63 protein-coding genes, 3 pseudogenes and 3 riboswitches (2 of these 69 cut by a window edge) are annotated in these 57671 nt (G+C 31.8%); of the genes and pseudogenes, 60 read left to right on the top strand and 6 right to left on the bottom strand.

Annotated elements, in window-relative coordinates:
* From ACREWB_RS05530 to phoU, 42 genes and pseudogenes are all read left to right on the top strand, one after another.
* A protein-coding gene (locus tag ACREWB_RS05530) for an alpha-galactosidase (protein ID WP_431546489.1) crosses the window boundary here: on the top strand, positions 1–2041 show its 3' portion. It extends 194 nt beyond the left edge of the window; only the last 2041 of its 2235 coding nucleotides appear in the window; its start codon lies off the left edge, out of view; it ends in the stop codon at positions 2039–2041.
* Between the two features lie 62 nt (positions 2042–2103).
* Positions 2104–2224: riboswitch (SAM riboswitch) on the top strand.
* Between the two features lie 86 nt (positions 2225–2310).
* Positions 2311–2415: riboswitch (SAM riboswitch) on the top strand.
* An 83-nt stretch (positions 2416–2498) separates the two neighbouring features.
* Entirely contained in the window at positions 2499–3455 is a 957-nt protein-coding gene (locus ACREWB_RS05525; protein ID WP_431546488.1) for a methionine ABC transporter ATP-binding protein, read from the top strand.
* Complete coding sequence (locus ACREWB_RS05520) at positions 3456–4100, top strand: methionine ABC transporter permease (protein WP_431546487.1); 645 nt, start codon at positions 3456–3458, stop codon at positions 4098–4100.
* A gap of 16 nt (positions 4101–4116) precedes the next feature.
* Positions 4117–4920, top strand: a complete 804-nt coding sequence (locus ACREWB_RS05515) for a MetQ/NlpA family ABC transporter substrate-binding protein (RefSeq protein WP_431546486.1) — start codon at positions 4117–4119, stop codon at positions 4918–4920.
* 137 nt (positions 4921–5057) lie between these two features.
* Positions 5058–6587, top strand: a complete 1530-nt coding sequence (locus ACREWB_RS05510; RefSeq protein ID WP_431546485.1) for an alanine/glycine:cation symporter family protein — start codon at positions 5058–5060, stop codon at positions 6585–6587.
* A 188-nt stretch (positions 6588–6775) separates the two neighbouring features.
* Positions 6776–7360, top strand: a complete 585-nt coding sequence (rbr, locus tag ACREWB_RS05505) for a rubrerythrin (RefSeq protein WP_431546484.1) — start codon at positions 6776–6778, stop codon at positions 7358–7360.
* Between the two features lie 143 nt (positions 7361–7503).
* On the top strand, positions 7504–7863 hold the full coding sequence (locus ACREWB_RS05500) for an ArsR/SmtB family transcription factor (RefSeq protein WP_431546483.1): 360 nt from the start codon (positions 7504–7506) through the stop codon (positions 7861–7863).
* A 98-nt stretch (positions 7864–7961) separates the two neighbouring features.
* Positions 7962–8927: a permease gene (locus ACREWB_RS05495; RefSeq protein WP_431546525.1), complete on the top strand. Its 966-nt coding sequence runs from the start codon at positions 7962–7964 to the stop codon at positions 8925–8927.
* Positions 8928–8954: 27 nt separating this feature from the next.
* A complete protein-coding gene (locus ACREWB_RS05490; protein WP_431546482.1) occupies positions 8955–9182 on the top strand; it encodes a thioredoxin family protein in 228 nt (75 codons plus the stop codon).
* 200 nt (positions 9183–9382) lie between these two features.
* Complete coding sequence (locus ACREWB_RS05485) at positions 9383–10018, top strand: hypothetical protein (protein WP_431546481.1); 636 nt, start codon at positions 9383–9385, stop codon at positions 10016–10018.
* Between the two features lie 192 nt (positions 10019–10210).
* Positions 10211–10747: a thioredoxin family protein gene (locus tag ACREWB_RS05480; RefSeq protein WP_431546480.1), complete on the top strand. Its 537-nt coding sequence runs from the start codon at positions 10211–10213 to the stop codon at positions 10745–10747.
* Positions 10744–11436 carry a cytochrome c biogenesis CcdA family protein gene (locus ACREWB_RS05475; protein ID WP_431546479.1) on the top strand — a complete coding sequence of 231 codons (693 nt, stop codon included), beginning with the start codon at positions 10744–10746 and terminating at the stop codon, positions 11434–11436. The genes ACREWB_RS05480 and ACREWB_RS05475 overlap by 4 nt, the downstream gene beginning before the upstream one ends.
* Before the next feature lie 95 nt (positions 11437–11531).
* Positions 11532–11960, top strand: coding sequence for an arsenate reductase/protein-tyrosine-phosphatase family protein (locus ACREWB_RS05470; protein WP_431546478.1), 429 nt, complete (start codon positions 11532–11534; stop codon positions 11958–11960).
* Positions 11954–12295, top strand: coding sequence for an ArsR/SmtB family transcription factor (locus ACREWB_RS05465; protein ID WP_431546477.1), 342 nt, complete (start codon positions 11954–11956; stop codon positions 12293–12295). Before ACREWB_RS05470 ends, ACREWB_RS05465 begins: the two co-directional genes overlap by 7 nt.
* A 49-nt stretch (positions 12296–12344) precedes the next feature.
* A complete protein-coding gene (gene arsB, locus ACREWB_RS05460) occupies positions 12345–13409 on the top strand; it encodes an ACR3 family arsenite efflux transporter (protein ID WP_431546476.1) in 1065 nt (354 codons plus the stop codon).
* 8 nt (positions 13410–13417) lie between these two features.
* A pseudogene (locus ACREWB_RS05455) lies at positions 13418–13480 on the top strand (hypothetical protein); the annotation flags it as partial.
* A gap of 38 nt (positions 13481–13518) precedes the next feature.
* A pseudogene (locus ACREWB_RS05450) lies at positions 13519–13635 on the top strand (ArsA-related P-loop ATPase); the annotation flags it as partial.
* 259 nt (positions 13636–13894) lie between these two features.
* The gene (locus ACREWB_RS05445; RefSeq protein WP_431546475.1) at positions 13895–14371 is read left to right on the top strand and encodes a permease; all 477 of its coding nucleotides are present in this window, start codon (positions 13895–13897) and stop codon (positions 14369–14371) included.
* A gap of 5 nt (positions 14372–14376) precedes the next feature.
* Positions 14377–14910 carry a permease gene (locus ACREWB_RS05440; RefSeq protein WP_431546474.1) on the top strand — a complete coding sequence of 178 codons (534 nt, stop codon included), beginning with the start codon at positions 14377–14379 and terminating at the stop codon, positions 14908–14910.
* Positions 14911–14968: 58 nt separating this feature from the next.
* Positions 14969–15679: a GntR family transcriptional regulator gene (locus ACREWB_RS05435; RefSeq protein ID WP_431546473.1), complete on the top strand. Its 711-nt coding sequence runs from the start codon at positions 14969–14971 to the stop codon at positions 15677–15679.
* Positions 15680–15836: 157 nt separating this feature from the next.
* Positions 15837–16259: a phosphonate C-P lyase system protein PhnG gene (gene phnG, locus ACREWB_RS05430; RefSeq protein WP_431546472.1), complete on the top strand. Its 423-nt coding sequence runs from the start codon at positions 15837–15839 to the stop codon at positions 16257–16259.
* Positions 16260–16273: 14 nt separating this feature from the next.
* Positions 16274–16867 carry a phosphonate C-P lyase system protein PhnH gene (phnH, locus tag ACREWB_RS05425; RefSeq protein WP_431546471.1) on the top strand — a complete coding sequence of 198 codons (594 nt, stop codon included), beginning with the start codon at positions 16274–16276 and terminating at the stop codon, positions 16865–16867.
* Positions 16868–16869: 2 nt separating this feature from the next.
* A complete protein-coding gene (locus tag ACREWB_RS05420) occupies positions 16870–17991 on the top strand; it encodes a carbon-phosphorus lyase complex subunit PhnI (protein WP_431546470.1) in 1122 nt (373 codons plus the stop codon).
* Positions 17975–18835 (top strand): alpha-D-ribose 1-methylphosphonate 5-phosphate C-P-lyase PhnJ, encoded by an 861-nt coding sequence (locus ACREWB_RS05415; protein ID WP_431546469.1) that lies wholly within the window; start codon positions 17975–17977, stop codon positions 18833–18835. Before ACREWB_RS05420 ends, ACREWB_RS05415 begins: the two co-directional genes overlap by 17 nt.
* Complete coding sequence (locus tag ACREWB_RS05410; protein ID WP_431546468.1) at positions 18836–19681, top strand: ATP-binding cassette domain-containing protein; 846 nt, start codon at positions 18836–18838, stop codon at positions 19679–19681.
* Between the two features lie 19 nt (positions 19682–19700).
* Positions 19701–20879: a phosphonate metabolism protein PhnM gene (gene phnM, locus ACREWB_RS05405; protein ID WP_431546467.1), complete on the top strand. Its 1179-nt coding sequence runs from the start codon at positions 19701–19703 to the stop codon at positions 20877–20879.
* 2 nt (positions 20880–20881) lie between these two features.
* Positions 20882–21505, top strand: coding sequence for a DapH/DapD/GlmU-related protein (locus ACREWB_RS05400; protein WP_503417241.1), 624 nt, complete (start codon positions 20882–20884; stop codon positions 21503–21505).
* A gap of 4 nt (positions 21506–21509) precedes the next feature.
* The gene (locus ACREWB_RS05395; protein WP_431546465.1) at positions 21510–22205 is read left to right on the top strand and encodes a phosphonate C-P lyase system protein PhnL; all 696 of its coding nucleotides are present in this window, start codon (positions 21510–21512) and stop codon (positions 22203–22205) included.
* Positions 22202–23035, top strand: coding sequence for a PHP domain-containing protein (locus tag ACREWB_RS05390; protein ID WP_431546464.1), 834 nt, complete (start codon positions 22202–22204; stop codon positions 23033–23035). Before ACREWB_RS05395 ends, ACREWB_RS05390 begins: the two co-directional genes overlap by 4 nt.
* 119 nt (positions 23036–23154) lie before the next feature.
* Entirely contained in the window at positions 23155–24204 is a 1050-nt protein-coding gene (locus ACREWB_RS05385; RefSeq protein WP_431546463.1) for a PhnD/SsuA/transferrin family substrate-binding protein, read from the top strand.
* Positions 24205–24244: 40 nt separating this feature from the next.
* A complete protein-coding gene (phnC, locus tag ACREWB_RS05380) occupies positions 24245–25009 on the top strand; it encodes a phosphonate ABC transporter ATP-binding protein (protein ID WP_431546462.1) in 765 nt (254 codons plus the stop codon).
* Between the two features lie 18 nt (positions 25010–25027).
* The gene (locus tag ACREWB_RS05375; RefSeq protein WP_431546461.1) at positions 25028–25813 is read left to right on the top strand and encodes an ABC transporter permease subunit; all 786 of its coding nucleotides are present in this window, start codon (positions 25028–25030) and stop codon (positions 25811–25813) included.
* Positions 25813–26673, top strand: coding sequence for a PhnE/PtxC family ABC transporter permease (locus ACREWB_RS05370; RefSeq protein WP_431546460.1), 861 nt, complete (start codon positions 25813–25815; stop codon positions 26671–26673). The genes ACREWB_RS05375 and ACREWB_RS05370 overlap by 1 nt, the downstream gene beginning before the upstream one ends.
* A gap of 73 nt (positions 26674–26746) precedes the next feature.
* Complete coding sequence (locus ACREWB_RS05365) at positions 26747–28372, top strand: SulP family inorganic anion transporter (protein WP_431546459.1); 1626 nt, start codon at positions 26747–26749, stop codon at positions 28370–28372.
* A 38-nt stretch (positions 28373–28410) separates the two neighbouring features.
* A riboswitch (Fluoride riboswitch) is annotated at positions 28411–28474 on the top strand.
* A gap of 65 nt (positions 28475–28539) precedes the next feature.
* Positions 28540–29721, top strand: a complete 1182-nt coding sequence (locus ACREWB_RS05360) for a cation:proton antiporter domain-containing protein (RefSeq protein WP_431546458.1) — start codon at positions 28540–28542, stop codon at positions 29719–29721.
* A 125-nt stretch (positions 29722–29846) separates the two neighbouring features.
* Entirely contained in the window at positions 29847–30089 is a 243-nt protein-coding gene (locus tag ACREWB_RS05355) for a hypothetical protein (protein WP_431546457.1), read from the top strand.
* Between the two features lie 239 nt (positions 30090–30328).
* Positions 30329–31402 (top strand): phosphate ABC transporter substrate-binding protein PstS, encoded by a 1074-nt coding sequence (pstS, locus tag ACREWB_RS05350; protein WP_431546456.1) that lies wholly within the window; start codon positions 30329–30331, stop codon positions 31400–31402.
* Positions 31403–31508: 106 nt separating this feature from the next.
* Entirely contained in the window at positions 31509–32465 is a 957-nt protein-coding gene (gene pstC / locus ACREWB_RS05345) for a phosphate ABC transporter permease subunit PstC (protein WP_431546455.1), read from the top strand.
* A gap of 11 nt (positions 32466–32476) precedes the next feature.
* The gene (gene pstA / locus ACREWB_RS05340; protein ID WP_431546454.1) at positions 32477–33319 is read left to right on the top strand and encodes a phosphate ABC transporter permease PstA; all 843 of its coding nucleotides are present in this window, start codon (positions 32477–32479) and stop codon (positions 33317–33319) included.
* Positions 33320–33358: 39 nt separating this feature from the next.
* A complete protein-coding gene (locus tag ACREWB_RS05335; protein ID WP_431546453.1) occupies positions 33359–35107 on the top strand; it encodes a methyl-accepting chemotaxis protein in 1749 nt (582 codons plus the stop codon).
* A 50-nt stretch (positions 35108–35157) separates the two neighbouring features.
* Entirely contained in the window at positions 35158–35907 is a 750-nt protein-coding gene (gene pstB, locus ACREWB_RS05330) for a phosphate ABC transporter ATP-binding protein PstB (protein ID WP_431546452.1), read from the top strand.
* A 47-nt stretch (positions 35908–35954) separates the two neighbouring features.
* Complete coding sequence (phoU, locus tag ACREWB_RS05325) at positions 35955–36611, top strand: phosphate signaling complex protein PhoU (protein ID WP_431546451.1); 657 nt, start codon at positions 35955–35957, stop codon at positions 36609–36611.
* An 84-nt stretch (positions 36612–36695) separates the two neighbouring features.
* On the opposite strand, the gene ACREWB_RS05320 is transcribed toward phoU, so the two are convergent.
* Together ACREWB_RS05320 and ACREWB_RS05315 are read right to left on the bottom strand one after the other, a co-directional pair.
* Positions 36696–37301: an HD domain-containing protein gene (locus ACREWB_RS05320; protein WP_431546450.1), complete on the bottom strand. Its 606-nt coding sequence runs from the start codon at positions 37299–37301 to the stop codon at positions 36696–36698.
* A gap of 95 nt (positions 37302–37396) precedes the next feature.
* The gene (locus ACREWB_RS05315; protein ID WP_431546449.1) at positions 37397–37750 is read right to left on the bottom strand and encodes a hypothetical protein; all 354 of its coding nucleotides are present in this window, start codon (positions 37748–37750) and stop codon (positions 37397–37399) included.
* 5 nt (positions 37751–37755) lie between these two features.
* Here ACREWB_RS05315 and ACREWB_RS05310 point away from each other — a divergent pair, with 5 nt between their 5' ends.
* The 4 genes from ACREWB_RS05310 to ACREWB_RS05295 all read left to right on the top strand — a co-directional run bounded on the left by ACREWB_RS05310 (position 37756) and on the right by ACREWB_RS05295 (position 41175).
* Positions 37756–37977: a hypothetical protein gene (locus tag ACREWB_RS05310; protein WP_431546448.1), complete on the top strand. Its 222-nt coding sequence runs from the start codon at positions 37756–37758 to the stop codon at positions 37975–37977.
* Positions 37978–38081: 104 nt separating this feature from the next.
* Positions 38082–38660: a hypothetical protein gene (locus ACREWB_RS05305; protein WP_431546447.1), complete on the top strand. Its 579-nt coding sequence runs from the start codon at positions 38082–38084 to the stop codon at positions 38658–38660.
* A gap of 125 nt (positions 38661–38785) precedes the next feature.
* Positions 38786–40534, top strand: a complete 1749-nt coding sequence (locus ACREWB_RS05300; protein ID WP_431546446.1) for a GGDEF domain-containing protein — start codon at positions 38786–38788, stop codon at positions 40532–40534.
* A gap of 53 nt (positions 40535–40587) precedes the next feature.
* Entirely contained in the window at positions 40588–41175 is a 588-nt protein-coding gene (locus ACREWB_RS05295) for a zinc dependent phospholipase C family protein (protein ID WP_431546445.1), read from the top strand.
* Positions 41176–41234: 59 nt separating this feature from the next.
* Here ACREWB_RS05295 and ACREWB_RS05290 read toward each other — a convergent pair whose 3' ends face one another.
* Positions 41235–41630, bottom strand: coding sequence for a hypothetical protein (locus ACREWB_RS05290; RefSeq protein WP_431546444.1), 396 nt, complete (start codon positions 41628–41630; stop codon positions 41235–41237).
* A gap of 307 nt (positions 41631–41937) precedes the next feature.
* Between ACREWB_RS05290 and ACREWB_RS05285 the strand changes: the two are divergent.
* From ACREWB_RS05285 to ACREWB_RS05265, 5 genes and pseudogenes are all read left to right on the top strand, one after another.
* A pseudogene (locus ACREWB_RS05285) lies at positions 41938–42309 on the top strand (PIN domain-containing protein); the annotation flags it as partial.
* 12 nt (positions 42310–42321) lie between these two features.
* Positions 42322–42456: a hypothetical protein gene (locus tag ACREWB_RS05280; protein ID WP_431546528.1), complete on the top strand. Its 135-nt coding sequence runs from the start codon at positions 42322–42324 to the stop codon at positions 42454–42456.
* 23 nt (positions 42457–42479) lie between these two features.
* A complete protein-coding gene (locus tag ACREWB_RS05275; RefSeq protein ID WP_431546443.1) occupies positions 42480–42764 on the top strand; it encodes a PhoH family protein in 285 nt (94 codons plus the stop codon).
* Positions 42733–43020 (top strand): PhoH family protein, encoded by a 288-nt coding sequence (locus ACREWB_RS05270; protein ID WP_431546524.1) that lies wholly within the window; start codon positions 42733–42735, stop codon positions 43018–43020. Before ACREWB_RS05275 ends, ACREWB_RS05270 begins: the two co-directional genes overlap by 32 nt.
* A gap of 205 nt (positions 43021–43225) precedes the next feature.
* Positions 43226–43756 carry a phosphatase PAP2 family protein gene (locus tag ACREWB_RS05265; protein ID WP_431546442.1) on the top strand — a complete coding sequence of 177 codons (531 nt, stop codon included), beginning with the start codon at positions 43226–43228 and terminating at the stop codon, positions 43754–43756.
* Positions 43757–43802: 46 nt separating this feature from the next.
* Here ACREWB_RS05265 and ACREWB_RS05260 read toward each other — a convergent pair whose 3' ends face one another.
* Positions 43803–44564, bottom strand: coding sequence for a DeoR/GlpR family DNA-binding transcription regulator (locus ACREWB_RS05260; RefSeq protein ID WP_431546441.1), 762 nt, complete (start codon positions 44562–44564; stop codon positions 43803–43805).
* 255 nt (positions 44565–44819) lie between these two features.
* Here ACREWB_RS05260 and ACREWB_RS05255 point away from each other — a divergent pair, with 255 nt between their 5' ends.
* The 8 genes from ACREWB_RS05255 to ACREWB_RS05220 all read left to right on the top strand — a co-directional run bounded on the left by ACREWB_RS05255 (position 44820) and on the right by ACREWB_RS05220 (position 54342).
* Positions 44820–45572, top strand: coding sequence for an ABC transporter ATP-binding protein (locus tag ACREWB_RS05255; RefSeq protein ID WP_431546440.1), 753 nt, complete (start codon positions 44820–44822; stop codon positions 45570–45572).
* Complete coding sequence (locus ACREWB_RS05250; RefSeq protein WP_431546439.1) at positions 45569–47188, top strand: ABC transporter permease subunit; 1620 nt, start codon at positions 45569–45571, stop codon at positions 47186–47188. The genes ACREWB_RS05255 and ACREWB_RS05250 overlap by 4 nt, the downstream gene beginning before the upstream one ends.
* A gap of 42 nt (positions 47189–47230) precedes the next feature.
* The gene (locus ACREWB_RS05245) at positions 47231–48217 is read left to right on the top strand and encodes an extracellular solute-binding protein (RefSeq protein ID WP_431546438.1); all 987 of its coding nucleotides are present in this window, start codon (positions 47231–47233) and stop codon (positions 48215–48217) included.
* A 24-nt stretch (positions 48218–48241) separates the two neighbouring features.
* The gene (gene phnW, locus ACREWB_RS05240) at positions 48242–49342 is read left to right on the top strand and encodes a 2-aminoethylphosphonate--pyruvate transaminase (protein ID WP_431546437.1); all 1101 of its coding nucleotides are present in this window, start codon (positions 48242–48244) and stop codon (positions 49340–49342) included.
* Positions 49335–50156: a phosphonoacetaldehyde hydrolase gene (gene phnX / locus ACREWB_RS05235; RefSeq protein WP_431546436.1), complete on the top strand. Its 822-nt coding sequence runs from the start codon at positions 49335–49337 to the stop codon at positions 50154–50156. Before phnW ends, phnX begins: the two co-directional genes overlap by 8 nt.
* 642 nt (positions 50157–50798) lie before the next feature.
* Positions 50799–52481 (top strand): ribonuclease J, encoded by a 1683-nt coding sequence (locus ACREWB_RS05230; protein WP_431546435.1) that lies wholly within the window; start codon positions 50799–50801, stop codon positions 52479–52481.
* Positions 52482–52757: 276 nt separating this feature from the next.
* Entirely contained in the window at positions 52758–52952 is a 195-nt protein-coding gene (locus ACREWB_RS05225) for an aspartyl-phosphate phosphatase Spo0E family protein (RefSeq protein ID WP_431546434.1), read from the top strand.
* Positions 52953–53130: 178 nt separating this feature from the next.
* A complete protein-coding gene (locus tag ACREWB_RS05220; RefSeq protein ID WP_431546433.1) occupies positions 53131–54342 on the top strand; it encodes an EAL and HDOD domain-containing protein in 1212 nt (403 codons plus the stop codon).
* A gap of 83 nt (positions 54343–54425) precedes the next feature.
* Here the strand turns inward: ACREWB_RS05220 and ACREWB_RS05215 are convergent, their stop codons facing one another.
* On the bottom strand, positions 54426–55709 hold the full coding sequence (locus ACREWB_RS05215; protein ID WP_431546432.1) for an MFS transporter: 1284 nt from the start codon (positions 55707–55709) through the stop codon (positions 54426–54428).
* Between the two features lie 147 nt (positions 55710–55856).
* Complete coding sequence (locus ACREWB_RS05210) at positions 55857–56120, bottom strand: HPr family phosphocarrier protein (RefSeq protein WP_431546431.1); 264 nt, start codon at positions 56118–56120, stop codon at positions 55857–55859.
* A gap of 235 nt (positions 56121–56355) precedes the next feature.
* Between ACREWB_RS05210 and ACREWB_RS05205 the strand changes: the two genes are divergently transcribed.
* Positions 56356–57671 carry the 5' portion of a glutamine--tRNA ligase/YqeY domain fusion protein gene (locus ACREWB_RS05205; protein WP_431546430.1) on the top strand. Its footprint extends 343 nt past the window's final position, so the window shows 1316 of its 1659 coding nt (coding positions 1–1316); it begins with the start codon at positions 56356–56358; its stop codon lies beyond the right edge, outside the window.

The raw sequence follows: 57671 nt of genomic DNA, 5'->3' as shown, positions 1-57671 counted from the left end.
TTTGAATTTTTCTCTTGAACACGTTAAACAGGAGTATCCATCTTATGGAACCACTGATTTTAGACAACCTGCCTTTGAAATTCTTCAGAAAAATGGCAGTAGAATAACAGATTTTAAATATAAATCAAATGTTATTTTTAAGGGTAAAAAGAAGCTTACAGGACTTCCAGTTACTTATGTTGAGGGTGAAGAGGAGGCAACTACTCTAGAAGTAATACTTTTTGATGATTTAATAAATGTAGAGATAACTTTAAGTTATACTATTTATGAAAATAAACCAGTAATAACAAGAAGTGCGAAATATAATAATTATGGAACTGATGAAGTTTATATTACAAGCTGTATGAGTTCAAGTATAGATTTACCAAGTGATGAATATGAAATGGTTCAACTTTCTGGAGGGTGGAGTCGTGAAAGACATATAAAAGAAAGAAGACTTAAGCCGGGTATCCAATCTATTTATAGCGCAAGAGGTGCAAGCAGTGCCAATCATAATCCGTTTGTTGCTTTAAAAGCTCCAAATGCAGATGAGTTTCAAGGGGAAGTCTATGGATTTAGCTTAGTTTATAGTGGGAATTTTCAGGCACAGATAGAAGTAGATGCATATTCAGTTTCTAGAGTTACAATTGGAATTAATCCCTTTGGCTTTCAGTGGAAATTAGAAAGTGCTGAAGAATTTCAAACGCCTGAAGCTGTACTAGTATACTCTAATAAAGGACTAAACCATATGAGTAAGTCTTATCATAATCTTTATAGAACACGACTAGCAAGAGGACAGTGGAGAGATAAAGCAAGACCAGTTTTAATAAATAATTGGGAAGCAACTTACTTTAATTTTGATGAAAATAAGATTTTGGATATTGCAAGGACTGGAAAAGAATTAGGAATGGAATTATTTGTATTAGATGATGGCTGGTTTGGCAATAGAAATGATGATACTACTTCACTTGGAGATTGGTTTGAGGACAAAAATAAGCTTCCAAATGGTATTGCAGATTTAGCTTCAAAGGTAGAAAACATAGGACTGAAATTCGGTCTTTGGTTTGAGCCTGAAATGGTGAGCAAAGTTAGTGAACTTTATAAGATGCATCCAGATTGGATAATAAGTACTCCGAGTAGAAGAGTGTCACATGGTAGAAATCAGTTTGTACTAGATTTTTCTAGAACTGAGGTAGTTGATTATATTTACAATGAAATGAGCGAAATACTAAGTCGTGCTTCTGTTTCTTATATAAAATGGGATATGAATCGTAATATAACTGAGGCGTTTTCTTCAAAGCTTTCATCAGAGAGGCAAGGAGAATTTATGCATAGATATATACTGGGAGTATATGAACTTTATGAAAGGCTAATTAGTACATTTCCACAGATCCTCTTTGAATCCTGTGCTAGCGGAGGAGGAAGGTTTGATCCAGGAATGTTATATTATGCTCCGCAAGCTTGGACTAGTGATGATACAGATGCTGTTGAGAGATTAAAAATACAATATGGAACTTCGATGGTTTATCCTATAAGCTCTATGGGTGCACATGTATCAGCTGTTCCTAATCATCAAGTTAAAAGAATTACAAGTATTGATACTCGTGCAAATGTAGCTTATTTTGGAAATTTCGGTTATGAATTAGATTTAAATAAACTTACAGAAAATGAAAAAACTAAGGTTAAAAAACAAGTAGAATTTTATAAGAAGTATAGGGAAGTTATTCAAAAAGGGACTTTTTATAGACTAGTTAGTCCTTTTGATGAAGATGGTAATATTACTGCATGGATGGTAGTTTCAGAAGATAAAAAAATAGCATTAGTTGGACGATATAAAATTCTTAATATACCAAATTCAGGTTATGAAAGATTGAAATTAGTTGGACTTGATAATGATAAGAAGTATACTGTAAATTCAGTAGAGTCTAAACATTATGGAGATGAACTTATGAATATAGGCTTAATTATTGTTGAAGATTTTACTGGCTATAATGAAGATTTTAACAAACTGGAAAGTGGAGATTTTTCATCCGAAATTTATGTTTTAAATGCGGATAATTAGAAAACATCTTTACATTTAATTAAGATAGTGATACTATAGGTCTAATTTAATAAATCAATAAGTTCTCATCAAGAGAGGTAGAGGGAATGGCCCGATGACACCTCAGCAACCACCAGATATTATATATCTGAAAAGGTGCTAACTCCTGCATTAAGTTTATTTAAACTTAATGGAAGATGAGAGAGGTGCCTTTGTAATATATACCTCTTTCATCATTTTATTTTGATGGAAGGGGTTTTTTTATTGAATTCAAATTATAATTTAATAGAATCTTATCAAGAGTGGTGGAGGGACTGGCCCTATGAAACCCGACAACCGGTGTCATATTTATGATATACGGTGTTAATTCCTGCAGCAATGCTGCAAGATAAGAATAAGTTTAGCGTAAGAGCTCAAGTTTATTCTTTGGGTTCTATTTTTTCGGGTAAAAATAAGAGATTAAAGGAGGAGAGATATTATGATTAAGGTTTGCAACGTAAGTAAAAGTTTTTCCAAGTCGAAAGTACTAAATAATGTTTCTTTTACAGTAAATAAAGGTGATATATATGGTGTAATTGGTCACAGTGGAGCTGGTAAATCAACACTCCTTAGATGCTTTAATGGACTTGAAACTTATGACGAAGGTACCATTAACATAATGGGAAAGGAGGTAAAGAAGCTAAATTCCAAGGAACTTCGAGAGTTTAGAAAAAATGTAGGCATCATATTTCAGAGTTTCAATCTTATAAACAGAAAAAATGTTTTTGAAAATATATCTTTTCCCTTAGAAGTGTGGGGCATGGACAAACTTTCCATTAAAAAAAGAGTGAATAGTTTGATAGATTTAGTAGGACTTAAGGACAAGGTAAATAGCAACGTGCGCGAACTTAGCGGAGGACAAAAGCAAAGAGTTGGAATAGCAAGAGCGCTTTCACTTAATCCGAAAATATTACTTTGCGATGAAGCTACTTCTGCGCTGGATCCAAAAACTACAAAATCAATACTGCAGCTTTTAAGAGATATAAATAACAAATTAAATATAACAATTATCGTAGTTACTCATCAAATGGAGGTGGTAAAAGAGATTTGCAACAAATTTATTTTACTGGAAGGTGGGGAAATTAAAAGCCATGGAACTACCGATGAATTATTCGTCAGGCCAACAAGTGAAATGAAAACACTTATGGGCGATGAAGAGTTATTACCTAGTATGGGCCATAATATTAAAATATTTTTCCCAAAGGAGATAAGCCAAAATTGTTTGATTACATCCATAGCCAGAGAGCTTGACATAGATTTTTCAATAGTATGGGGAAGACTTGAAAAGTTTAGAGATAACGTAATGGGCAGTCTTATAATAAATGCAAGCCATGAAAATAAGAATAAGATATTAAAATATTTAGACCAAAAATTTATAGAGTGGGAGCTGATATAAATGCTATTTAAAGAAGTTTTATTACCTGCACTTATAGATACTATATATATGGTGTCATTATCAACAATTTTCACAATAATTTTAGGGTTTATATCAGCAGTGGAATTAGTTATAACGGGTCCTAAAGGTCTAAGACCAAATAAACTTATTTATAAAAGTTTGGATTTAGTAATAAATGTGCTTAGATCCTTTCCCTTTATTATATTAATGATATCTATATTTCCATTAACTAAGATTATTGTTGGGACAACCATAGGAACTAATGCAGCTATAGTTCCACTAACCCTTGGGGCAGCACCTTTTGCAGCAAGAATAATAGAATCTGCGCTTCTAGAGGTAGACTACGGCATCATTGAAGCAGCTAAATCTTTTGGTGCAAAAACCTATCAGATTATATTTAAAGTTATAGTAAAAGAAGCAATGCCATCTATAGTTCTTGGAGTTACACTAACAATAATAAATATTATAGGTTACTCAGCCATGGCTGGAACAATAGGAGGAGGCGGCCTTGGAGATGTAGCAGTAAAATACGGCTACTATAGATTTAAAACAGATATCATGATATACACTGTGATTATATTAATTGCAGTTGTTCAAATAATTCAAGCCTTAGGAAATATATTATACAGAAGAATGATTAAATAAGAGGAGGAATATTAAAATGAAAAAAATATTAAGTGTATTATTAACAATTGCTGTAATCTTAACAATAAGTGGCTGTGGAGCAAAACAGGAAGTGCCTGTAACTGAAAAGAAAATAATTAAAGTAGGGGCCTCACCAGTGCCCCATAAAGAAATATTAGAAATAGTAAAGCTCATACTCGCAAAAGACGGATACACTCTTGAAATAACAGAGTTTACTGATTATGTAACACCAAATACTGCATTAGCTGAAGGTCAAATAGATGCGAATTTTTTTCAACATGCACCCTATTTAGAATCCTTTAGTAAAGAAAGAGGACTTGATTTAGACTATACTGTAAAAGTTCATATCGAACCTATGGGTTTATATTCTAGTAAATACAAAAGCCTAAATGACTTAAAAGACGGAGCAGAGATAGCTATTCCAAGTGATGCTACAAATGGAGCAAGAGCACTTAGAGTACTTGAGAACGCAGGACTTTTAAAGTTAAAGAGTGGAGAGCTTATTTCTAAACTTGATATTACAGAAAATCCAAAGAAGCTTAAAATAACAGAACTGGATGCCCCTCAATTACCAAGGATTTTAAAAGATGTGGATGCTGCAGTTATAAATTCTAATTTTGCAATAGAAGCAGACTTAAATCCAACTGAGGATTCACTAGCAATGGAATCAAAAGATTCACCCTATGCAAATGTACTTGCAGTGAGAAGTGAAGATAAAACTAAACCTTATATTGAGGCATTTTCAAAGGCATTAACCTGTCCAGAAGTTAAGAAATTTATTGAGGATAAGTATAAAGGAAACATAATTTCTGCATTTTAAGAGTGGTGCCACCCACGTGGCAAGTGGCATGTTGTGCATTTATTAGTTAAGTAGGGTATAATAGGGTAAGTTTTAATAGACAATATATCTTAATATATAACAATAATCGACACAAATTGAATTATGGAGGATAGAAAATGAATGTAATATTTGAAGCAATAAATAGTTTTTTCGATTTTATAGTTCCCATTGCAGATTTTCTATGGGAGTTTCCAACAAATTTTGAATGGTATGCTAGCATTCCTGTTTTAGGTAATTTTGCGCTTGCAGTTATCTTACTTTTAGGAACTGGTATTTACCTTACATTTAAAACTGGATTTATTCAAGTTATTGCATTTAAAAAAGGAATAAAGATTCTTGCCACTAAAAAGGAATCAGACACGGGGATTAGCCCGCTAGCTTCATTTTTGCTGAGTTCTGCAATGCGAGTAGGACCAGGTAATATTATGGGAGTTACTGGAGCAATATCTGTTGGTGGACCAGGTGCACTATTCTGGATGTGGGTTTCGGCATTCTTTGGTATGTCCACAGCTTTTGTAGAATCAACACTTGCACAGCTTTTCAAGGAAAAGAATGAAAAGGAATACGTGGGTGGACTTCCATTTTACGGTCAAAAGATTTTAGGTAACAAACGGTGGGTAGGAGTTATACTATCTTCATTTTTTATAATATATGCTCTGTTTGTTATCCCATCACAAGCTTTTCATTTATTTACAAGCTTCGGTTCAATAGCAGATACTGTAACTGGTAAAACCTTTGGACGTGAATCAGCTGTTTATTATGGTATAGCAATAGTCATGATAATTGCCGTTCTTTTAACTGTCATTGGCGGAATTAAAAGAGTTACAGCGGTTACAGATGTACTAGTACCTATTATGGCAGTTATTTATACAATCATAATTTTTTTAATAATATTAGTTAACTTAGATAAAGTTCCATATTTCTTTAAAGAAGTGTTTGGTGGAGCATTTAAGCCTAATGCATTATTTGGTGGGGCGTTTGGCGTGGCACTAGCTCAAGGAATTAAGAGAGGGCTTATGTCTAATGAAGCTGGACAAGGTACAATTACAATGGCAGCAGCTACAGCAGAAAATGATCATCCTGCCGAGCAGGGTTTTGTACAAGCTTTAGGAGTTTTTCTTGACACAATGGTAATATGTAGCATGACAGGCTTTCTTATTGTTATGGCTCATGTGTGGACAGGCGATTCTGGAGTTGCGTGGGAAACTATAAAAGCCTCTAAACTTACAGTTTATCTATCCTCAGTGGAGTATCTAGTCCCAGGTACTGCAATAGACGGAATAGTTACAATTGTTGTTTCACTATGTTATGGAATATTTGCATTTACAACACTACTTGGATTAATATTATTTGCGGAAGTTTCGGCTAATTTAATATCCAGAAGCAAGAAATTTATTATGGGTATACGCTTAGTTGGTGCGTTATTCTTTGTTCCATTTGGAGCGCTAACAGTTCTTGCGGGTTTAGAACTTAAAAACTTATGGTACATAGGTGACTTTGTAAATATTGTTTTAGTTTATGTAAATGTTCCGATTATATTAATTGGATCAGGTATTGCATGTAAGGCATTAAAAGATTATAAACGAAATAGTGGAGAAAAATTCAAATCAAAATCTATTGGTGTTAACAGTGACTTTTGGAAATAAAATACATGGTGCCACCCACGTGGCAAGTGGCATGTTGCTATGAGTTTATAAAAAATATATACTTAGGGAGATGGGAATTAACATTAACAATGTGTTAATAACAAGGTTTAAAAGAGGAAAAACAAATTGTTTATAGAATGAATAAATATATGTATATTTTTCTCATTTAATAAATAAGGAGGTATTTTATGAAAACATTAAAGGGTACAAAAACAGCTGAAAATCTTATGAAATCATTCGCAGGTGAATCACAAGCAAGAAATAGATACACCTATTATTCTTCAGTAGCAAAAAAAGAGGGATATATTCAAATAGCCGATATTTTCACCGAAACTGCAGGTAATGAAAAAGAGCATGCTGAAAGATTCTTTAAATTCTTAAAAGAAAGTTTAAATGGAGAAGTGGTAGAAATTAACGCTACATATCCTGTGGGATTATCAGATACTAAGGCAAATTTATTATGGGCAGCAAATGGAGAAAAAGAAGAGTGGTCAGAGCTTTATCCAGCATTTGCAAAAGTTGCTGAAGAAGAAGGCTTTGCCAGTATCGCTTTTGTTTATAGAAAGATTGCTGAGGTTGAAAAACATCATGATGAAAGATATAGACAGTTATTAAGCAGAGTAGAAAATAATACAGTATTCACTAGAGATACAGAAGTTATGTGGAAATGTAACAACTGTGGTTATATCTTTGAAGGCACAAGTGCTCCAGAGCTATGTCCAGCGTGTGCACATCCTAAGGCATACTTCGAAGTGTTATCTGAAAATTATTAAAACTTTTGGTGCCACCCACGTGGCAAGGGCAAAGTGAAACTTGCCACTTGCCACGTGGGTGGCACCTTTTTTTTGTTGACAAATAATTTACTTAAGTGTAATATGTACATATACCCACATGAGCATATAAGGAAGTGAATTTAATGGAAAAATTAACGAATTTATTTAAAGTGTTATCCGATGAAACGCGACTTAGAATTTTGATCTTATTATATCATAAGAAGCTTTGTGTATGTCAAATTCAAGGAATTTTAGAAGAAACTCAACCTAAGATTTCAAAGCATTTAGGTAAACTTCGAGATATGGGCTTTGTACGTGATGAAAGGCAAGAGAAATTTATATATTACTATTTAGACAGTGATAATGAACTTCTCAGTGAGATACTTATGAATATAATTTCTAATTCGGAAAATTACACTGCGGTACAAAAGGACTTGAAAAATCTTCAAAAGGGCGATGAATACGTTGAAATGTTCAAAAATAAATGTAATTGTAATAATTAATTTAATAAAAATGATTGTACAAAATATTAAACAGGTAGGTGACAATAGTGAATGTAATAACACAGATATTTTCCTTTTTAAATGATGGGCTTTTGAAAATGACTTGGCTTTCAGAGCTTATTCGAATGCTTGTAGAAAACGTATTTGGACTCTCTATTAAAGAACAATTAGGCGGTAGTGTGCACTTTTTTATATATGATATTATAAAGATATTCATACTATTATCAGTACTTATTTTTGCTATATCATATATTCAAAGTTATTTTCCACCTGAAAGAACGAAGAAACTTCTTGGAAATATCAAAGGTGTAAAGGGAAATATACTAGGAGCATTACTAGGAACTATTACACCATTTTGTAGTTGTTCTAGTATTCCAATATTTATAGGATTTACTTCGGCAGGACTACCTCTTGGAATAACTTTTTCTTTTCTTATATCTTCACCACTAGTAGATTTAGCATCACTATTAATTTTAATGTCTTTCTTTGGTCCTAAAATAGCAATAGCATATGTAGTTGTCGGACTGATTTTAGCAGTTATTGGTGGAACTATTATAGATAAATTAGGACTTGAAAAGTATGTAGAAGGTTATGTAAAAGAAATAGAAAACGTGGATGCAGAGGTGATTGAGCTCACAAGAAATGAGAGAATATCTTATTCGAAGCAGCAAGTTAAAGATGTATTCCACAAGGTTTGGCTATATGTTATAATTGGCGTTGGTATTGGAGCTGCAATTCACAACTGGATACCGCGATCAATAATTGAGAATGTAGTTGGGAATAATAATCCTTTTGCAGTACTTCTAGCAACAGCAGTGGGAATACCAATGTATGCAGATATATTCGGTACACTTCCAATAGCAGAAGCATTGTTTGGAAAAGGTGTAGGTATTGGTACGGTATTATCCTTTATGATGGCTGTAACTGCTCTTTCACTTCCATCATTAATTATGCTTAGTAAAGTTGTTAAACCTAAATTATTAGCTATATTTGTAGCAATAGTTGCAACAGGTATAATTATAATAGGATATCTATTTAACGCATTTTCATTCTTATTAGTGTAAAAAATAAATTTACAAGGAGAGATTATTATGATAATTAAAGTTTTAGGTTCAGGATGTGCTAGTTGCAAAAAACTAGAGGAAAACACAAGAAAGGCAGTAGAAGAGTTAGGAATAGAGGCAACTATCGAAAAGGTTGAAGATTTTAAAAAAATAATGGCCTATGGAGTTATGAAAACTCCTGCTCTAGTAGTAGATGAAAAAGTGAAAATCATGGGTAGGGTGCCAACGGCTGAGGAAATTAAAAAATATTTATAATAAGCTTATCTTACTAAAGTAGCTTATAGATTTTAATAAGGCCCTGATATTTAGGGCCTCATTATATATATAATATATCCTAATATTCAAATATAACGTTTAACGATTGATTAAATAATAGTTTATATTCGTTATTTACCATAACAATAAATAGTAAAATTTAATAGTTACATTATGACAATTAGAGAGGGGATGAATTTATGAATATAGTGTCTTTGTCTAATCTAGATTTATTCCGGGTAGTAGATAGATATACACATAAGGCATGCTACGGTTACCACCAGGAATGTTATGCTACAGAGTGGCAACGGCTATCTGGGTGCGGACCTTCTGCAGCCACAAATATTATTGCTTATTTAAGTCAAACAAGGATTACGTTGCTACTCGGACATAGATTTACTAACAAAGAGAACTGTTTGCCAGCAATGGAAGAAATCTGGGAGTATGTTACCCCAACAACAGAAGGGATACCAACAACTAAAATATTTTATGAAGCTGTAATTTCTTATACATTAGCAAAAGGTCTGAATGTTGAATATGATTATTGTGATATACCAGAAGATAAGGCTAATCGACCTGAATTGGATAAAATAATAAAATTCATAAATGGTTCCCTACTAAAAAATTCGCCTATTGCCTTTCTAAATTTATGTAATGGTCAGGTAAAAAACTTTGAGCCTTGGCATTGGGTAACAATAATTTCTCTTGAGTATGAAGAGGATGAAACAAGTGTGTTTGTAAACATTTTGGATGAAGGTCAGATTAAAAGAATAGATCTTAAATTATGGTACAATACAACAACGCTTGGAGGGGGATTTGTATATTTTACATGGTAAGCACTATAAAACTATTGTTAGTTTAGATTACAAAGCTTTGAATTGTAGGTTTAACGCCTAAATTTCATAGCTTTCATTTGTTTTGATACAGAATTGTGAAATTATCCATGTATAAATATGTAAAATAACACATAGATTGATATGAATACCAGGTAAAAGCATGGAAGAATAATACAAAGGGGCGTGTAAATTATGGATGAGAAAAAGAATATAAAAATTTCTAAAAATATTGCTAAAATAATTATACCTGTACTTATAGTAGTAGCAGTAGGGGTAATATGGTATTTGAAAAACCTTAATAAAATACCAATTGTTATAAATGATAATTCTTCTTTTGATTTACACGTAACAGACACTTTAGACATAGAGAAACTTAAATCATATGGACTACCCATTATGATCGATTTTGGTGCTGATTCCTGTGCACCTTGCAGGGAAATGGCTCCTTTATTAGTGGAGCTTAATGAAGAGCTTGGTGGAAAAGTAATCATAAAATTTGTGGATATATGGAAGTATCAAAGTTTGGCAGAGGGATATCCAATTAGCGTAATTCCAACACAAGTTTTCTTTGACAAACATGGCAAACCTTATACGCCCAAAGACACAAAAGCGTTTCAAATGAAAATGTATTCATCCAAGGAGACAAATGAACATGTATATACCACTCATGAGGGTGGAATGAGCAAAGAACAGTTACTTGCTATATTTAAGGAGATGGGTATGGAATGATCAATGAATGGTTAGATATATTATCAAAGCTTATTTCTGAGAGTTTTTGGCTTGCGCCTTTAATTGCACTTCTTGCAGGTGTATTAACCTCATTTACCCCATGCGCAATTACAAGTGTGCCCCTTGTAATTGGGTATGTAGGTGGCACTGGGAACAATGATACAAGGAGAGCATTTAAATTATCACTAGTTTTTGCTGGTGGGATGGCAGTTACTTTTACAATTCTAGGAGTCATGGCATCTATTCTAGGAAAGCTTATGGGAACATCAAGTTCTTTATGGTATATTGCACTGGGTACTCTTATGGTACTTATGGCACTTCAAGTTTGGGAGGTATATAATTTTATACCCTCAGCTTCTTTAACAAGTAAAAAACCTAAAAGAGGCTATATAGGAGCTTTTGTAGCAGGAGTACTAGGAGGGATATTTTCATCACCCTGTTCAACCCCAGTACTTATAGTCTTACTTTCAATAGTAGCAAAGGAAGGTAATATCGCAAGGGGGTTACTACTTTTACTATTATATTCTATAGGTCACAGTTTTCTAGTTATAATAGCAGGAACATCAATTGGTTTTGTCACAAAGCTTACTTTAAGTAATAAATACAGTACATTTAGTAAAGTGTTGAAATATATTATGGGTACAGCAATTTTGTTTATTGCTTTTTATATGTTTTATTTAGGGTTTTAGAAGAATATTATGGTATGGTGTTGACAAATTAGGGGGCTAATATTACAATATGAGTGTAAACGGATATACGAATATACAAAAGGGAGGATTATTTTATGAAACCAAAGGTAGCATTTATATGTGTTCATAATTCTTGTAGATCACAAATGGCAGAGGCATTGGGTAAATTATTTGCATCAGAGGTGTTTGAATCATATTCAGCGGGAACTGAAACTAAGCCTCAAATTAATCAAGATGCAGTGAGAATAATAAAATATTTATACAGTATAGACATGAATGAAACTCATACATCAAAATTGCTAGATAATATACCAGCAGCTGATGTTGTAGTGAAAATGGGATGTAATGTAGTTTGTCCAATAATGGCTCATAAGCATGAAGAGGATTGGGGACTTGATGACCCTACTGGAAAATCTGATGATGAATTTATAAAGACAGCGAAATTAATTGAAGAAAAAATTAAAGATTTAGCGGAAAGAATTGAAAGAAGTGAAATTGATTTAAGTGGGGAAGTGGTGTGGTAGTGGTTGATATATTTAAAGCATTAGGAGAAGAGAATAGACTTAGGATACTATCACTCCTTATGGAGGGCGAAATGTGCGTATGTGAAATTGAGCAGTGCCTAGATATGAACCAATCAAATGTTTCAAGGCATCTAACAGCTCTTAAAAAATGTGGAATACTTGAGACCTATAAAAAAGCACAATGGGTATACTACAAAATAGATAATAGCTTTATAGAAAATAGACCTGATTTGTTTTCTTATTTAAAAAAAGAACTTAAGCAATTACATTCTTATAGTAGTGATTGTGAAAGATTGGGTAAATGTAAGCTTCAAGACCTATGTAACAACAAATAAAAAATTAATTTAAATAAAGAATATTGTGAATTTAGAGGAGCGATTAATTATGAGTGAAGTAAAAACACCCGAAATAGGATTCTTTCAAAAGTATTTAACAGTTTGGGTAGCCATTTGTATGGTCGTGGGGGTACTAATTGGAAGGTTTATTCCGGGGATTCCGGAATTCTTAAATAAGTTTGAGTATGCGAAGGTTTCCATACCTACAGCTATACTTATTTGGATAATGATCTATCCCATGATGATGAAGGTAGATTTTCAAAGTGTTAAAAATGTAGGCAAGAACCCGAAAGGTTTATATGTAACATGGATAACAAATTGGCTTATAAAACCATTTTCAATGTATGCAATAGCTTCATTTTTCTTTTTCGTAGTATTTAAAGCATTTATTGCACCAGAACTAGCTACGCAATATCTTGCAGGAACAATATTACTAGGAGCTGCTCCTTGTACTGCTATGGTATTTGTATGGAGTCACCTTACAAAAGGTAGTCCGGCTTATACCGTCGTGCAAGTAGCAACAAATGATTTGATTATTTTGGTTGCGTTCATTCCTATTGTTAAATTTCTTTTAGGTGTTAGCAACATTACTGTTCCTTGGAACACACTTATTTTATCAGTTGTTTTATTTGTTGTTATTCCTTTAGTTGGAGGCATTTTGACTAGAATTACGGTAACAAAGAAAAAAGGCCTAGAGTATTTTGAAAATGCCTTCCTACACAAGTTTGATAACGCGACTACGGTTGGGCTACTACTAATACTTATATTGTTATTCTCATTCCAAGGTGAGACCATAATAAATAACCCGCTGCACATTTTACTAATTGCTGTGCCATTAACTATACAAACATTTTTGATTTTCTTTATTGCTTATTTAACAAGTAAAAAGCTAAGATTATCACATGATATTGCTGCACCAGCTGGAATGATTGGAGCATCAAACTTTTTTGAATTAGCAGTTGCAGTTGCCATTGCACTGTTCGGTATGGACTCTCCGGCAGCACTTGCTACAGTGGTAGGAGTACTAGTTGAAGTGCCAGTAATGCTGATTCTTGTAAGAATCGCAAACAAAACTACTCATTGGTTCCCAGAAGCAGCAGCTCAAAACAAATAATAATAAATATGATTGGAGAGATTATAAATGAAAAAGGCGTTGATGAGCTTCCTGTTAATGTTTTAGATGGTGAAATAGTTTTAAAGGGCAAATATCCAACTAATGAAGAATTAACGAAATTTTTAATCCGCAAAATATTAAACTTACAAAATATTTATTCTATACAGGTAAAGGCGGTGTAGGTAAAACTTCAACAGCTTGCGCTACAGCAGTAAATCTTGCTGAAGCTACACCTGCATGCGAAGCAATGCGTCTTGAAGAAGATTTGAAACGTGCAAAGATTGCTGCAAAATGGTGGGTTATTAATTATGGAGTGCTGATGAAATTAAAGGCGATAAGTTAAAAGATTTATTAGTGTAAAATTATAAGTAATTGAATTGCCAGCTGTTTTATTTCAGATAGCTGGCAATTTTTAATATAATAGACGTTGAAAACTTTTTTAAAATACTTTATACTAATTAAAAACAATAGGGGGTTAGACCTAATTGAGTAATTTAGTTTTATATGGATTAACAATTTTCTTACTAGGTTTTTCTTATTTCAAGAATAAGAAAAAAACGAAAATGGCACTAAAAAAATCATGGAAAGCATTTGAGAATATTTTGCCAGAGTTTTTAACAGTTATAATGTTTGTTGGAATTTTACTTTCGGTATTTAACGCAGAGTTAATATCAAAGGTTATCGGAGAAAATTCAGGTTTCTTTGGCATTATAATAGCAGCAGTAGTTGGAGCAATAACTTTAATTCCAGGATTTGTTGCTTTTCCTACAGCTGCAATGTTACTTCAAAATGGAGCAGGATATATGCAAATAGGTGCTTTTATTTCAACATTAATGATGGTGGGTATTGTTACTGTGCCAATAGAAATAAAATATTTTGGCAAGAAGTTAACATTACTTAGAAACGTATTTGCTTTCATATTTTCATTTTTAGTAGCATTTATCATTGGAAAGGTGGTTTAATTCTTATGAAAAAATTATTAAAAAGATATAGATACTTTATAGCAATGATAATAGCAGTAGGAATTCTATCAATATTTAATTATAGTTTAGGAATGAAATCTTTTAGTATTGCAGCATATAGTTTTAAAGAAATGGCACTAGTTATACCACCTGTTTTTATACTACTTGGACTTCTTGATATATGGGTCCCAAGAGAAATGATGATGAAATACATGGGCGAAAATTCAGGTTTTAAAGGAATAATACTTGCATTAATTATAGGCTCAGCAGCAGCAGGTCCACTTTATGGTGCATTCCCTGTAGCAGCAGTATTCATGAAAAAAGGAGTTAAATTTAGTAATATTATAATTTTTATAGGAGCTTGGTCTACTACTAAAATTCCAATGTTATTATTTGAAATATCATCCCTTGGAAGTAGATTTGCAATAACTAGGCTGTTAATTGATATTCCTGGGATACTGATAATTGCCTTTTTATTATCAGCCTTTGTTTCGAAGGATGAAATTGATATTATTTATAAAAATGCAGAAAAATTATAATTTTTATAAAGTAAAATGTGTTTTTTTTTATAAAAAACATTTATTTAGGAGGTAACCATTGAAAAATGATATTGAAACTGATATTTTTGATGAATTAATGCAAGATATAAGTGAGGGTAAGTATAAGGTAAATGATAAGTTGCCCTCTGAAAATGAAATTGCAGATATAAATCATGTTCCAAGAATTGTAGCAAGGAAGGTATATGAGCAGCTAGAAGAACTTGGGTATATATATACAAAAAGAGGTAAAGGCAGATATCTTAAACCTAGATATTATGAAATAGAGCTGGTTCTTTTTGGAAAGGAAAGTTTCAGTGAAAAAATGAAAGCTAAAGGCTATGAGCTCATCACAAAGAATATAATTTTTGAGCAAATTAATTATGATGAGAAAATTTACAATAGATTAGGTGTGACTGTAGACGCGGACGTATTTAAAATAGCTAGACTCAGAATCGTTGAGGGAGAACCAGTTGCTATTCATACGTCTTTTGTAGCTAAATCAGTATTTAATGACATTGATAAATGTGGAAAACACATAGTATCTATGTTTGAATATTATGGGCAACATGGTTATAACAGCTTTAAATCATCTATAAGTGTGTTAAGCGTTTCAATAGCCTCAATTGAAGAGCGAAAGCACTTAGAATGTTCTAAACTCATACCACTTATAATACTAGAGACTGATTGCATTGATGAATACTCTAAAGTGGTGTTAGAGTATTCAAAAATATCATACAGAGGGGACCGTTTTAAATATAATTTAATATAAAAAGACCGTTGTTTAAAAAAACAGCGGTCTTTTTACGTTTAATTTATCAGTGTAACAAAGACATAACATTGTTTACACAGGCTTAATGACGATTAGCTTGGCAACAAGATATAATAAAATTATAAGTATTTAAAGAAAAATAAATAGGGGTGATTACTTGAAAAGGCGAAAAAGAACAGAGATATTAATTAAAGGAAACCCTACAATTGCGGAAAAACTAGCTTTAGAAATAGAAAGAAACTATAAAGTTAAGGTTATTCAGGATCCGGAGTATTGCCTTGTGATGGTTAAAATGAGAGAAACTGCACAAAGGTCGCTGTTTTATCTAGGTGAAGTATTGGCTACAGAAGCAAAGGTTCAGATTTTAGATAAAATTGGAATTGGAATAGTAAATGATAACAAACCTGAGCTTTCCTATTGGCTAGCAGTGATAGATGCTGCATATATTGCAAAACTGCCGGAAACTAAAGCTTTCGAAGAGATATTAAGAGAAGAAGAAATAAAGATAAATGAGGAAATATCGTGTAAACAGTCAAAGATACTCAAGACAAAAGTAAATTTTGACACTATGGATGTGTAATGGGAGATGAGAAAATGAAACTGGATTTAGTTCATGATATACAATCATCATATAGAAAAACCTTAAATTGCATGGCACGGCCGGGAATAATAGAGAACATCAAAGAAGAAAGCGAAAAAATAGATATTGATGTAAACTTTTATAAATCTACCATGGTATTAATGCTAATGCTATTAGATGGAGAAGTAAGTTACAAAATCATTACAGATAAAGAGGAAGAGGTAATAAATGTTGTTAATCAAATGACATTTTCAAACTCAGCAGGGACAAAAGATGCTGATTTCATATTTATTTTAAGAGATGCATCACCTGAAGTGGTTGAAGGGGCTTTTAGAAATGCAAAAACAGGTGATTTGGTCAATCCTCACAAGTCTGCAATTATTATTTTTGAAACAGATGGATTATCAAATGAGCAAGAACTTGCGCTTATTGGTCCGGGCATAGAACATACTAACTACGTAAAAATACAGACTAAGGCGAGTTGGATCCAGGAGAGGGATAAGATTAATGTTGAATATCCCATTGGTATAGATTTTATTTTTACAGATAGTTCATCAAATATAATGTGTCTACCAAGAACGACTCAAGTTTCAAAGCAGGTGGTGTAAACATGGGATATGTAGCAGTAAAGGGTGGAAGTGCAGCCATTGAAGAATCTATAAGAAGACTTAAGTATGAAAGATTAAAGGAAAAAACAGTACTTAAAATTGAAGATATAAATGGAGGGCTTAGGGGCCTTATTGATCAAGTAATGTCTGAAAGCAGTATTTATTCAAAGGAGCTTGCATCCATTGCAATAAAACAGTCAGAAGGAAATGTGGAGGAAGCTGTATTTTTACTTAGAGCATATAGATCTACATTACCAAGAAAGCATTATACAAAAGTAGTGGATACTAAAAATATGTTTGTTGAGAGAAGAATTTCTGCTAGTTTTAAAGATGTACCAGGAGGACAGATATTAGGATCAAGTTATGATTATACACATAGACTTATTGATTTTGATTTAATAGATGAAACAAGTGAAGATGTCTTAAACTGGTTAAATAATTTTGAAAATGAAGTAGTTTCAAATCAAGATGAAACAGATTTAACGAATTTACCTAAGGTCTTAGATTATCTAAGAAAAGAGGGGCTTATCGAAAATTATGAAAATAATGATGTTCAGCCCATGGATATAACAAAAAAGAGTATAGAGTTTCCTACAACTAGAAGTGAGCGAATGCAGATACTCACTAGAGGTCAGACAGGAACTATTACTTCACTTGGATATGCTGCTCTAAGAGCTTACGGGGCGCTTCACCCAACTGTAGGAGAACTTAGAATTGGAATGATTCCACTGTACATTACCAGTCCACTAAATAATTCCAAAGATGAAGAAGACGAATATTACATTGGAGATATAAAAATTACAGAAGTGGAGACCTTTATGCCTAGAACTGTTGAAAAGAAAGTAGGCATTAAAGAGATAAAGTTTGACATAGGCTATGGAATTTGTTACGGGCAGAATGAAACAAAGGCAATTGCAATGAGCATATTAGAGCAATGCCTGGAGGCTAAAGATAAGAAATATCCTACCCAAGATGAAGAATTTGTACTACTGCATATAGATTCAGTAGAGTCTGCTGGCTTTATATCTCATCTTAAACTTCCTCACTATGTAACCTTTCAGTCTAAACTTGATAGTGTTAGAAAAATACGCACAGGGGGGACTGGAAATGAAAATAAAGTATAACTTTGCATTCTTTGATGAGGGTTCAAAAAGAGAAATAAGAAGAGCTACATTAAAAGCAGTTTCAATACCTGGATATCAAGTGCCTTTTGCATCAAGGGAAATGCCTATAGGAAGAGGCTGGGGAACAGGCGGATTACAGCTTACATTATCTCTAATTGGTGTGGAAGACATTCTAAAAGTAATAGACCAAGGATCAGATGAATCAGTAAACGCAGTAAATATTAAAAAGCTTATTAATAAGACTACAGGGGTTAAGACTACCGATATGACGAGAGATGCCAGTCTAATTCAGTCAAGACATAGAATACCCGAAATTCCACTAGAAGAAAATCAAATACTAGTACTACAGGTGCCGCTACCTGAGCCGCTAAGAGTTGTTGAGCCCAGTGAATATGTTACAAAAAAGCTTCATGCTGAAAATGAATATAGTGGTGCCTGGCTTATGCTTTTCGAACAAATAGTTAAATTTGGAAAAGTATCAACTGGAGCAGATCATCCTGTGCTTGTTCATGATAGATACGTTATGGCACCAAGTCCAATACCTCGTTTTGATAATCCTAAAATGAATTACTCAAAGGCATTAATATTACTAGGAGCTGGAAGGGAAAAGAAGGTTTATGCTGTTCCACCTTATACAAGTGTTAAATCTCTTGCCTTTGAGGATTATCCTTTTGAAGTTGAAGATGTTCATAGTAAAAAGTGCAGATTATGTGGAAGTTCAGGAGTTTATATGGATGAAATAATTGATGATAATACCGGGGAAGCCTCATTTCAGTGTAATGATACAAGCTATTGTTTGGGAAAATTAAATATTAGAGCAGATAATTTAGGTGGTGATTTATAAATGGAAGACTTTGAAAAACCAATAATTTCCGTAAGAAAATTAAACAAGCAGTTTGGAGAAGGATGTATTAGCTGCAAAGGTGGGGATATAGATTCCCCAAAGGACAACTATTGCAAGCAGTGTGGAACAGTGTATGCTTGCAGGGATATTTCTTTTGACCTATATAAGGGTGAAATTCTTGGAGTAGTTGGTGAAAGTGGCAGTGGTAAATCTACTATGATGGGATGTTTGTATTTTGACACGCAGGTGTCTAAGGGGGAAGCGTATATAAGCAGTTATAAAAGCGGTGATTCAAACATCTTTGATGAGTCATCACAACAAAAGAGATATATAAGAAATAATGTCCTAGGAAAAGTATATCAAAACCCAATAGATGGTCTTAAGATGAATTTTTCTTCTATAGGAAATATTGCAGAAAAGCTTATAGCGGCAGGTTATAAGAATGTGGGATACATGGAGAGACGAGGCAGTGAACTTCTAGAACATGTAAACATACCTCTTTTTAGAATGAAGGAAGCACCAGTAAATTTTTCCGGTGGAATGCAGCAAAGAGTACAAATTGCTAAAGCTTTATCTAACAACCCCCCAATACTACTTTTAGATGAGGTAACTACAGGACTTGATCTGTCTGTACAGGCAAATGTACTGGATTTAATAAAAATAATCCAAAGGGAGCTAGGCATAAGTATGATTGTTGTGTCTCATGACCTTTCAGTTATACGAATGCTAGCTGATAGAACCATTGTAATGTTAGATGGAAAAATAGTTGAACAGGGACTTACGGATCAAATACTGGAGGATCCACAAAATGCTTATACTCAACAGCTAGTATATTCAATGCTATAAATTGTTAGGAGGGTTTAAGATGTATTTAATAACTAATGGTAGGATTGTAACTGAAAATGAAATATTACATGGATACGATTTATTAATAAAAGATGATTTAATTGTTAAAATTGCTCCACAGGGAGAAATAGTAAAAAGTAAATTTGAGGAAATAGTTGATGCTAGAGGAGGCTTTGTTGCTCCTGGTTTTGTAGATATACATTCAGATTATATTGAGAGCATGGCGTCACCAAGACCTTCAACTTTGATTGACTTTAATCTTAGCCTAAGGGAAACAGAAAAAATACTTGTGAATAACGGTATTACAACTATGTTTCATTCTTTATCATTATGGAAAACTGATGAATTTTCACACAAACAGATTCGCTGCATAGAAAATGTAAATAAGTTTGCAGAGGTAATCCAAAACACGCATGACAAAAAACATTTAATACGTCATCGCTTTCATGCGAGGCTTGAAATAGATAATACCTCCGCTGTAGAAAGTTTGAAAAAATATATAGCCCAAGATAAAGTGCATTTAATTTCTTTTATGGATCATACTCCAGGGCAAGGACAATACAGAAATGTAGAAATTTATAAAAAAACAATTAGGGGATACAAGGATTTTACTGATTGTGAGTTAGACTCAGTAATGGAATATCATGATACTAAAGAAAAACTTACCGCATGCATGCTTAAGGAATTAGCAGACCTTGCAAAAGAAAAACACATTCCAATAGCATCTCACGATGATGATAGCGATGAAAAACTAGAATTTATACAAAGCCTTGGCGCTACCATAAGCGAATTTCCAATAACACTTGATGTTGCAAGAAAAGCTAAGGAAAGAGGATTATTTACTATTGCAGGAGCTCCAAATATACTACTAGGGGGATCTCATACAGGTAATTTGTCCGCAGCGGAGGCTATAGCAAATGATACTATTGATATTTTGTGCAGTGACTACTATCCAGCAGCAATGCTCCACGCTATATTTATACTTCATGAAAAATATAATGAGGATCTAAATCGCATGTTTAACCTGGTTACTATAAATCCTGCAAGAGCTGTGAATATGGACAGAGACATTGGATCAATAGAAGAGGGTAAGAAAGCAGATATCATCATAATACAGAAAATTGATGTTGATTTTCCAGTTATAACTTCGGTTTTCGTTGATGGAAAATTAGTATCAAAAATAGATTACAGGGTATGATTATGGAAAATAAATTGCTTACAGAGGAGCCAATAGTTCATGAAAATTGTGAACTTGCGAATACAAAACTAGGAAAATACACTGAGGTGGGGATTTTCAATTTTTTCGAAAATGTAACACTTGATGATTATTCTTATACTGGCCAATTTTGTTTTGTTCAAAATGCAGAAATAGGTAAATTTTCTAATATAGCAGCAATGGTTAGAATAGGTCCTACAGACCATCCTATTGATAGACCAACCCTACATCATTTTACCTACAGAAGTGATATGTATGGATTTTGTGATAGTGAGGATACTGAATTTTTTAAAAGTAGATCCAGTAGAAAAACATATATAGGTCATGATACTTGGATAGGTCATGGAGCTATAATAATGCCTGGTGTTACTATAGGCAATGGAGCAATAGTAGGTAGTGGAGCTGTTGTAACTAAAGATGTAGCACCTTATACCATTGTAGCTGGTGTGCCATCAAAACTTATTAGAAAAAGATTTAGTGAGGATGTTATTTTTAAGCTTGAACAAATAAAATGGTGGGACTGGTCGTATGCGAAAATAAAAGAGAATTTTAAGGATTTTCTACTTGATATTGATAGCTTTGTATTAAAAAATTATGAAAAGAGATGATATTATGAGTTATTTATTAAAAATTGAAAGTTTGAGTAAATCATTTACTCTCCATAATTTAGATAAGCACATAAAGTCATGTGAGGGTATTAATATAGATTTAAAAGAAGGCGAATTCATAGGTATAACCGGAAGAAGTGGTAGTGGTAAATCTACTATATTAAAGTGTATTTATAGAACTTATTTACCAGAGGGTGGTCAGATTTTATATAGCTCAAAGAAATTTGGTCTAATAAATATTTCAAAGGCTTCTGAAAGGCAAATCATAAATCTTAGAAAATATGAAATAGGATACGTATCTCAGTTTTTAAATGTAATGCCAAGAACCACAGCGAAACAGATAGTAGAACGAGCTGTACTAGAAATGGGTTTTGACTTTGAGTATGCATCCACCCAGGCTGAGAAAATGCTCTTACATTTTGAATTGGGACGGGACCTTTGGGATAGTTATCCAAATACATTTTCTGGTGGAGAAAAGTTGCGACTAAATATTGCAAAAGCAATGGTAAAGCGTCCAAGACTTCTACTTTTAGATGAGCCTACAGCAAGTCTTGATGACGAATCAAAAGCGAAAGTAAGAGTATTAATACAGCAGCTTAAAGGTGAGGGAACGACAATGCTTGGAATTTTTCATGATATTGATTTTATGGAAGGACTTTGCGACAAAATATATAATATGGAGGCTGGAGAATTAATATGAAAGCAGATTTTCATGTTCACACAAATATTTCTGACGGATCCATGAACATTGATCAGGTAATAAGCATGGCTATTTCAAATGAAGTTACTCATATGGCAATTACAAATCACGACACCGTAAAGGGACTTCCGGAAGCTATACTTTTAGGGAAAAAAGCTGGGATAAAAATAATTCCAGGCATAGAGATATCAGCTTTTGATTTTGAAACTGGAAGAAAAATTCATATCTTAGGCTTTAATTTTAAGCTTGAAGCTACAAATATTAAAAAAATCTGTGATCCGATTTTAGAGAGAAGACATAATAATTCACTGTGGCAAATAAGTGAACTTCAAAAAAATGGGTATATATTTAATGTTGATAATATTCATTCTAGAGCCAAAAGTAGTGAGGTGATTTATAAACAGCATATTATGGCAGAGCTCACAGAGGCTGATTATAGTTCTAGAGCATATTCGGATTTGTATCAAAAGCTATTTAAGGGTGATGGAATCTGTGCAAGAGATATTGAATACGTTGATGCCACAGACGCAGTAAGGGCAATAAAAGAAGATGGAGGAATTGCAATCCTGGCGCATCCGGGACAACTTGATTCATATAGTTCTATTGATAAGCTTGTGACAGCAGGACTCGATGGGATTGAACTGTATCATGAGGACCATGGACAGGAAGATCACATAAAGGTAATGCAATACTGTAGGAAAAATTATTTAATTACTACAGGGGGAAGTGATTTTCACGGGAGTTATGGGAGTCCTGTAAAAATAGGACAAAAAACTAGCGCTGAGGAATTTATACATGTGCTTGATAATGGAATAATTTATAAAAATTGAATATATAGAAAGATTAACATTTAATTAACAATGACATAACAGAGCATTAACCTTGAAAAGGTATCATGATATGTATAGCGATAAAAATAAAATATTTAAAAATTCTAGGGGGTAAATTCATGAAAAAAATAATATTATTAGTAACAAGCGTTGTTCTTTCAGTTTCAATGTTTGCAGGATGTTCTAGTACAAGCGGTGCTGCTACTGGTAGCAAAATAAAGTATTATGATAAAATAACCATGATTTGGTATCCTAATGAATCTGCTGATGCTTTCAAGGAAACTCGCGATGAATTATGTAAAGTGATTGAAACAGCTACAGGAAAAAAGGTTGATCAAAAGACTACAACAGATTATTCCATTGCTGTTGAAGCTATAGCAAGTGGTAATGGACAAATAGCATTTATGGGTGGGCAGGGTTACGTTGAAGCCAACAAAAAAAATTCTAAGGTTTTACCACTGGTTGTAAACACTGGAGAATCAGGTACTTTAGACGATGCTATATATTATAGCTGGCTTGCAGTTAATAAAGGAACAGAAAGTGAGTATGAAAAAGACGGAAAGTATGAAATTGATAATATTCAGGGAAAAAAAATATCCTTCGTTTCCAATAGTTCCACTTCAGGTTTTAAAGTACCTACTGCTGGTATAATCAAACAGTTTTCCACCCAAGATAAGTGGAAGACTTTAGAGGCAGATAATTTAATAGAGGGTGGATCTGATAAGTTCTTTAGTGAAGTGTTATTTGGTCAATCACATCAAGGCGCTGCAGCTAATCTTTTAACTGGTAAGGCAGAGGTAGCAGCATTCTGTGATACTGTTTTAGCACCATATGTTGAAGTTACCACTGGAAACGCAAACGCTGTAGGTGCGGTTTATAAGATAAAAGAAGGTGCATCAGATCCATTTACTAATTTAGTTGGCAAGGAATATGTACTTATAAACTCTACTCCAGTATTAAATGGACCTTTTGCTGTTAATACAAATACACTCAAACAAGAGGATATAGACAAAATAAGAGATGCTTTTATAGCAGATTCTACTACAAATAATAAAAAAATATTTTATATAAAAGGTGAAACTGAGGGACTAATTGAAAAGAAGAAAGATACAAAATTTGTTGCAGTTGAGGATGCTTGGTATGACCCAATTAGAAAGCTTTCAGAATAGATATTAGATTTTATTAAAATAATGGAAGGGGGAGCTGAGAGTGGTAATTCTAGAGGTGAAAAATCTATCTAAAGATTATAAGGGCGGTACTAAGGCATTAACAGATGTTAGCTTCTCTGTGAATGAAGGAGAGTTTGTTTCAATTATAGGTCCATCAGGAGCCGGAAAATCAACTCTTCTTCGCTGCATTAATAGAATGATTGATGCATCTCGAGGTGAAGTAAATTTTGATGGTGTTAGTGTTAGAAGTCTAAATAAAAAAAATTTAAGAAAACATAGAACAAAGATAGGTATGATATTTCAGCATTATAATTTAGTTAATAGGCTCAGTGTATTCCAAAACATACTTCATGGAAAGCTTGGATATAAATCAACACTATCAGGAGTATTTGGCAGATATGATGAAAAAGAAAAAAATCAAGCCGTTGAACTCATAAACAAATTAGGACTTCAAGAAGAAACTTACAAAAGATGTGATCAACTTAGTGGAGGTCAAAAGCAAAGGGTAGGAATAGCAAGAGCATTAATCCAAAAACCTAAAATGGTGCTATGTGATGAACCTATTTCATCCCTAGATCCAAGTGCTGCAAAAATAATTATGGACCATCTTAAGAACATAAATATAGAGATGGGTATAACTTGTATATTCAATCTTCATCAAGTTGATGTGGCGCAGAAATATTCAGATAGAATAATAGGAGTTAATTCAGGCAGAGTTATATTTGATGGAACACCAGCTGAACTTACAAAAGATAAAATTCATGAGATATATGGTTCAGAATCGGGAGATTTAATTACTGACTAAGTTTTGGGAGGTAAAGTAATGCAGTTTGATATACTAAAAAAACGTAGAAAGAATTCCTATATGGTTTTGGGAATAATATTTATTATCACTTTAGTTACAATGACTATAACTAATTATGATCCAATACTCGGTCTTACATCTATTCCAAAGGCGATATTTTGGGCAGTTTCTAATTTTTATCCTACTGTGGAATCCTTAAGCAGACTTCCCATCATAATGAGTAAGATGAAGGAAACGATTTTTCTATCTATAGCTGCAACTACCACTGCTAGTTTTTTCGCACTACTACTCAGCTTACTTGGTTCTAAAACTACCAATACAAATAAGGTGTCAAGTGCTATAGCCAGAGTAGTAGCTTCTATATTTAGAAATATTCCTGATGTGGTATGGGCAATGATATTATTATTCTCCTTTGGGCAAAATGCTATGACTGGATATTTGGCACTTTTTGCTACAACCTTTGGATTTTTAACAAGGGCATTTATAGAAACTATAGATGAGTCCAGTTCAGAGTGCGTGGAAGCTATGAAGGCCACAGGTGCAAATTCCCTCCAAACAGTATCACAGGCAATTCTTCCTTCAAGTGCACCTCAACTAATAAGCTGGATACTTTTTATGATAGAAACTAATATTAGGAGTGCAACTCTCATAGGATTACTTACTGGTACTGGTATTGGTTTTACCTTCAGCATGTATTATAAAGGTATGAATTACAATGCAGCTAGCCTTGCACTTATTTTTATAGTTGTATCTGTATTAGTAATTGAAATTATATCAAATTATATTAGAAGGGTGATTTTATAATGAGCGATGTAGCTGATTTGAGTATTGATACTCATAAAAGATATTATATTGAACATAAAAAAGATGGTAGAATAAAAACTAAAGCAGTTGGCAATTCTAGTGGAGTAATAAATATAACCATAGTTACTCTAATACTTCTAACGATTTATGGGTTTTTAACCTTTGATTATAAGGACTTAAACCTGGCAACAGCTATAATCCAAACATTGAAAAATTTAAAAGTAATGTTTTTAAAACCAAGCCTTACACATTTTACATTAATGCAAGGTATTAATTCTGTAATAATAACCATGTCACTTGCATTCTTAACCACACTACTTGGAGCTTCTATAGCTATTATTTTGGGCCTATTTGCTGCAAAAAATTTATCTAATATACATGTTTCTAATTTAATAAAAGGATTTGTTGCATTTATAAGAGCAATACCAACAGTAATATGGGTTTTAATATTTGCAATATCTGCAGGACTTGGGAGCGTAGCTGCTATAGTAGGCTTAACCTTTCATTCCACAGCATATTTGACAAAAGCCTATTCAGAATCATATGAAGAAATTGATGAAGGAGTTATTGAGGCGTTAAAAGCAAGTGGCGCAAGCTGGTGGCAGATAGTTTTTCAGGCAATCATTCCATCAACTGCAAATTATCTTGTTTCGTGGACTTTCATGAGATTTGAAATTAATTTTACAAATTCTGTAGCTATGGGTGCAGCAGCTGGTGCTGGAGGAATTGGATATGAGCTTTTCATGGCAGGAAGCTTTTATTTTAACGTATCAGAGGTTGGTTTTATTTCATATTTATTAGTGGGCTCTGCTATAATTTTAGAATTCATATCAAATAGATTAAAAAGAAGTGACATATAGCTGTAATGCTATATGTCACTAATAGATTAAGGGCATAGTGTTTTCAGATTTTTGGGTTTATTTGGGGACACGCTTGTCACATAAATGTATTGTACTTAACATATGGGTAAGGTATACTACAATAGGACTTTTAACGCCAAAATACACTAGCACAGAGCTAGTTTTTTTTCGTGAGATTTACAATAAGTTCAAACATAAAATACAGAAAAGTGAGGCGTTAATTATTAAGAAAACACTAAAGAATGAATACTTATCAAATATTAATAAAGATGTTATGGCGGGAATAGTTGTAGCATTGGCACTTATTCCAGAAGCAATAGGATTTTCTATAGTAGCTGGAGTAGACCCGATGGTGGGAATATATGGAGCTGTATGTATGGCAATTGTTACCGCAATATTAGGTGGCAGAATGGGAATGATTTCAGCAGCTACGGGGGCAATGGCTCTTATATTAGCTGGATTATTTAAAGAGCATGGAATAGAGTATATGCTAGTTGCAACAATATTCGCTGGAATAATACAAATTTTTCTTGGAATTATTAGGGTAAATAAGTTAATGAAATTTATCCCTCATTCTGTAATGATCGGATTTGTTAATGCACTTGGAATACTCATATTTATGGCTCAATTGCCATCCTTTAATGGAGAAAATTGGACGATGTATGCAATGGTTGTAGTGGGACTTGCAATAATATATTTATTTCCATATATAACAAAGGCTGTTCCATCCCCATTAGTAGCTATTATAGTGGTAAGTGCTATAGCCATTTTTACGGGGAGTGGTGTTAGAACTGTAGGCGATATGGGAACAATAACCAGTAGCTTTCCGAAGTTATTAATTCCAAATGTAATTTTCTCGCTTAATACTTTCAAAATTATTCTTCCATATTCTATATCATTAGCATTTGTGGGACTTATTGAAACATTATTAACAGCAGAAATTGTTGATGGAATGACAGATACAAGCAGTAATAAGACTAGGGAATGTATATCGCAAGGTATAGGAAATATAGTGGTTGGATTATTCGGAGGAATGGCTTCTTGTGCAATGATTGGGCAATCAGTTATTAATGTTAAGTCTGGTGGAAGAACTAGGTTATCTTCATTAACGGCAGGTGTAGTTTTAATGTTTCTAATAATTGTTTTAAATAGCTTTGTGGTTAAGATTCCATTAGCAGCACTGGTTGCTGTTATGATTATGGTTTCAATAAGCACATTTGATTGGAATTCATTAAAAACCATGAATAAAGTTCCTAAATTAGATACTGTAGTAATGTTAGTTACAGTTGGAACAGTTTTATTTACACATAATCTCGCTATTGGAGTTTTTGTTGGTGTGGTTTTAAGCTGCATGTTCTTTGTTTCAAAGATTGCTAAAATCAATATAGAATATACAATAGATAGGGAAAATGGCGAAAGTGTATACAAGGTTCATGGGCAATTATTCTTTGCCTCAGCGAAACATTTTGTGAATGAATTTAGATATGATAAAAATAAAAAAACTGTTAACATTGATTTTTCAAATTCTCATATTTGGGATCATTCAGCTGTTAATGCTATAGATAAAGTGGTTTTGAAGTATCATAAAATGGGAATTAAAGTTCATATTGTAGGTGCCAATACTGATAGTATGACTATTTTAGACCAAGTTGCAAGGTTCAATAAACCGGGTGGATTAGACAGAGAAATCGGACATTAAAAAGATTGATTTTTATTTTTAATATAGTATAATATATATAGAACATAGGTGATGGAGTTCACCTTAACTATTGCTTTTGCAATTAATGACTCCTACTTAGTGAATTACTCTAAGTAGGAGTCTTTTGTTTTTTTGAAAAAAATTGATATAAAGAAGGAGATTACAAAATGGCAATGAGTTTAGCAATTATAATTATTTTAGGACTACTTTCCAATAAGCTATTTGAAAAATTAAAACTTCCAGGACTGCTAGGAATGTTAATTTTAGGAGTATTACTAGGACCTTATGTTTCAAATATAATAAATCCGGACATACTTAGAATATCACCTGATCTTAGAAAAATGGCACTGATTATTATTCTACTCAGAGCTGGACTTGGAATTAAAAAAGAAACCTTAAACAAAGTAGGTGTTCCCGCACTCAAAATGAGTTGCATACCTGGTATTTTGGAGGGTCTAAGTATTATGTTTGTAGCAAGTTATATACTATCTATATCAAAAATTGAGGCGGGGATGCTTGGGTTTATAGTAGCCGCGGTTTCACCAGCAGTAGTTGTACCACCTATGCTTAATTTTATAGCCAAAGGGAAAGGCGAAAAAAAAGGCATACCAACTATAATACTAGCAGGAGCCTCTATTGACGACGTTTTTGCTATAACTATATTTTCTACGTTTTTAGGCTTATATAGTGGTAAAAATTCAAATATAGTAAAAAATATTATGGGTATTCCTTTATCTATTTTACTTGGAATAACAGCAGGTGCCATTATAGGAATTGTATTAACAAAAGCATTTAAAAAGTATCACATAAGAGATACGAAGAAAACATTGATACTAATTGCAGTTGCAATAATGCTGACAGGACTTGAAGATTTGCTTAAAAATGCAGTACCCATTGCAAGTCTTCTAGGGGTAATGACTATCGGTTTTGTAATACTTGAGAAGTATACTAAAGTAGCCAGTAGAATGTCATTAAAACTAAACAAGGTATGGGTAATTGCAGAGATATTACTGTTTGTACTAGTAGGAGCGCAGGTAAATATACATGTAGCCGTGGATTCAGGAATCCTTGGACTAATTATTATTACTATTGGACTCATAGCTAGAAGTATAGGGGTATTATTATCATTAGTAGGAACTAATTTAGACCGAAAAGAAAGACTATTTTGCGTAATTTCATATATTCCCAAAGCCACGGTTCAGGCAGCTATGGGCGCAGTGCCACTGGCTGCTGGAGTGAAATCAGGAGAGGTAATACTTGCAATTGCAGTATTATCTATAATTGTTACAGCACCGCTCGGAGCTATAGGAATTAAAATAGGTGGAGAAAAGCTACTGCCAGATGATTAGATAAGCAAAGTGGATAAAATATATCAATTTTAATTGTAATATAGGATAATTAAATATATAATAGTATATGTAAGAAAATAATATGTAATAATATTATTATTCGTATTATACAAGGAGGCACAAAAATGAACATAGATGTAAACACATCAACAGATGAATTATTAGAGTCTTGGGTCATGTATTCACAAAAACTTATCTATACTATGCTAACTTCTAAAACAGAACTTGAAGAATTTAATAAAATTAAATTAACTCTAAAAACAAAAGGAATTATGCATTTAGAAATACATAATGTTTATGATAAAGAATATGTTTTGCATTATACTAAACAAGGTGGTCTATTTGAAAAGAGAATTAATGTAAGTTAATAAGAGATAAGGGTGACTACAAGTTTGTAGGCACTTTTACTATTTTTTGAGTTAATAATTATTGAAAATATTTAGGATAAAAAGCCTAACAATGTTAGAAACTATACTAATAGCGTTGGAGGTGATACTTAACATATACTTAACAAAGCGATAACATGCGCGAAACATAACCGAGGTATACTTAGTTTGTAATGTAAATACGAAAATTAAAAAAGAATATAAATTGGGGAGGAATAATAATGATAAAAAATATGAGAAAATTTATTGTAGCTACAACAATTCTTACTGTTATGACGGGTGCATTAGCTGGGTGTGGAACTTCAAAAAAAGAGGATTTAACTCAAAAGCCAGCTGCATCAAAGGAAAACATGATTAATGCAGGAGGATCTTCATTTGTTAATCCGCTATTTTCAAAAATGTTTTCAGAATATAATAAACTCCACCCAGAAGTTAAAGTTAACTATCAATCTATAGGATCAGGGGCTGGTATTAAGCAGCTTACAGCAGAAACAATAGATTTTGCAGCATCAGATGCATATATGAAAGATGAAGATGAAAAAGCAGTAAAAAATGGTGTTATCCATATACCTATAACTGTGGGAGCAGTAGCTGTAATATATAATGTTGAAGGCGTGGATAAGGGATTAAAACTTACTCAAGATACACTTACAGGTATTTATCTTGGAAACATAAAGAAGTGGAATGATGCAAAAATAAAAGCTGACAATGCAGATGTTAAACTTCCGGATTTAGATATAACTCCTGTATATCGTTCTGATTCAAGTGGAACAACATCTATTTTCACAGATTATTTAACTACAGTATCTCCAGAGTGGAAAGAAAAAGTCGGCCAAGGAAAAGCCGTTAAATTCCCAGCAGGAATAGGAGCTAAAGGAAATGAAGGCGTATCGGGTCAAGTTAAACAAACACCTGGATCAATAGGATATACTGAGCTTGCATATGCTACTGTAAATAAAATATCTTTTGCAGATTTAAGAAACAAAGATGGAAAGTTTGTTTCACCATCACTCGAAGCAGCAACTCTTGCAGCTGAAGCTGCAGCGGTAGATATGCCAAAAGATACAAAGGTGTCACTAGTTGAAAAATCAGGTGATGATTCATATGGCATCGTAGGGTTTGCTTGGATATTAGCAAATACAACATATGCGGATGCAGATAAGAAAAAAGTAATTGTAGATTTAATTAAATGGGCAAACACAGATGGACAAAGCTATTCAAATGATTTGTATTATGGAAAATTACCAGAGTCTATCATTAAACTTAATGAAGAAAATATAGCTACCATTAAGTAATAATTTAATATAAACATTAACCCGAAGTGGTTAAAAACTAATTAAAAAAGGTTTTTACACTTTGGGTTTGTGTAGTTTTCTAGAATCATGTGAAGGAGAATAGACTATGGGAGAAAGTAAAATTGTAAAGAAAAGCGAGCAAAAACCCACTAAAATAAGTCAAAATTTTTTAGACAAGCTATTTAAAAATATAACCTTATTTTTTGCAGTGATTATTGTGGCTTTAATGGTATGGATGGTAATTGCGCTAATAATTCAGTCTAAATTGTCTATTGAAAAGTTCGGATTCTCGTTTATAACAAGTACTAATTGGGATCCAGTTAATAAAGAATTTGGAGCATTACCTTTTATATATGGTACTATAGTGTCTTCAATTATTGCAGTTGTAATAGCAACACCAATAAGCATTGGGATAGGTCTATTTTTAACAGAAATATCAAATAAATGGATGAAAATAATCATAGGTTTCATGGTTCAAATATTAGCAAGTATTCCAAGTATTTTATATGGATTATGGGGCTTGTTCATTTTTGTACCTTTTATCAGAGATTATTTTCAAAAACCTGTAGGTAGTGTACTTGGATGGTTCCCACTTTTTTCAGGAGCACCTATTGGGCTTGGAATGCTATCAGCTGGACTAATTTTAGCCATTATGATTATTCCAATAATATCAGCTCTAGTTGTTGATATTATTGAAACTGTACCAGATGATTTAAAAGCGGGGTCCCTTGCCCTTGGTTCTACTAAGTGGGAAATGATATGGAATGTTGTCTTGCCTTATGCCAGGCAAGGAATACTTGGAGCTGTAATAATGGGACTAGGTAGAGCGCTTGGAGAAACTATGGCGGTTACCATGGTTATAGGAAATAGAGCAGAAATTAAGGCCTCACTATTTGCACCTGGGCATTCAATGGCGGCAGTTATTGCTAACGAATTTAATGAAGCTACTGGTGCGGTTTACTATTCATCATTAATAGAAATAGGTTTACTTCTATTCTTAGTGACATTTATTCTGAATGCAATAGCAAGAATCTATATTCGTAAAATATCTAAAGTTTATTAGGGAGTGATATTATGCCAACTTCAAACATAAGAACAAGAAAAATATTCAATGACTTTATGCATGTTATAATTGTTGTATTGACCATAATAGCATTAATCCCTTTGGTAAGTATACTTAGTTATATAATTTATAAAGGATACAGAGTTATAGACTTTGGGTTTTTAACATCATTACCTACTCCAGCAGGTGATATAGGGGGCGGGATTGGCAATGGTATTCTTGGAACTTTAATTTTAGTAGCAGTTGCTTCAGTTGTTGGAATACCAATAGGAGTTATGACTGCTATATATTTAAATGAATATGCTCATAAAGGAAAATTTGCAGAACTTGTTAGATTCGTAGTTGATATACTACTAGGAATCCCATCTGTAGTTGTAGGAATTTTTGCATATATAGCTTTTGTGGCGCCTTTTGGTGGTTTCTCAGCTATGTCTGGTGGTCTAGCGCTTTCAATTATATTAATACCGATAGTTACAAGATCTACAGAGGGTGTTTTAAACCTGGTACCAAATGAATATAGAGAAGGGTCTTATGCACTTGGTGTTAGTCAGTGGCAAACTATTATTAAAATAGTTATACCAACGGCTATGAGAGGTATAGTAACAGGGATAATGCTAGCTGTTGCAAGAGCAGCAGGGGAAACTGCACCACTTCTTTTAACTGCTTTCGGAAATATATATTGGTCAAGTAGCTTAAAAGAGCCAATAGCATCCCTTCCAGCACAGATTTTTGAGTATGCTAAATCCCCTTATGCTGATTGGATAGAAAAAGCTTGGGGTGCTGCATTAGTTTTAATAATAATGGTATTATTTATGAATATTTCTGCAAGGGTTTTAACCAGAAAGAAGTATTAATATGATGATAAAAAATTATATTTTAAGGGGCTAGAAATTATGGAAAAACTTTTGAATTTAAAAAAGCTATTTATTATAAAAAAACTCTTAAACTTAAAGGTTAGAAGTAAACTACTTATATGTTTTATATCTATATCACTTTATATAAGTTTGGTAGGAATATCAAGTTATATTAGTATGAAGGCTATTAATATGGGTAATGATCATATTTATAATAATAATTTAGTGTCTATACAAACTCTGGCTCATATTCAAAAGAATGTTATAAGTATCAAAAGTGAGATGGAAATAATATTATTAAAGAAAAATGCTACGGTGACTCAGGTTAAAATTGATAGGGTCAACAATTTTCTAGATGAAAATAGTAAGCTTTTATTACAATACAATAAAGTTAATATTATGAATGGACAAGATGAAAATAATGTAAAGTTAAATTCTACAAATACCAGTAATGATAAATTAATTGTTGGTTTATTAGATTTAATAAGTGAAGGTAAATTTGATGAATCTGATGATTTATTACAGACATTTAGTTCTGTATCAAGTAACCTAGACAATGACTTTCAAAATTTAATAATAACTCATAAAGAAAGTGCTAGGATAACAAACTTAAGTAATAGAAATTTATTCGTGAAATCCTCTATAATTATACTAACAATAACAGTAAGTGGATTTATTATAGCTATCTTGCTGGGTGTTTTAATTAGTGGCTTTATAGCAAAAAGTCTGAATAAAAGTGTATATTTTGCTGAAAGTTTAAGTAAGGGTGACTTAACAAAAGTTATAGACATAGACTTAAATGACGAAATTGGAATATTATCAAAAGCGTTAAATAAAGCATCTAAAAACACTAAAAAACTAGTAGTAAGTATAATAGAGCAAGTGAATAAAGTAAACACTGATAATCATAATATTTATCAAAGTACAGAGGAAATATCAGCTGACATTCAATCTGTACATGAATCAACCTATAAAATTAATAATGACATAAATATTATTAACTCAGGAGTTAATAATATAAGCGATTTATCTCAGCAAATGATTTCATCAATTGGGCTTATATCAGATAAGGCTATAGTTACAAGTGGAATTTCTAAAGGAATAAAAGAGAGAGCTACAAAAGTTAAAAATAGCGCATTAGAATCAAAGAAAATGGTAAGTTCTATTTATATTGAAAAACAAGCAAAAATTCTAAAAGCAATAGAAAATGGTAAAGTAGTTAAAGAAATTAAAGTAATGTCAGACCTAATTGATAATATTTCTAAACAAACAAAATTATTATCATTAAATGCCGCTATAGAAGCAGCTAGGGCAGGGAATCAAGGAAGAGGTTTTGCAGTAGTAGCTGATGAGATTGGAAAGCTAGCAGTATTATCGACAGGTGCAGTATCAGATATTAAAAATATGGTTAATTTAGTAGAGGAAGCATTTTTTTATATTGCTGAGAGTTCCAATGAAATATTAGAACTTATTGATACTAAAATCAGCAAAGATTATGATTTAATGATATTTATGGGAAATGATTACCAAAAAGATTCTGAATATATGGATGCATTTTCTGATTATTTAGTATATAATACTTCAGATATGAAAAATACTATCGATAAAACAAATACGTCAATTAACTCAGTAATAACATTACTTTTAGAAGTTGGTGGAAGTTCTAATGAAATAGCTGCTAGTGTAAGTGAAACTTCAAAAGCTATGGAATACATTGTAGTAGGGTGCCAGGATGGAGCAAATAAAGGTGAAGATTTACGACAATTGGTCCAACAATTTAAAATTTAAAACTTCAGAATGTTTACATATATTTCAGGAATTAAATAGGAGGAAACTACATGGGAATAATTCAAACTAAAAACATTAATTTATTTTATGGTAAATCTCAAGCATTAAAGAATATTAATCTTGATATAAAAGAAAATGAGGTTACTGCGCTCATCGGACCTTCTGGTTGTGGTAAGTCTACATTTTTAAGAACTCTTAATAGAATGAATGACTTAATAGATGATGTAAAAATAGAAGGTCAAGTTATATATGAAGGCAAAAATATTTATAACGAGTGCAATATAATAGAACTCCGAAAAAAGATAGGAATGGTTTTTCAAAAGCCTAATCCATTCCCAATGTCTATATTCGACAATATAGCTTATGGTCCCAAAATACATGGCATTAAAAACAAGGCTCAATTAGCTGAAATCGTTGAAAAAAGCCTTAAAGGTGCAGCAGTATGGGATGAAGTTAAGGATAGACTAAAAACAAGCGCAATGGGTTTATCTGGTGGGCAGCAACAAAGAATATGCATAGCTAGAGTCCTCGCTGTAGAGCCAGAAATTATTTTAATGGATGAGCCTACTTCGGCACTAGATCCAATATCTACGGCTAAAGTTGAAGAACTAATGGATGTATTAAAAGTAAATTACACTGTTGTTATAGTTACTCACAATATGCAACAAGCGGGAAGAATATCAGATAAGACTGCATTCTTTCTAAATGGAGAAGTTATAGAGTTCGGTAAAACTGAAGAGATTTTTCACAAACCGAGGGATAAAAGAACAGAAGATTATATTACAGGAAGATTTGGCTAATAATAATATAATAATAATAATAATTTATATAAAGGAGAGAATAAAATATGACAAGAGCTTCTTTTGACGCAGGACTTGAGCAAATCCATAATGACATGTTAAGTATGGGAAGTATAGTAGAAAAGCAAATATTTAAATGTATAGAGGCATTAGTAAATCAAGATTGTGATTTGGCAGAAAAAGTAATTAAGGATGATGACTTGGTGGATAATCTTCAAAAGGTAATAGAAGATAAGTGTGTTAGGTTAATAGCAACCCAACAGCCCTTAGCACACGATTTAAGAACTTTATTTACTTCCACAAAGATAGTAACAGACCTAGAAAGAATAGCAGACCATGCCGTTGATATAGCGAAAATAGCGATAAAAATTAAAGGGGAAACCTATATAAAGCAACTAGTGCATATTCCACAAATGGCTGATATAGCAAAGGAAATGATTAAACTCTCTATTGATGCTTACGTTGAAGGAGATCTTGAGAAAGCGTATAGTACCTGTAAAATGGATGATAAAATAGACGCTATATATAAAGATGTTTTTAATGAGTTACTGCTATTAATGGCTGAGGATTCCACTACAGTTAAGCAAGCTAGTCAATTACTATTTGTATGTAAATTCTTAGAAAGAATTGCTGATCACACGACAAATATTTGCGAATGGACTGTTTATTTAGTAACTGGAGAGCAAATAGATTTAAATGATTAGGATATGACATAAGTAGGGGATGTATATAATTATATACATCCCCTAAAAATTTTTACACAATATGCATAGTTTAAAAAGTTCATTTCAATTGTTAGCTTCTCCTGGATAACATTCTACGCATGTTGGTATATTATATACTTTTGAAAACAATAAAGACTTCTTTTTAGTATTCTTTAATATTTGGTTAGAGGATTGTCCCTTAATTCGAATATTTAAAACATGATTTATAATTTCTACTTGTTCTAGTGAAACACCCAGATTATGTTTATGATCAAGGGCATCTGCAATTCTAAGAATAGACACTAATTTTAGAACAGTGTCTTTTTCTTCATATGGAAAAGAATCTAGATTATCATAAATAGATTTGCCATGGCCACTTGCAATAAGTGCTAAGCTATACCTAAGGCTACTCGGAACCTTATCTAAACTTGGATCCTTTAAAATAATATATTTGGTATGCTTATGATGTTTTTCTTTATTAATAAAATATCCTATATCGTGAAGAAGGGCACTATAATAAAGGAGATTTCTTTCTTCGTTTTTAAACTCATAGTACGGAGTCATAGAGTCAAGTAAACGAAGAGCATAAATTGAAAGCTTTTTTTCATGAGTTGCTATGTCAAACACATTATATTTATCTGAAATTTTAAGAAGCTCTCTTTCATTTAAATAGGTTGCAATATTTTGCATGTTACTCTCCTTCCTAAGTAGGCGTCTATTTCATATATCCTAAACTATACTAAATATATGAAAAGACTATGGATAACATGCTAATAAATTAGTGATTATTTTATGATTAATTTTTTATTGAAAGTCTTCTCAAAGGAAGAAGAGCAATCTAGTGCTGCGCTTATTTCTAACACTGGGTCTTCTATTGCATCAACGGTTATAGTCACAGTATCTAATTCGATATTGCAGCTAATCATTTTTATATTTCCGTTTAAGCACTTATCTAGGCTTTCACTAATTCGTAGTAATATGCTTAATTTATTTATTATGTCTAGATCTTGAGCTGTAATTAAATTTTGGTATAATTTAAAGTTTATTTTGAATTCATTCTTTCTATGAAGTGCAGCTATGTATGAGGCCATTAGTTGCTCTTTGTGTGTAAGTCCGTTAATTTTAGAGTTTGCAATCATATAAGATGACTTTATTAGATACAGAAAAAGCAAGAATTTTGAATAGTGATGGTAATTATACAAGAGTTGATAGAAGGGGTAAAGAAATGATCAATAGTCAAAAGGTATTTTGTGATACTGCACTTGAAAATGATATTAATAGTAAAGAAAAAATCTATAATATGAAAGAATACTGGTCAGAAAATGGTTTTGTACCAAGGGTTTCTGAGAAATTTAAAAATAAATAATAATAATGGAAAAAATATTTAAGTGAGTTTTAACATAAAGATAAAAAAACCTTAACGCAGTATTAATAATCTTATAATATAATATATTGTAAGGAGGTGAAAACATGAAAAACTTAAATATATGTATTGATATCGATGGAACAATTACAGACGCATATTTTTGGCTAGAGGCAGCAAACAAGTATTTCAATAAAAGTGTTACAGTAGATCAGGTTACAGAGTATTTTATTCATAAAGTAATGAATATAGACATATTAGAATACGAAGAGTTCTATGAAAAAAACAAATTCAACATCCATTCAAAGCAGGAACTAAGGGAAGATGTAAAGACAGCCTTAATAAAACTTAGCATGCTTCATAATATATATTTTGTGACAGCTAGGGACAAATCACTTACAATGCTAACTCATTCATATCTTAAGAAAAATGAATTGTATTACGATGAATTATTTGTTTTAGGTAGTCATTACAAAGTTGAAAAAGCAAAAGAATTAAATTGTAATATATTTATTGAGGATAGTTATGATAATGCAATGCAACTTTCAAAAGCAGGATTCAAAGTTCTACTTATGGATACCAACTATAATAGGGGACAGTTAAATGAGAATATAATTCGTGTCTACAATTGGAAAGAAATATATGAGAAAATAAATAAACTGTTATTACATAACAAAGCTATGTAATGGCAGTTTATTTATTTTAGAAGACCAAGTACAAATTTAACATAAATATACATGAATCTTAACGTGATATTAACTATAACAATATATACTATAATTATATAAAGCATTATTAGGGGGATATAGTTATGTCAGATGAACTAAGAGAAATAATTTCAGGTAATAACTTAAGAAGTGTATTTCAACCAATTGTTTCATTACAAACGGGAGATGTTATAGGGTACGAGGCATTGACAAGGGGACCTGTAGATAGTAAATATATAAATCCTGAAATACTTTTTGAAGAAGCTAAAATACATGATCTTCTTTGGGATTTAGAAATTTTATGTAGATCAAATGCAATAAAGAGATTTAGTAGTCATAATTCTGATAAGCTTCTTTTTGTTAATGTAGATCCTGATATTTTAAAAGATGAACATTTCATTAAAGGCTTTACCAAAGAAATACTAACTGAACATAATATAAATCCACTGGCACTAGTATTAGAAATTACTGAAAAAACTTCAATTGATAATTATAAAAATTTTAATGAAGTAATAAATTACTACAAGAGTCAGGGATATAAAATAGCTATTGATGATGTTGGAACAGGTTATTCTGGACTTACAACTATCGCAAATACGAGACCAAGCTATATTAAAATGGATATGAGTCTAATAACAAATGTAACTAGGGATAATTTTAAAAAAGCGATAATTAAAGCATTTGTTGAATTTGCAAATACAACTAACATTAAAGTTATTGCTGAAGGTATTGAAGATGTATGTGACCTCAATACTCTTATTGAAATAGGTGTACATTATGGTCAAGGATTTTTAATAAATAGGCCAAATGCTAATTTATTAGAAACACCTGAGCTAATAAAAAATATAATTATTGATAAAAATATAAGTTTGAAAAATCATAGCTTTAGTTCAAGCTCAAAAGTGAAAATAGGAGAAATAGCAAGACGGGGTAGCGCGGTTTTAGAGGATACAACATGCAGTGAAATAGACAGTCTATTTAAAAGTAATTCTAATATAACGGGTGTTCCAATAATTAATAGTGACTCTATAACTGTTGGATTAGTTATGAATTCAAATTTTTTTGCTAGGGTTGGAACTCAATTTGGATGGTCAATATATATGAAAAGATCAGTACACATAATTATGGATTCAAATCCACTTATTGTTGATTATTATACCCCGTTGGATAAGATATCAAAAATTGTTATATCAAGAGAAGAGGACAAACAATATGATTATATAATAGTAGAAAAAGATAATAAATATTATGGTGTAGTTACTGTAATTTCATTACTTGAGAAAATAATGGAGTTTGAGGTGAATGTAGCAAAATACTCAAATCCATTAACTGGATTACCAGGTAATGTGGTTATTGAAGATTCTATTTGTAAATTAATTGTAGAGAAAAAAGAGTTTTCTCTTTTATATTTTGATATAAATGATTTTAAAGCTTTTAATGATACATATGGGTTTGAAAATGGAGATAGAATTTTATCATTTACAGCAAGCGTTATTCAAAAGCATACTTCTCTTTATAAAGATAGTTTTGTAGGACATGTAGGTGGAGATGATTTTGTGGCAATTATACCAGGGTATAATGCATATAAACTTTGCCAAGATATAATAAATGAATTTGATAGCAACATTTCAAACTTTTATAATGAGGAAGATAAGAAAAAAGGTTATATTCAATCATTTAACAGGAATAATAATGAAGAGAATTATCCAATAATGAGTATATCAATTGCAATAGTGATGGATAAAAATAAGTCGTATACAAATATATATGAATTAACTGAAGATGCAGCAAAGATTAAAAAGAAATGTAAATTAGAATCTAAAAGAATAGTGAAAAGTTGCTTTATAGCATAGTTGAAATTCAATTTTTGGGGAGTATTCTTGAAATATAGGGGAGGTGTATTGTTGTGATAGTAGATACTCATTTACTCATATCTAATATTCTTTTTAAACGTCTATCGAATAATATTGATTTTAAACTTGACAGAGTAGCCTTTGCATATGGAAATGTAAAACCCGACTTTACTAACAAAGATATTAAGTGCCAACATACCTTAGAAGACAGCTTAATCAGTGTTACTAATTATTCGAAAAAACTTATGCGAGATGACATTTCTATACAGAAATTTTCGGAGGGGTTAGGTGTTGTTTGCCATTTTGCTTGCGACTACTTTTGCATATATCACAGAGATGGTAATGAAAAAAAAGGGGCTTTTGAGCATCTGTATTATGAGATGATTCTTCATATAAGATTAATAAGGTTACTTGCAAGAAGGAAACTAAGGCCTAATAATAATGATATGCCTGACGATAGTGTAGAGGAAATAGTTTTAAATTTACAAAAAAAGTACAATACAGAGGAAGCGTGCTTAGATAGAGATATTAACTATGCATTAGTTGCAGCAACACAAATTTCAAAGTTAATAGTTTATTCAAGTCAATTGTATTTTGAACAAAATAAAGAACAAATTATAGAAAAGTATATATTAAGATAAAAAAAACTGTTATTCCACAACTAAAAAGTGTGTGATAACAGTTATAGATTTGTATATTCTTAAAAACTTCCACACATACTTGTGTATTGCAATTGTTTGCGATTTTCTACTGGACTTGAGAATCTATGATTTTTACTATTTAGTGTCAACAAATAATCTTTAAACATATGTACTACTTGCTCTGTAAATTGCCTGTCCATTTTAATCTGTTTGAAATTGAATTCATTTGTAAGAATTAAAAAGCTCTCTAATTCACTTTGTAAAACTTCTACATAAAATGCATTTCGATTTTTACCATCCATAATTAGTACTGCGTTCAATTGGCTTTCATACACTAGGGCCTTAAATTTGTATAGGGTCCTTTTGTTCTTGCTTAAAAAATGTCCATAATTAATGTGATTAGGATCATCATCTTCAGGAAAAAGTATTTTATATATAGTTTCTTCTTTGGTCATTGTCATCCTCACCTTTCTAATTATTATTAGATAAATAAAAATAAAATTACGCTGTGGTAAAAAATATATATTTAAGCTGTTTCTTATAATTACATCTTAACATTCCATTGTAAAGAACATGTTAAAGGCTATTTAAGATTCGGTTATTCTTATTTGTTAAAAATCAAAACAATAATGTAAAGAGTAAGTTAATTTTATGATATTAAGTTATGCCTATGATACAATTTAGTTGGGAATAAATAATTTTTAAGGAGGTGAAACTTTATTAAACAATGGCAGTTTTTACTTTTGTTTAATAAGGATAACAATGATTAAAAACTACATTATTGACACAAATGTAATGGTTCACGATCCTGATTTTATTTACAATTTTGAGGACAATAACATTATTATTCCAATAATATGTATAGAAGAGTTAGATAACCTTAAAAAAGAGAAGGTATAGTAGGATATCATGTAAGAAATGCAGCTAGAGGGCTAAATAACCTTAGAATGATTGGCGATTTGCATAAAGGTGTGAAGCCTTTCAAATGGAGGAACAATAAGAATTGAATTAAATAATAGTGATCCAAGCTGCTTACCTAACGGTTTTGATTTCACAAAAAATGATATTAAAATATTAGCAGTAACAAAAAATATTGCAAATAGTGATACAACAATTTCCACTATATTAGTCACAAAAGATTTATATATGGCTATAAAAAGTGATGCTTTAGGAATAGTTACACAGGATTATCAAAATGATAAGGTAACTGCAGAAGAATTATATAAAGGACATAGGAAAATTACACTTTCTTCTCAACAAATAGGAGAAATAGTGGGCTAACTCCCATTAATAAAGATCAAAGAATGGCGTTTGAATTATTACTGGATCCCAAAATAGATTTAGTAACTATTTCTGGTGGAGCAGGATCTGGAAAAACAATTCTTTCAACTGCAGGTGCTCTCCGAAAAGTAGTAGAGGAAGGAATATTTAGAAGAGTAATTTTTGTTAAACCAGTTGTACCAGCAGGAGATGATATTGGATTCTTACCTGGTACCGAGGAAGAAAAATTGAAACCTTGGATGGGAAGTTTTTATGATTCAGTAGAAAGTTTAATGGATATCAAAAGTAATAATAAAAAAAATCGATGAACATGAGCTGAAAAAAGTAGAAGTATCGGTAAATGACTTTATTGAAAAATTTCGTAAAAAAGGCATAATAGAAACTAAAACATTCACATATATGAGAGGAAGAACACTTTCAGATGCCTTGGTTATAGTTGATGAAAAATCCAATGGGCTAATTTATACTATTGAAAAAATGAAGTCTTTCGCAATAACTGGGCATGTTACTTTAGAACAAGTAGAAAGAAGTCCATTATCTAAATTAGCAGAAAAGGCTATGTAGGAATTTTACAAGGACAAATAATAATGAGGATGGATTTTAAAATATATCCTCATTATTATTTGTCTTGTTCTAAAATTTTAACAATAATATAACCATATCTTAACCTATTCTAAATTACAATTATGGCAACTTCGAATAAACTATAATATATAGAATCTAAAATAACAGTTTTATCTAAAAATATATATTAAGGAAGTGATTACTTATGCTTGATTCATTTCAAAGAATTGATAATAAAATCATGGATTTCATAGAAAGCTATCTTCAATTTCCACTATTAGATAAACTGATGACTATTATTACTTGGATGGGTAACGGTGGTTTAGTTTGGAGTGTGCTCTCAATATTTTTAATTTATAGTAATGATTATAGAATGTTAGGGTATAGAGTAATTATTTCTTTGATTTTGACTGCAATTGTAGGGGAGGGCATAATAAAACACTTAATTAGAAGAGCAAGGCCATTTATAAAAATTGACCAAGGAACATTACTTATATCAAAGCCTATGACTTATTCGTTTCCTTCAGGTCATGCTGCTTCATCATTTTCGGTGGTTGGTGTCTTTATAATTCAGAATAGTGATATGAGTATTTACATTATTAGTCTAGCATTTTTAATTGCATTTTCTAGGCTTTATTTGAAGGTTCATTACACTTCGGATGTTTTAATTGGAATAATTTTAGGGCTTTTATGTTCAATTGTAGTATGTAGTTTTTTCAATACTATGAGTTTTTAAAAAGTAAACTGTTATTACACAATAAACAAGTGTAATAACAGCTTTTTTATTCTGATAATATTATTTCAGTTTTAAATTTCTTGAAACTAGTGATCACATTTTTATCTAAATAAGAATCAGTAACAATATAGTCAATCTTTTCAAGGGGAGCTATATTTATAGTTGCATTTTTACCGAATTTACTGCTGTCAGCAGCTATAAACACCTGATTTGATCTTTCGATAATTGTTTTCCTAGTAACGGCTTCTTGCATATTAAAGTCAGAAACACCATTGTATACCGTAATGCCTGCAGCACATACGAAACTCTTTGTTATGTTAAGTTGTGAAAAATTGAAAATATAATCATAGGTAACTACAGAACGTTCAGTATGTCTTATTTTACCACCCATTATAATAATCTCAAAATCACTATTCATTAATTCATTTACCACTGGAATAGAGTTAGTTATGATTGTGAGGTTTTTTTTATCCTTAATATGTTTTGCTATATGATAAGTAGTTGAACCGCTATCGATGAAAATACAATCTCCGGCTTCTATAAATTCACTACATCTCTTGCCAATAGAGTCTTTTTGTACTAGGTTACTTATCATTCTATTTTCCATAGAAGGTTCATCTAAGGAGGGGTCTTTAATTTTTGCGCCACCATAGACCTTTTCTATTTTATTTTGTTTTTCTAAAACTGATAAATCTCTTCTTACAGTTTCAATAGATACGTTAAACTTTTCAATAAATTCAAGAATAGTCACTACGTCTTTTGTTGATAGTAAGTCTAAAAACTTTTTTTGTCTTTCACTGGGAAGCATAAAATCACCCTTTCAAAATTAATAATTCTCATATTAATATATGTATAACTTATCATGAAAATTGACAACATTCAAGGAAATATTGAAAACATAATCAAAAAATATGAACTATATACTAAAGGTTGTCATGATGTTATAAAGAAATTGTAATACTTTACTCATACTTAACATTTATATAATACGCATTTAACATAAGAAAGGTATATTTAAAGAGTACTAAAGAAACACTTTAAAATTTTATGGAGGTGAATTCTTATGCTTGAACTAAAAAATATTAAAAAACAATTTGATGGAAAGGTAGTGCTAGATGGGATAGATCTACAAATACAAAAGGGCGAAATTGTTTCTATGTTAGGGCCTAGTGGAAGCGGTAAAACTACACTGCTTAATATAATACTTGGATTAACTCCAATGGATAGTGGGTCTATTATTTTTGAAGGTGTAGATATAAGTAATGCGCCTATGAAGGACCGTGGGTTTAATATAGTTTTTCAAGACTATGCACTGTTCCCTAATCTTAATGCATACAAAAACATAATCTATGGACTAAAGAATAAACCAAATTCAGTAAGTAGTGAAGAGTTAGATGCGTTAATAGATTTCCTAGAATTAAAACCCCATTTGTCTAAAAAGATATATCAACTATCTGGTGGTCAAAAACAGAGGGTGGCACTAGCACGTACTTTGGTTACAAAACCTAAGATACTTCTTTTAGATGAACCATTAAGTGCTCTTGACGGAGTTATAAAAGAAACTATAAAAGATAGAATTAAAGCTATTACAAGAGAGTATAATCTTACTACTATTATAGTAACCCACGACCCTGAGGAAGCCTTAACCATGGCGGATAAGGTTCTGATAATTGATGAAGGTGTTATTTCGCAATTCGGTACACCAAAAGAGGTAATTAACCAGCCCAAAAACAATTTCGTAGAGGAGTTTATACTACGTCAATTAAAAATAAAGAGAGATAACATATACAATTTATTTGGAGAATATTGTGTATGAAAAAAAGATTAGAAGTAAAAGTCATATATATAATAATTGTATTATCGTTTATAGCATTTTTATTTGCTCCACTTTTAACATTACTTATTAATTCATTTAAAAATGGAGATGAAATTGGAATTAGTAATTATATTTCGGTAATCAGTGATAGGGATATTTTAACTTCAATGATGCACAGTATTGTGGTTTCAGGAATTACTGCCGTTATAACTACAATTACAGCTTTTATTTTAGCCTACGCTGTAAATTGTACCCAAATATTTAAATCTACAAAGAGCATGATTAAAATTGGAATTTCAGTTCCTATGTTTTTGCCCACAATAACTTATGGCTTTGCGATTATATATTCCTTTGGTAAACAGGGACTTCTAACCAAGTTATTCGGTAGGGAGATAATGCAAATTTATGGGTTTAATGGACTACTAATTGGATATGTAATTTATACAGTTCCTTTAGCTTTTCTTCTTATAAATAATTCTTTTAAGTATATAGACAAAAAGTTTATTATTGTTTCAAAACTTATGGGAGATAGTGTTATTAGGAGTTTCACTAACACAATATTTAGACCTCTTATAGGTACCTTAGGAGGAGCCTTTGTCTTAACTTTTGTTTTAAGTTTCACAGATTTTGGGATACCCGCTTCTGTAGGGGGAAACTACAGCGTTATTTCAACTCACCTTTATCAGGTTATGCTTGGCTCTATACCAGATTTTAATAAAGGTGCAGTAATAGCTATCTTTATGCTTATACCTGCAATATTTGGAGTTTTATTTTTAAACTATCTTGAAGGATTTAATTTTCACTATGATAAATTTACTAAAGTTGAATTAATGAAAAATACACATCGAGATATTTGCCTTGGAACCATATCAATTTTAATAGTTGTAGGGATTATGTCAATATTCGCAATAATGTTCATTGCACCTTTTGCAGAAAATTTCCCCTATGATATGTCGTTTACTACTAAGTTTTTTAGAAGCACTCTGTTTTCAGAGAGCATCTTACAGGTATATAAAAATTCCTTTATTGTATCAATTATTTCAGCATTAACGGGCACCTTACTTGCCTATTCTGCAGCTATATTAAACGTTAGGACAAATATTAATAGAAGTGCTAAGGGATATATAGATACTCTTTCTATGATAACCAATGCTGTTCCAGGAATGGTTCTAGGATTATCATATTTACTGTTTTTTAACAAAAGCGATTTAAAGGGTACTTTCATAATAATAATAATTTGTAACATAGTACATTTTTTTACTACACCGTATCTTATGGCTAAAAATTCATTATCAAAAATGAATCCCGCCTGGGAACCTACAGCAGAACTTTTAGGAGATACGTGGATCAAGACAGTAGTTAGAGTGGTTATCCCAAGTTCAATATCTACAATAATTGAAATGTTTAGCTACTACTTTATAAATTCCATGGTTACCATTAGTGCAATTATTTTTCTTGTTACTGCTAGGACTTCTGTTCTAACTAGTAAGATAAAACAGCTTCAGCATTTTGGTGATTTTAATGAGATATTTGTTCTTTCAATACTTATCTTTGTAACAAATATTATTATGAGAATTTGTTGTGATTATGCCAATAAGAAATTATCTGTAAATTAACAAAGTTTATAAAATAAATTATATAAAAGGGAGAGATATTTAATGAGTAAAATATTAAAGAGCATTTCGGTTTGTTTTATGGTCCTTTCAATGTTAGTAGGACTTGTAGGTTGCGGAAACAAAACTGCAGAGAAGGTGGTTATCTATACCAATGCAGATGAAGAGGCGGTAACAGCTATGAAAGATAGTCTTAATAGTTCTGGATATGATGGGAAATACGTGTTGCAAGCACTTGGAACCTCAGAACTGGGTGGAAAACTTATGGCCGAGGGTGAGGATATCGAAGCGAATTTAATAACTATGAGTTCTTATTTTATTGACAGTGCTCAACAAAAAAACAATATGTTTCAGGATTTAGATTTTGAAACTAAGGCACTAGAAAAATATCCAGCTTATTACGCTCCAATACTTGCAAATACTGGTTCAATATTTGTAAATACAGAATTTATGAAGGAAAGTGGCTTAGATATGCCAAAATCTATAAAAGATTTAACTAAAGATGAGTATAGTGGTTTAGTTTCTATTCCTAATATAATGAACTCATCAACTGCATGGCTTCTTATTCAATCAATTATAAGCGAATATGGAGAAGAGGAAGGTAAAGTTGTTCTTAATAAGCTTATTAAAAATTGTGGGCCACATATAGAAACTTCAGGCTCTGGTCCAATAAAGAAAGTAAGAGTTGGAGAAGTAGCAGTAGGATTTGGACTTCGTCATCAAGCCGTAGCAGATAAACTCTCAGGAAAACCAATAGATTATATAGATCCAATAGAAGGTAATTTTTCACTTGCAGAGGCTGTGGCAGTAGTTAAAAAGGAAAATACAGCTACAACAAAGCTAGCTATGGAAATGGCAAAGGTTATAACTACTAAAGCAAGACCGGAACTTCTTAAGTATTATCCTGTAGCATTATATGAAGGTGAAACTGTAGATGATGTAAATAGACCTACAAAATCTAAAGTATTCGATACGGCATTAACAGTAGAGCTTCTTCAAAAACATCAAGAATTCTTCAAGTCTGCAAAATAATAAGGAAAAGGAAGGGATGGATTTATGAATAACTATAAACTTTTAACACCAGGACCGCTGACAACTACAAGTACAGTAAAGCAAGAAATGCTCCTTGACCGCTGTACTTGGGATGATGATTATAATAAAGTAACACAAAAAATCAGAACTGAGCTTCTACAGTTAGCAGGATGTTCACCGGAGTTATATACTGCAGTGTTAATGCAAGGTAGCGGAAGTTTTGGTGTGGAGTCTGTATTAACTACGGCTATTTCTAAAAATGATAAATGCTTAATAATTACAAATGGATCTTATGGTGAAAGAATTGTAACTATGGCAAAATATATAGGTATTAATTATGAAATTTACAGTTGTCCATATGATAGCTTACCGGAAATGAATAAAGTGAGAGATATTCTAGATAAGCATTGTGATATAACACATATAATTATGGTGCACCTAGAAACTACTACAGGTATATTAAATCCTCTTGAAGAAATATCTGAGATATCTAAGGAGTATGGTAAGTCACTAATAATTGACGCAATGAGTAGCTTTGGTGGAATTCCAATAAATGTTTCAAATTTAGGTATAGACTATTTAATAAGTAGTGCTAATAAGTGTATTCAAGGGGTACCGGGTTTCTGTTTTATAATTGCTAACATTGAAAAATTATCTAAATGCATGGGGAACTCTAAAAGTTTATGTTTAGACTTATATGATCAGGAAGAAAAAATGAATAAAGAAGGCAAATGGAGATTTACATCGCCAACTCATGTAGTGGCAGCTTTTTCAGTGGCTATTGATGAGTTATTAAAAGAGGGTGGAGTCCAAGCTAGATATAATCGTTATAGGTCGAATAACCGTCTTCTTATAAAAAGACTTAAAGAAATTGGAATTAACTCATATATAGAAGAAAACGTTCAATCACCTATAATAACAACCTTTCTTTTCCCAAACAGTGAATTTAGTTTCAATAGTTTTTATAAGTATCTAAAGCAAAGGGGATTTGTCATATACCCAGGCAAATTAACAGATGTGGAGACCTTTAGAATTGGCAATATTGGCGAAATATATGAAGGGGATATAGAAGAAATATGCAGTATTATTAAAGATTATATAAAGGGAGGTAGTGAAAATGAATAAGTTAGAGGGAGTAATATTCGACTGGGCAGGAACTACCGTTGATTTTGGATGTTTTGCACCAGTAAATGTATTTATTGAGATATTTAAAGAAAAAGGTTTAGAAGTTACTATGGAGGAAACAAGAATCCCTATGGGAATACTTAAAAGAGAACATATAAAAGCAATGCTTACAATGCCAAGAATTAGAAGTCTATGGATAGAGATATATGGTAAAGATTTTGACGAAAGTGATGTAGATTTATTATATTCAAATTTCGAACCACTGCTTATGGCGTCGCTTTCAAAATATACAGATCCCTTGCCAGAGGTTATAGATACAGTTAGAAGGTTAAGAGAAGGCGGATTAAAGATTGGATCGACTACAGGTTACACAGACTCCATGATGGGAATAGTAGTAAAAGAGGCAAAAGAAAAAGGCTATGAGCCGGATTTTTGGATAACTCCTGATTCTACTGGTTCTTTTGGTAGACCTTATCCCTACATGATATTTAAAAATATAGAAGCTTTAAAACTATCAGCCACCTTTAAAGTAATAAAGGTAGGCGATACTGTAGCAGACATAAAAGAAGGAATAAATGCTGGAGTATGGTCTGTAGGCGTCGTTGTTGGAAGTTCTGAGATGGGCCTTAGTTTTGAGGAATTTACTAATCTTTCAGAAAATGAAAAAAATGAAGCTATTAAAAATACTGAAAAGTGTTTTTTAGGTGTTGGAGCAGATTTTACTATTAAGACAATGAGTGAACTCCCACAGTTAATCCAAGAAATAAATAGGCTTATTTCAAAGGGTATAAGGCCTAATGCACTACGAGATTGATATTGTTTTTAGTGTTTTTGGTGGAGATATAGAATTTAGTTTAAATATATAAAGTGTGTTATTTATAGAGTGGTTAAGGTTAGGAAATATATTCTTAACCTTATTTTAGTTAAAACCGGATATAATTATTCATATTATGGTATAATTATATTTGATTAGTAAAAAAATATTGGGTAAAACAAGATTATTGGATTTATATTTGTAGAATTATACAACTTTTATCCTGTGGGTGCATTGTAGCTTTGAGCACAATGAAGGGTTTAGAAGATGATAAGCAGAACTACAGACCATAATTTAAAATGAGTATATATTTCATAATTAGATAATTATTAGGAGCCTTAGCGGCATAGATAAATAATAAGTTAAATAAAAAGAGTGATGTTTACTAAAAAGGCAACACTTTGAAATATAAATCTATTAAAATATTAAAAAGAAAGGAAAAGTGGAAACGTTAACGTCGAGAAGACTATGACAGTAAGTGAAGTTGTAACATATTTTCAAGTAAATGAAGCGACTACTTACAAATCATCGAAGTAAGAAAAATACCGGCTTTTAATTTTGACGTCACTGGTGAGTAAAAAAATGAGCTAGTAGAATTCATGAATAAACTAAAGCAAGGGAAACAAATAAGGGAGGAAAATATTGAATAATAATTACAAAGGTAAAGGCAAAAATAAAATCAGAATTATCCCACTAGGTGGACTTGGAGAAATTGGGAAAAACATTACTGTAGTAGAATACAAAGACGAAATTATTATTATAGATTGTGGAATTGCATTTCCAGATGCAGATATGTATGGAGTGGATTTAGTTATTCCTGATGTGAATTATCTCCTAGAGAATAGGGATAAAGTAAAAGGAATCTTTTTAACTCATGGTCATGAAGATCATATAGGAGCATTACCTTACGTATTAAAACAAATTAATATTCCAGTGTACGGAACAAAGTTAACACTAGGGCTTGTAGAAAATAAATTGCAAGAACATGGAATTATATCAGATTGTACACTTAACGTAGTAAATGCTGGTGATATTATAAAACTTGATAAGCTAAGTGTAGAGTTTGTAAGAGTTGGTCATAGTATAGCAGATGCATGTGCTATTGTTGTACACACACCTATTGGCAGAGTTGTACACACTGGTGACTTTAAAATAGATTACACTCCAATTGATGGAGAAGTTATAGATTTAGAAAGATTTGCAAAATTAGGTGGCCAAGGAGTTCTTCTACTAATGATGGACAGTACTAACGTAGAACGAACTGGATTTACAATATCTGAAAAAGTAATTGGAGAATCACTAAATAAACTATTTTACAAGGCTAAAGGTCGAGTAATAGTAGCATCCTTCGCATCAAATATCCATAGGATACAACAGATTGCGAATTCTTCAGTTATGCACGGAAGAAAAATGGCGTTCAGTGGAAGAAGTATGGAAAGAATTTCGGCAGTAGCTATGGAACTTGGATATTTGCATATACCACCAGAATTTATAATTACAGTGGCAGAGCTTCATAATTACCCTGATGACAAAGTAACCATAGTAACCACTGGTAGCCAAGGTGAACCACTAGCTGCTCTCACAAGAATGGCAACGGGAACACATAGAAGTATTGAAATACAAAAAGATGATTTTATTATTATATCTGCATCACCTATCCCAGGAAATGAAAAGTTCATATACAAGGTTATAAATGAACTATTTAAAAAGGGTGCTGAAGTAATTTATAATACTACAGAAGAAATTCACGTTTCTGGGCATGCTTGTCAAGAGGAATTAAAACTAATGCATACCTTGATTCGTCCTAAATACTTCATGCCAGTACATGGTGAGTATAGACATTTAAAACAACACGCACAACTTGCAGAAAAATTAGGAATGGATCCAGAAAGAATTTTCATAGGAGAAACTGGACAAATATTAGAAGTATCTCCAAGTGAATGCAAACTAGCAGGAAGAGTACAAACAGGAGCTATAATGGTAGATGGTCTTGGAGTAGGGGACGTTGGTAACATTGTACTTAGAGATAGAAAACATTTAGCTGAAGAGGGTATTCTTACTGTAGTCGTTACTATAGAAAGAGAGTCTTATAGTATACTCGCAGGACCGGACATAATAACTAGGGGTTTTGTGTATATGAAAGAATCTAATGAACTTATTAACGAAGCTAGGGACATTGTTAGAAAAGAGCTTGAGCAATGTTTAGATAATAAAGTTAAAGAATGGGCAGTAATAAAAACTTGTATTAGAAATTCACTATCTCAGTTTTTATATGTGAAAACTAAGAGAAGACCTATAATTATACCAATAATAATGGAAATATAATAATACAGAAAAAGCATGTATCGTAATGATACATGCTTTTTCTTGGTGCCACCCATACTTTTGAGTGTCCCCCCATGGCAAATGGCATATATTCTTCTTTAAATTGCTCTATCAAAAAAAACAAATCGCAACATAAGCCTATTTGAATGGAATGTTTATTTATATTAAAAATAAAAATAAAAATAACGCAAATTTTACATAAAATATTGCAATTTAGTGTAAATTTATGTATAATAAATATACAAAGATTAAATATATTTGAGAGGCGAGGTGTGTATGGATAAATTAAATCTTGGTAATAATACAATAGAGCATTTAGAAAATTGTATAAATGATTTAAGAGCCGTTTTAAATGAAATATGTTGTACAGATGAAGAGGCAGATGCAGACATTGAAGTTGATGTGAAAAAACTGAATATAAGTAGAGAATTGGACGGATTAATCGTTGAATATATGAGAAAAACAGCTTAATAGGTGCGCACCCATGCTTTTTGGGTGCGCCCACATGGCAAGTGGCTAGTTGCAAGTAGTAAATATGATTGTTATAATTAGATATGTTAGTAAATATTAGTACTTTGTTGTAAAAAGAAGTAATTTAATATATTATTAACATAATGACAAATAAATATGCTTGCTTAGGAGGAAAAATGTGGATGTTTTTTTAGCGAGACAACCAATTCTTGATAGATACAATAGATTATTTGGATATGAGCTACTATTTAGAAATAGTGAAAAAAATAGATATCAAAGTGAAGATGGTGATTCAGCAACAATTGAAGTTATAAAAAATTGTTTTGTAAATATTGGGATTGAAAATGTGACGGGGCAGAAAAAAGCTTTTATTAACTTTACTAAAAATATATTAAAATCAGATATTTTTACAGTGTTATCACCGAAATCAGTAATAATTGAAATATTAGAGGATATAGAGCCTACTGAGGAAATATTAGGGCTCTGTAGAAAACTTAAAGCACAAGGATATACAATAGCTTTAGACGATTTTGTTTATTCTAGTAAATATGCAAAACTTATAGAACTGGCTGATATTATTAAAGTTGATTTTCAAATAACTAAAGGATATGAACGAAAAAAAGTAATGGAAAAAGTTAACTCGGAAGATATAAAGTTTCTTGCAGAAAAAGTAGAAACTATTGAGGATTTCAACGAAGCTGTTAAATATGGATATTCATACTTCCAAGGCTACTATTTTAGCAAGCCCTTAATTATTGTAGGTAAAAGAATATCAGAAAACAAAGCTATTTACCTTAAATTATTGAAAGAAATTAACAGCGATAGCTGTAATATAGATAGTATAGAAAACTTAATAAAAAAGGATTTGTCTTTATCTTTTAAGCTATTAAAAAGAATAAATTCCGCAAATTATGGATTCAGAAGTGAAATAAAATCATTAAATCAAGCATTGGCATTAATTGGAGAAAAAGAAATAAAAAAATGGCTTTATTTAGTAGCCTTCCAAACTCTAGGTGAGGATAAACCTGAAATTATAGTTATAAATTCCTTGGCAAGAGCAAGGTTTTCAGAATTAATTGCAATTAAAATAGGTGTGGAAATTAACTCTTTTAATGCTTTTTTAATAGGGATGTTATCTATGGTAGATATACTTTTAGATAGACCACTAAAGCAAATACTTCAGGAACTTTTACTGCCACTTGAAGTAAAGAATACTTTAAATGGAGTTAATAATAATAAATATACAAAATTATTCAACTTAATTATAGTATATGAAAAGGGACAATGGGATGAAGTATCAATAATTTCAAAGCAACTTAATTTAGTTGAAAACTATTTACCTGATGCATACTATGAAGCTATTGATTATGCTAGGAGTTTGAGGCCCTAAAGATTACAATGGGTAAAAGTAAATATGTAAAAAGATGGAAATGGTTTTAAATAAACTATTCCATCTTTTATTTTTAGAGAATTCTATTCTTTTGGAAGGATATCCATATCTATAGCATCATCTATAATCCCTGCATTCTTGAGTTTTTGTTCTTTAATAAAGAGTATTCTAAATATAAGCCAGGCAAGCAGTGTACTACCAGCTGCAAATATTGTAGGCAAATTTAAACTTATAGAGGTTATAAAGCCTGCAATAATTGGAGGTATAGCTTGAGCAAGTGACATTATAGATTGGTTTATGCCTAGGATTTCTCCTTGTTTATCACTATCTGCTAAATTAGAAATAATAGCTGTACTGTTTGGTTGAGTTAGTCCTTGAAATATAGCTATAAAAGGTATAATAAGGTAAATGCCAATAGCTTTAGTTGGTAATAAAAGTATAGGAAAAGTTAAGGAAAGTAATATTATTGAAACACTTAAAATACTCATGGGTTTATATTTCTTAGACAAGGGGCGTAAGAAAAGTCCTTGGGACAAAGCAATCCATAGACCCATATAAGCAAATAAATCACCTATTTTTGACTGGTTAAAATGAAATTTACCTATTAGAAATACTTGAAAAAATTGAGTGAAAAAATTAAAACCTACAGTTAAAAGAAAGCCTACTAAAAACATAGTTCTTAAATCCTTATAAGTAAAAGCCTTTTGGATATTCCGAATACCTGTAAAGGCACTTACCTTCACTTGTCTTGCCTTAACTAAGGTTTCTGGAAAATTCCATAAAACTAGTAATATGTTTGCTAAAGTTAGAATAACAGAAAGCCAAAATGGTGTAGCATAAGTAAACCAACTTACAATAGAAGGATCTGAAATCTTTCCACCAACGTAAGGTCCAATTATGAACCCCAAACCAAAAGCCATACCAATAAGACCGAAATTCCTAGATTTTGTTTCTTCAGTGCTAATATCAGCTATAGCTGATTGTGCAATAGAGATGTTACCACCCGTAAATCCATCTAATATTCTACCAATAAATAGAAGGTAGATATTGCTAAAAATAATTCCAAGGGCAAATAGGACATAACCAATAAGTGTTCCGAAAAGGGAAATAACTAATAGCTTTTTTCTTCCTTTTTGATCCGCTAAGGTCCCTAAAATAGGAGCTCCGAAAAATTGAGCTAGTGGATAGGAGGCTATTAAAAACCCATAAACTAGAGTTCTTGTTGAAAAACTATAGGCAAAAGGTAAGACAGCAGAACTTGGATCTAATAAAACAGCAGGTAATATGGGAATTATAATTCCAAGGCCTAACATGTCTAAAAACACTGTAAAAAATATAGGCAATATTGAGAATTTTTTATGTTTCAATTTTATCACTCCTCTTATAAAATATTTACTAGCTATATACATATTATAGTGAACATTACTAATAATTGGAATGATTTATTTTAAAAAAAACAGAGTAGGCTAAACTTAAATAGTGTTTAGCCTACTCTGTTTTTAAAAGGTTTATTCTTATACTTCGCCGAATTTACTTTCTACAAGAACTTTTAAAGCCTCAATAGCTGCTTCTTCGTCAGCACCTTCTGCAACAATTTTAATTTCTTCATCTTTTGATAAACCTAAGCTCATTATGTTTATTATTGATTTTGCATTAGCCACATCATCGCCGTGTAATATACTAATAGTTGACTTGAACTTATTTGCTGTTTTTACAAATATGGAAGCGGGTCTTGCATGTAGTCCTTGTTCGTTTAATATTTTAACGATAATTTCCATTATTAAAACCTCCTAAAATGTATTTATTTAATAATTAGTATACCATTGGTGCCACCCACGTGGCAAGTGGCAAGTTAAGATGCCACTTGCCACGTGGGTGGCACCACGCAAAATTATTGAAATAAATCCATTTTTGTGATATATTTAATAGAATATAGACAAAACTAACAAGTGAGATAGATTACTTATAATATAGATATCACACGTAATCTAGACTAAGAGGAAGGTGACAAGCATGGAAAATAAAACTAATTCATCAAACTTTATAAGAAATATTGTTGTAGAAGATTTAGAAACAGGAAAACATAAGAAAATTGTTACTAGATTTCCACCAGAACCAAACGGATATTTGCATATTGGGCATGCGAAAGCAATTATTTTGAGCTTCGAACTTGCAGATGAATTTAAGGGTAAGACAAACTTACGTTTTGATGATACAAACCCAGCTAAGGAAGATAAAGAATACGTTAATTCCATAGAAGAAGATATAAAATGGCTTGGTTATAAGTGGGATGATTTATTTTTTGCATCAAATTATTTTCAAGAAATGTATGAACGTGCAGTATTATTAATAAAGAATAATAAAGCTTATGTTTGTGATTTAACAGCTGAGGAGATGAAAGAGTACAGAGGCACTTTAAGAGAACCGGGTAAAGAGAGCCCATACAAAAACAGAACTGTGGAAGAAAACTTAGATCTATTTGACCGCATGAGAAAAGGTGAATTTCTCGATGGACAAAAGGTTCTGAGAGCTAAAATTGATATGAACTCTCCGAATATAAATATGAGAGATCCAATAATTTATCGTATATCTCATGCAGTCCACCACAATACAGGTGATAAATGGTGCATTTATCCAATGTATGATTATGCACATCCAATAGAAGATGCAATTGAAGGAATTACACATTCAATTTGTACCTTAGAATTTGAAGATCATAGGCCATTATATGATTGGGTTGTAAACAATTGTGAAATGGAACATAAACCAAGGCAAATAGAATTTGCAAGATTAAATATCACAAATACTGTAATGAGTAAAAGAAACCTTAAGCAATTAGTAGATAATGGAATTGTAGATGCTTGGGATGACCCCCGTATGCCAACTATAGCAGGACTTAGACGTCGAGGATACACTGCAGAAGCTATACGCAATTTTTGTAGAGAAATAGGAGTGGCAAAAGCTAACAGTACAGTAGATGAACAAATGTTAGAACACTTTATAAGAGAAGATTTAAGCCCAAAAACGCGTAGAACTATGGCAATTTTAAGGCCACTTAAGGTGATTATTACGAATTACCCAGAAGCTCAAGTTGAAATGCTTGAAATTGAAAATAATCAAGATGATGCATCAATGGGAACTCGTCAAGTGTCATTCTCAAGAGAAATATATATAGAACAAGAAGACTTCATGGAAATCCCACCAAAGAAATATTTTAGATTGTTTCCTGGAAATGAGGTAAGACTTAAGGGAGCATACTTTATCAAATGTACTGATCTTATTAAAGATTCTGAGGGAAATGTATCTGAAATACACTGTACTTATGATAA

Origin of the sequence: Clostridium sp. (genome assembly GCF_050717635.1) — a bacterium.
Classification (GTDB): Bacteria; Bacillota; Clostridia; order Clostridiales; family Clostridiaceae; genus Clostridium_AD.
This window is presented reverse-complemented; position numbering and strand designations above follow the sequence as displayed.

What these genes read in the sequence shown, in the direction of transcription:
- ACREWB_RS05315 (WP_431546449.1), bottom strand. Translation starts at nt 37,750, where the DNA reads ATGATTGCAAACTCTAAAATTAACGGACTTACACACAAAGAGCAACTA.
- ACREWB_RS05280 (WP_431546528.1), top strand. Translation starts at nt 42,322, where the DNA reads ATGGCTATAAAAAGTGATGCTTTAGGAATAGTTACACAGGATTATCAA.
- ACREWB_RS05440 (WP_431546474.1), top strand. Translation starts at nt 14,377, where the DNA reads ATGAAAAAATTATTAAAAAGATATAGATACTTTATAGCAATGATAATA.
- ACREWB_RS05210 (WP_431546431.1), bottom strand. Translation starts at nt 56,120, where the DNA reads ATGGAAATTATCGTTAAAATATTAAACGAACAAGGACTACATGCAAGA.
- ACREWB_RS05275 (WP_431546443.1), top strand. Translation starts at nt 42,480, where the DNA reads ATGGCGTTTGAATTATTACTGGATCCCAAAATAGATTTAGTAACTATT.
- pstB (WP_431546452.1), top strand. Translation starts at nt 35,158, where the DNA reads ATGGGAATAATTCAAACTAAAAACATTAATTTATTTTATGGTAAATCT.
- ACREWB_RS05260 (WP_431546441.1), bottom strand. Translation starts at nt 44,564, where the DNA reads ATGCTTCCCAGTGAAAGACAAAAAAAGTTTTTAGACTTACTATCAACA.
- phnW (WP_431546437.1), top strand. Translation starts at nt 48,242, where the DNA reads ATGAATAACTATAAACTTTTAACACCAGGACCGCTGACAACTACAAGT.
- ACREWB_RS05500 (WP_431546483.1), top strand. Translation starts at nt 7,504, where the DNA reads ATGGAAAAATTAACGAATTTATTTAAAGTGTTATCCGATGAAACGCGA.
- pstS (WP_431546456.1), top strand. Translation starts at nt 30,329, where the DNA reads ATGATAAAAAATATGAGAAAATTTATTGTAGCTACAACAATTCTTACT.
- ACREWB_RS05335 (WP_431546453.1), top strand. Translation starts at nt 33,359, where the DNA reads ATGGAAAAACTTTTGAATTTAAAAAAGCTATTTATTATAAAAAAACTC.
- ACREWB_RS05355 (WP_431546457.1), top strand. Translation starts at nt 29,847, where the DNA reads ATGAACATAGATGTAAACACATCAACAGATGAATTATTAGAGTCTTGG.
- phnH (WP_431546471.1), top strand. Translation starts at nt 16,274, where the DNA reads ATGAAACTGGATTTAGTTCATGATATACAATCATCATATAGAAAAACC.
- ACREWB_RS05360 (WP_431546458.1), top strand. Translation starts at nt 28,540, where the DNA reads ATGGCAATGAGTTTAGCAATTATAATTATTTTAGGACTACTTTCCAAT.
- phoU (WP_431546451.1), top strand. Translation starts at nt 35,955, where the DNA reads ATGACAAGAGCTTCTTTTGACGCAGGACTTGAGCAAATCCATAATGAC.
- ACREWB_RS05250 (WP_431546439.1), top strand. Translation starts at nt 45,569, where the DNA reads ATGAAAAAAAGATTAGAAGTAAAAGTCATATATATAATAATTGTATTA.
- ACREWB_RS05490 (WP_431546482.1), top strand. Translation starts at nt 8,955, where the DNA reads ATGATAATTAAAGTTTTAGGTTCAGGATGTGCTAGTTGCAAAAAACTA.
- ACREWB_RS05520 (WP_431546487.1), top strand. Translation starts at nt 3,456, where the DNA reads ATGCTATTTAAAGAAGTTTTATTACCTGCACTTATAGATACTATATAT.
- ACREWB_RS05265 (WP_431546442.1), top strand. Translation starts at nt 43,226, where the DNA reads ATGCTTGATTCATTTCAAAGAATTGATAATAAAATCATGGATTTCATA.
- rbr (WP_431546484.1), top strand. Translation starts at nt 6,776, where the DNA reads ATGAAAACATTAAAGGGTACAAAAACAGCTGAAAATCTTATGAAATCA.
- ACREWB_RS05475 (WP_431546479.1), top strand. Translation starts at nt 10,744, where the DNA reads ATGATCAATGAATGGTTAGATATATTATCAAAGCTTATTTCTGAGAGT.
- ACREWB_RS05415 (WP_431546469.1), top strand. Translation starts at nt 17,975, where the DNA reads ATGAAAATAAAGTATAACTTTGCATTCTTTGATGAGGGTTCAAAAAGA.
- ACREWB_RS05320 (WP_431546450.1), bottom strand. Translation starts at nt 37,301, where the DNA reads ATGCAAAATATTGCAACCTATTTAAATGAAAGAGAGCTTCTTAAAATT.
- pstA (WP_431546454.1), top strand. Translation starts at nt 32,477, where the DNA reads ATGCCAACTTCAAACATAAGAACAAGAAAAATATTCAATGACTTTATG.
- ACREWB_RS05525 (WP_431546488.1), top strand. Translation starts at nt 2,499, where the DNA reads ATGATTAAGGTTTGCAACGTAAGTAAAAGTTTTTCCAAGTCGAAAGTA.
- pstC (WP_431546455.1), top strand. Translation starts at nt 31,509, where the DNA reads ATGGGAGAAAGTAAAATTGTAAAGAAAAGCGAGCAAAAACCCACTAAA.
- ACREWB_RS05385 (WP_431546463.1), top strand. Translation starts at nt 23,155, where the DNA reads ATGAAAAAAATAATATTATTAGTAACAAGCGTTGTTCTTTCAGTTTCA.
- ACREWB_RS05510 (WP_431546485.1), top strand. Translation starts at nt 5,058, where the DNA reads ATGAATGTAATATTTGAAGCAATAAATAGTTTTTTCGATTTTATAGTT.
- ACREWB_RS05305 (WP_431546447.1), top strand. Translation starts at nt 38,082, where the DNA reads ATGAAAAACTTAAATATATGTATTGATATCGATGGAACAATTACAGAC.
- ACREWB_RS05495 (WP_431546525.1), top strand. Translation starts at nt 7,962, where the DNA reads ATGACTTGGCTTTCAGAGCTTATTCGAATGCTTGTAGAAAACGTATTT.
- ACREWB_RS05375 (WP_431546461.1), top strand. Translation starts at nt 25,028, where the DNA reads ATGCAGTTTGATATACTAAAAAAACGTAGAAAGAATTCCTATATGGTT.
- ACREWB_RS05420 (WP_431546470.1), top strand. Translation starts at nt 16,870, where the DNA reads ATGGGATATGTAGCAGTAAAGGGTGGAAGTGCAGCCATTGAAGAATCT.
- phnX (WP_431546436.1), top strand. Translation starts at nt 49,335, where the DNA reads ATGAATAAGTTAGAGGGAGTAATATTCGACTGGGCAGGAACTACCGTT.
- ACREWB_RS05390 (WP_431546464.1), top strand. Translation starts at nt 22,202, where the DNA reads ATGAAAGCAGATTTTCATGTTCACACAAATATTTCTGACGGATCCATG.
- ACREWB_RS05485 (WP_431546481.1), top strand. Translation starts at nt 9,383, where the DNA reads ATGAATATAGTGTCTTTGTCTAATCTAGATTTATTCCGGGTAGTAGAT.
- ACREWB_RS05370 (WP_431546460.1), top strand. Translation starts at nt 25,813, where the DNA reads ATGAGCGATGTAGCTGATTTGAGTATTGATACTCATAAAAGATATTAT.
- ACREWB_RS05480 (WP_431546480.1), top strand. Translation starts at nt 10,211, where the DNA reads ATGGATGAGAAAAAGAATATAAAAATTTCTAAAAATATTGCTAAAATA.
- arsB (WP_431546476.1), top strand. Translation starts at nt 12,345, where the DNA reads ATGAGTGAAGTAAAAACACCCGAAATAGGATTCTTTCAAAAGTATTTA.
- ACREWB_RS05395 (WP_431546465.1), top strand. Translation starts at nt 21,510, where the DNA reads ATGAGTTATTTATTAAAAATTGAAAGTTTGAGTAAATCATTTACTCTC.
- ACREWB_RS05290 (WP_431546444.1), bottom strand. Translation starts at nt 41,630, where the DNA reads ATGACCAAAGAAGAAACTATATATAAAATACTTTTTCCTGAAGATGAT.
- phnM (WP_431546467.1), top strand. Translation starts at nt 19,701, where the DNA reads ATGTATTTAATAACTAATGGTAGGATTGTAACTGAAAATGAAATATTA.
- ACREWB_RS05515 (WP_431546486.1), top strand. Translation starts at nt 4,117, where the DNA reads ATGAAAAAAATATTAAGTGTATTATTAACAATTGCTGTAATCTTAACA.
- ACREWB_RS05300 (WP_431546446.1), top strand. Translation starts at nt 38,786, where the DNA reads ATGTCAGATGAACTAAGAGAAATAATTTCAGGTAATAACTTAAGAAGT.
- ACREWB_RS05410 (WP_431546468.1), top strand. Translation starts at nt 18,836, where the DNA reads ATGGAAGACTTTGAAAAACCAATAATTTCCGTAAGAAAATTAAACAAG.
- ACREWB_RS05400 (WP_503417241.1), top strand. Translation starts at nt 20,882, where the DNA reads ATGGAAAATAAATTGCTTACAGAGGAGCCAATAGTTCATGAAAATTGT.
- ACREWB_RS05225 (WP_431546434.1), top strand. Translation starts at nt 52,758, where the DNA reads ATGGATAAATTAAATCTTGGTAATAATACAATAGAGCATTTAGAAAAT.
- ACREWB_RS05255 (WP_431546440.1), top strand. Translation starts at nt 44,820, where the DNA reads ATGCTTGAACTAAAAAATATTAAAAAACAATTTGATGGAAAGGTAGTG.
- ACREWB_RS05310 (WP_431546448.1), top strand. Translation starts at nt 37,756, where the DNA reads ATGACTTTATTAGATACAGAAAAAGCAAGAATTTTGAATAGTGATGGT.
- ACREWB_RS05470 (WP_431546478.1), top strand. Translation starts at nt 11,532, where the DNA reads ATGAAACCAAAGGTAGCATTTATATGTGTTCATAATTCTTGTAGATCA.
- ACREWB_RS05245 (WP_431546438.1), top strand. Translation starts at nt 47,231, where the DNA reads ATGAGTAAAATATTAAAGAGCATTTCGGTTTGTTTTATGGTCCTTTCA.